Genomic DNA, 57,671 nt, shown 5'->3' on the forward strand with positions numbered 1-57,671 from the left:
GCCTTCCTGGTGCTGGATGCGGACTATCCTTCGGCCCGGTTGCGCTACATGCTCGATAACGGCCGCAGCGGTTGTCTGCTGCGGCAGGGGGCGGTGCCGGCGCTGGAAGCGGCGCAGGTACTGGACCTGGACGCGCCGGACACCGACCGCCTGGGCGAGGTGGGTCCGGTGGTCGACGGGGCGGTGTCCTCGATACTGCACACCTCCGGTTCCACCGGCGAGCCCAAGGCGGTATCGCTGCCGGTCAGCGGGCTGCTCCAGCACGCGCTGCGCATGCAGCAGCTGTGGGGGCTGGGCCCGGATGACCGCGTGCTGCAGTTCAATGCACCGGCGTTCGATGCGTTCCTGGAAGAGGTGTTCAGTGCGCTGGTCAGCGGTGCGCGCCTGCTGCTGCCGGCGCAACGCCTGCTCGACCCCCGGCAGTTCTGCGCGTACGTGCAGGCGCACGCGGCGACCATCCTCGACCTGCCCACTGCGTACTGGCACGCGCTGACGTTCCAGCTGGACGAGGCTGGCGCCGAATCACTGCGCAGTGTGCGTTCGGTGGTGGTCGGCGGCGAAGCGGCCTCCGCTGATGCGGTACGGACGTGGCTGCGGCTGTGCCCGCAGGCGGCCTGGACCAATACCTATGGCCCGACCGAGGCCAGCATCTGCGTGCTGGCCGATACCCAGCGTACGGCGCCGGACGAGGCTGCGATGCCCTTCGGCCCACCGCTCGGCGCTGCCCTGGCCGGCAACCGGGTGCATCTGCTCGACGAGGCATTGCGTCCGGTACCGGACGGGGCGCCGGGTCAGCTGTACATCGAGGGCAGCGGTCTCGCCTACGGGTATGTCGGTCGCTCGGCCGCTACCGCCGAGCGCTTCCTGCCCAATCCCTTTGGCGCAAACGGCAGCCGGCTGTACGCCACGGGCGATCTGTGCCGGCGCGATCTCGGCGGCCAGCTGCTGTTCCTGGGCCGCAGCGACCGGCAGGTCAAGCTCAACGGCCACCGCATCGAACTGGGGGAGATCGAGAAGGCCCTGCTGGGTCTGGAGGGTGTGACCAACGCGGTGGCCGGCGTGCAGCGCCAGCCGGGTGCCGGTGATATGGCCTATGCCTGTGTCTCTGTCGACGCCGACACCGACGTTGATGCGGCCGCATTGCTGGCTGCTCTGCGTCAGCGCCTGCCCACCTACATGGTGCCCAGCCGTCTACTGGTCGCGAGTACTGTGCCTTTGACGGTGTCGGGCAAGGTCGATCACGCGGCCATCCTGGCTGCGCTGTCCGGGCAGGGACCTACGCACGCCCACCGCACGCCGCACACCGCGTTGCAGCAGGCGGTCGCCGCCCTATGGGAGGAACAGTTCCAGCGAACTCAGATCGGCCTGGACGACGACTTCTTCTCGGTCGGCGGTCATTCGATCGCGGCGATCCGCTTCATCGCCCGATTCAACGCCTTGTTCGCTGCCGATGTCGCCCTGCTCGGGCTGCTGGATCATCCGCAGCTGGAGGCGTTCTGCCGCCACGTTGATCCACACGGTGTGCTTGAGGAGCGTGCGCACGCACAGCCGCTATCGACGGGTATTCCACTGCCGGCGACGGCATCGATGCCCGTGCACCACGGTGATGAGGGCCCGCTGTCGTTCGCGCAGTCGCGGCTGGTATTCCTGCAGCTGCTGGATCCTGCCTCCAGCCAGTACAACATGCCGTACGCGTACCGCGTCGACGCCGCGCTGGACGTGCCGGCGCTGCGCCAGGCGCTGGAGTGGCTGGTGGAGCGCCACGCCATCCTGCGCACCGGCATCCACCTGGTGGACGGCGAACCGGTGCAACGGATTCATCCGGCCGGCGATGTGGAGCTCGGTGAACACGATCTGCGTCATCTTGCCGCCGCGGACGCCGAAGACGTTCTGGCGGCAACGTTGGAGCAGCGCATCCGCGTCCCGTTCGGGCTTGCACAGGGATGCATGCTGCGCAGCGACGTGGTGCTGATGCCCGGCCGGCAGACGGTGCTCCTGCTCAACCAGCATCACATCGCCAGCGATGGCTGGTCGATGGGCATCGTGATCGGCGAACTCTCCACGGCCTATGCTGCCTTTGCCCGCCACGGTCGTGCACCGGCATTGCCACGCCTGCCATTGCGCTATCTCGATGTCGCGGTGTGGGAGCGCAGCCAGGTGCGCGATACCGATGATGCGCATGCGGCCTACTGGTACCAGCAGTTGGCCGACGGGCAGGACATTGCGACGTTGCCGCTGGATCGTCCGGCCACCGATGCCCCGACCGGTGAAGGCAGCACAGTGATGCTGGCGTTGCCCGATGCGCTTGCCGAGGCCCTGCGTGGTCTGTCGCGGGAGGAGGGGGCCAGCCGCTACGCCGTCGCCTTGGCCGGCTTCGCTGCCTGCCTGGCACGCTGGACCGGGTCGCGGCAGGTCAGCGTGGGAACGCCCAGCGCAAACCGTGAGGATGTGGCGACCCATCCACTGGTGGGCTTCTTCGTCAACATGCTGGTGATGCGGCTGGACGTGAACGAGGCCGGCAGCTTCCGCCAGCTGATCCGGGCGGCCAAGCGCGTTTCACGGGAAGCCCAGGCACACCAGAGCGTGCCGTATGAACACCTGGTGGAGCGTCTGCCGCCTGAGCGGCGCATGCAGCGGTCGGCGTTGTTCCAGGTTGTGTTCTCCTACGAGACGGCGGACGAGGTCAGCCAGCCGATCCAGTTCGGAACGCATACTGCAATGATGGAGGCGCTGCCGCATCAGAGCGCCAAGTTCGACCTCACCGTCAATCTGGCCGACACCGGCAGCGCCCTGTTGCTGGTGGTCGAGTACGCCTCTGACGTCTTCGCGCATGCACGCGTTGAAGCGCTCTGCGCGCAGTACCGCGACACGCTCGGTGAGCTGCTGGCCGCACCGGATGCACCACTCGCTGCGCTGTCCGCGCCGGTGCCATTGCAGGAGGCGCTGCCGGAGGCACGGCACAGCACGGCGAAGCTGTTTGCGCGGCTGCAGTCGCATCCGCCGCAGGCGATCGCCTTGCAGGGCGAGACCGTGGTGGACTACGCCACGCTGCTGGCCCGGGTGGAGCGGCTGGCGCTACGCCTGCAGCAGCGCGGGCAGGGGCCGGGCGCTGCGGTGGGACTGTTGATCGAAGACCGCGCCACGCTGATCGTGGCGATGCTGGCCTGCCTGCGCGCCGGCGCAGCCTTCCTGGTGCTGGATGCGGACTATCCTTCGGCCCGGTTGCGCTACATGCTCGATAACGGCCGCAGCGGTTGTCTGCTGCGGCAGGGGGCGGTGCCGGCGCTGGAAGCGGCGCAGGTACTGGACCTGGACGCGCCGGACACCGACCGCCTGGGCGAGGTGGGTCCGGTGGTCGACGGGGCGGTGTCCTCGATACTGCACACCTCCGGTTCCACCGGCGAGCCCAAGGCGGTATCGCTGCCGGTCAGCGGGCTGCTCCAGCACGCGCTGCGCATGCAGCAGCTGTGGGGGCTGGGCCCGGATGACCGCGTGCTGCAGTTCAATGCACCGGCGTTCGATGCGTTCCTGGAAGAGGTGTTCAGTGCGCTGGTCAGCGGTGCGCGCCTGCTGCTGCCGGCGCAACGCCTGCTCGACCCCCGGCAGTTCTGCGCGTACGTGCAGGCGCACGCGGCGACCATCCTCGACCTGCCCACTGCGTACTGGCACGCGCTGACGTTCCAGCTGGACGAGGCTGGCGCCGAATCACTGCGCAGTGTGCGTTCGGTGGTGGTCGGCGGCGAAGCGGCCTCCGCTGATGCGGTACGGACGTGGCTGCGGCTGTGCCCGCAGGCGGCCTGGACCAATACCTATGGCCCGACCGAGGCCAGCATCTGCGTGCTGGCCGATACCCAGCGTACGGCGCCGGACGAGGCTGCGATGCCCTTCGGCCCACCGCTCGGCGCTGCCCTGGCCGGCAACCGGGTGCATCTGCTCGACGAGGCATTGCGTCCGGTACCGGACGGGGCGCCGGGTCAGCTGTACATCGAGGGCAGCGGTCTCGCCTACGGGTATGTCGGTCGCTCGGCCGCTACCGCCGAGCGCTTCCTGCCCAATCCCTTTGGCGCAAACGGCAGCAGGCTGTACGCCACGGGCGATCTGTGCCGGCGCGATCTCGGCGGCCAGCTGCTGTTCCTGGGCCGCAGCGACCGGCAGGTCAAGCTCAACGGCCACCGCATCGAGCTGGGGGAGATCGAGAAGGCCCTGCTCGGCATTGACGGAGTGACCAATGCGGTTGCGGGCGTGCAGCGCCAGCCGGGTGCAGGCGATATCGCCTACGCCTGCGCCGCCGTCTCCGGTACGGCCGATGCGTCCACACTGCTGGCCGTGCTGCGTCAACACCTGCCGGCCTACATGGTGCCCAGCCGCCTGCTGGTGACCACGGCGGTACCGCTGACGGTATCGGGCAAGGTCGATCATGCGGTGATCCTGGCGACCCTGGCCGATCAGGCACCCGACCAGACACACCGCGCACCGGAGACCGCGCTGCAGCAGGCGGTCGCCGCCCTCTGGGAGGAGCAGTTCCAGCGGTCGCAGATCGGCCTGGACGACGACTTCTTCTCGATCGGTGGTCATTCGATCGCGGCAATCCGCTTCATCGCCCGGTTCAACGCGCTGCTCAACAGCGATGTCGCCCTGTTGGCGCTGCTTGATCGTCCGCAGCTGGAAGCCTTCTGCCGCGAGGTGGATCCCGAGGGCGTGCTGGAGCACCGCGCACAGGCGCAGTCGCTGTCCGCCGGCCTGCTGCTGCCGGCAGTGGCAGCGGCGCCGGCATTGCCAGTGCACCCCGATGATGAAGGTCCGCTGTCGTTCGCGCAGTCGCGGCTGGTATTCCTGCAGCTGCTGGACCCCACCTCCACCCAGTACAACATGCCGTACGCGTACCGCATCGATGCCGCGCTGGACGTGCCGGCCCTGCGCCAGGCGCTGGAGTGGCTGGTGGAGCGCCACGCCATCCTGCGTACCGGTATCCACCTGGTGGACGGCGAACCGGTGCAACGGATACATCCGGCCGGCGATGTGGAGCTCGGTGAACACGATCTGCGTCATCTTGCTGCTACGGACGCCGAAACCGCCTTGGCGGCCACGTTGGAACAGCGTAGCCGCGTGCCGTTCGGGCTCTCACACGGGCGCATGCTGCGCAGTGACGTGGTCCAGATGCCGGACCGGCAGACGGTGCTCCTGCTCAACCTGCACCACATCGCCAGCGATGGCTGGTCAATGGGCATCGTGCTCGGTGAACTCTCCACGGCATACGCCGCCTTTGCCGAGCAGGGGCGCGCACCGGCGTTGCCACCCCTGGCGCTGCGCTACCTTGATGTGGCGGCGTGGGAGCGCAGCCGTGTACGCGTGGTCGATGACGCGCACGCGGCCTACTGGCATCAACAATTGGCGGACGCGCAGGAGGTGGCCATGCTGCCGCTGGACAGTCCGGCCACCGATGCGCCGACCGGCGAAGGCGGTACGGTGATGCTGGCGTTGCCCGATGCGCTTGCCGAGGCCCTGCGTGGCCTGTCGCGGGAGGAGGGGGCCAGCCGCTATGCAGTTGCCCTGGCCGGCTTCGCCGCATGCCTGGCCCGTTTGAGCGGGTGCCCGCAGATCAGCGTGGGCACGCCTACCGCAAACCGCGAGGATGCAGCCACCCATTCGCTGGTGGGTTTCTTCGTCAATATGCTGGTGATGCGGCTGGACGTGAACGAGGCAGCCAGCTTCCGGGACCTGGTGCGGATGGCCAAGCGTGTTACGCGGGAGGCCCAGGCGCACCAGGGCGTGCCGTACGAGCAGCTGGTGGAGCGGCTGACGCCCAGCCAGCGGATGCAGCGCTCGGCCTTGTTCCAGATCGTGTTCTCCTACGAGACGGCCGACGAGGTCAGCCTGCCGATGCCCTTCGGCGCGCATGCCGCCATCGTGGAGCCGCTGCCGCACCAGACCGCCAAGTTCGACCTCACCGTCAATCTGGTCGACACCGGCAGCGGCCTGTTGCTGGTGGCGGAGTACGCCTCGGACGTGTTCGAGCAGGGGCGCATCGAAGCGATCTGCGCGCACTACCGTGACACCTTGGACGCGTTGCTGGCCGCACCGGATGTTCCACTGGCGTCACTGTCCCCGCCGCAGCGGCTTCCGCAGGCGCTACCGGCGATGCACCATCGCACCGCCGATCTGTTTGCGTGGCTGCAGGCGCACCCGCCGCAGGCGATCGCCCTGCAGGGCGAGACCGTGGTGGACTACGCCACGCTGCTGGCCAGGGTGGAGCGACTGGCCGTTCGCCTCCGGCTGCGCGGGTTGGGGCCGGGCGATGTAGTCGGGCTGCTGATCGAGGACCGCGCCAGACTGATCGTGGCGATGCTGGCCTGCCTGCGCGCCGGTGCGGCTTATCTGGTGCTGGATGCGGGCTACCCGGCGGCGCGGCTGCGCTACCTGCTCGACAGCGTCCGTAGCCCCGTGCTGCTGCGCCAAGGGGCGGTGCCGCCGCTGACCGCGTCGCGGGTACTGGATCTGGACGCCGCGGATACCGACGGCCTCGGTGAACCCGGTCCGGTGGTCGACGGGGCGGTGTCCTCAGTGCTGCACACCTCCGGTTCCACCGGCAAGCCCAAGGCGGTCGCGCTGCCGGTCAGCGGGCTGCTCCAGCACGCGCTGCGCATGCAGCAGTTGTGGGGGCTGGGCCCGGATGACCGTGTGCTTCAGTTCAATGCACCGGCGTTCGATGCGTTCCAGGAAGAGGTGTTCGGCGCGCTGGTCAGCGGTGCACGCCTGCTGCTGCCGGCGGAACGGCTGCTCGACCCGCGGCAGTTCTGCCACTACGTGCATTTGCATGGGGCGACCATCCTCGATCTGCCCACGGCCTACTGGCACGCGCTGACGTTCCAGCTGGACGAGGCCGGCGCCGAATCACTGCGCAGTGTGCGTTCGGTCGTGGTCGGCGGCGAAGCGGCCTCCGCTGATGCGGTACGGGCGTGGCTGCGGCTGTGCCCACAGGCGGCCTGGACCAATACCTATGGCCCGACCGAGGCCAGCATCTGCGTGCTGGCCGATACCTGGCACACCGTGCCGGCCGACGATGCGCTGCCCTTCGGGCCGCCGCTCGGCACCGCACTTACGGGCAACCGGGTGCATCTGCTGGATGACACGTTGCGCCCGGTGCCGGACGGCGCGCCGGGCCAGCTGTACATCGAGGGCAGCGGCCTGGCCTACGGCTACGTCGGTCGTGCCGGCGCCACCGCCGAGCGCTTCCTGCCCAATCCCTTTGGCGCAAGCGGCAGCCGCCTGTACGCCACCGGTGATCTGTGCCGGCGCGACAGCCGCGGCCATCTGCTGTTCCTCGGCCGCAGCGACCGGCAGGTCAAGCTCAACGGCCACCGGATCGAGCCGGGGGAGATCGAGAAGGCCCTGTTGGGTCTGGAGGGCGTGACCAACGCGGTTGTGGGCGTGCAACGCCGGGAGGATGGCGACAACGTGCTCTATGCCTGCGTCGTGGCAGAAGGCACGGCCACGGTCACGTCGGTGCAGAGCGCACTGCGCAGCCGGCTGCCGGACCATCTGGTGCCGCCCGACATCTGGATCACCGGCGACGTACCGCTGACCGTCTCCGGCAAGGTGGACCACGCGGCGATTCTGGCCGGGTTGTCCGACCAGGCGCACACGGCTGCCCATCGCCCCCCCCGGACGGGGCTCGAACAGGTGGTTGCAGCGCTGTGGGAGGAACAGTTTGGACACGCGCAGGTGGGGCTGGACGACGCGTTCTTCGCGATCGGTGGACATTCCATCGCAGCGATCCGCTTCATCGCCCGCTTCAACGCGATCTTCCGCACGGAGCTGGGCCTTGTCGTGGTGCTGGACGCCCCGCGGCTGCAGGACTTCTGCGCGGCTGCCCAGGCCCAGGTACCCGATCCGGAGGCGTTGGAGCGGGACGCGCAGTTGCTGGTGAAACTCAATACGGAGTAGCGCCGCACTCCGATGCCGGTCATCGAAGCGGATGCAGCAGGTAAAACACTGTCAACCATCGAAGTCAACGAGGCAATCGCAATGGAACGAACGCTTTATCTGAAGGACAACGTGATGATGGAACCGCTGTTCAACGGCTGGTACGTGTGGCCGCTGTTGATCCAGCCGATCACCGCCTCGATGATCGTCACCAACCTGCATATGCGCATCATGGACTCCTACCTGAAGGCGCCGGAGCTGCACGCGGCGGCGGCAAAGAACCCGGCCATGCGCGGCGGGCCTTTCATGGACTACGAGGGGCCGCTGCAGGTCGTGCACGACCTGATTGCCGACACCCGCCGCCGCATGTCCTTCGCCGGCGAGATCGCCGACGCTGTCAAGGCGCTGGACGAGATGCTGCAGTCCGAGGCGCAGGGCTCGTCGCTGGAAGAGCTGTACCCGCGCGTACCCGAAGCGCTCAAGGGCTACGTGGAGCTGGGCTACGACCTGCACCACAACCCGTCCTTCCGCATGCTCGAAGGGGTGGCGTACCGCAGCAAGTACTACCGCGAGGATCTGCAGGGCCTGTCGCTGTCGCTGCTGGAAGGTGACCACCGGCCGTTCGTACTCAGCACGCCGCGGTTGAGCACGGACGACAACATCATGGTCGACCTGCCGTACCGCTCCAAAGACATCGACCGTCTGTTCGCGATGCGCGACCACGGGGACAGCGAGGCGTTCGTACGCCAGTTCGCCGAGTCCTACATCGCCGATCCGGCCAAGCGCGAGATGTTCTACGGCTACTTCACCGATGCCGCGCCGGCGCGCAACGCTGACCGCAACTTCAACGGGCCCGGCGTGCGCATCCGCTACTTCGGGCACGCCACGGTACTGGTGGAAAGCGCCGATGTGACCATCATGACCGACCCGGTCATCAGCTATGCACTCGACGGCGGCGTGCAGCGCTTCTCCTATGCGGACCTGCCGGATCGCATCGATTACGTGCTGCTGACGCATGCGCACCAGGACCATGTGATGTTCGAGACGCTGCTGCAGATCCGCCACCGCATCGGCACCATCGTGGTGCCGAAGAACGGCGGCGGTACGCTGCAGGATCCGTCCCTGAAGCTGATGCTCAAGACGGTGGGGTTCGAGAACGTGCTCGAGATCGACGAACTCGAATCGGTGCCGGTCACGGGCGGCGAGATCATGGGACTGCCGTTCTTCGGTGAGCATGGCGACCTGCATATCCGCAGCAAGCAGGCGTTCTACGTCAACCTGGAGGGCAGCAGCATGCTGTTCGCCGCCGACTCCAACAACCTGGAGCCGCGGCTGTACGAACATCTGCGCGACATCGTGGGCAACATCCAGCACATCTTCATCGGCATGGAGTGCGAAGGCGCACCGATGTCGTGGTTGTACGGGCCGCTGTTCACCCGCAAGGTCGACCGCAAGCTGGATCAGGCGCGGCGCCTGAATGGCTCCAACTACGAACGGGCACTGGATCTCGTGCAGAGCTTCTCGCCGGAGTCGGTCTACATCTACGCGATGGGCAAGGAGCCCTGGCTGACCTATATCTCCAGCATCAGCTACACCGAAGACTCGCTGCCCATCGTGGAGTCCAACAAGCTGCTTGCCGCCTGCGCAGAACGTGCCATCCAGCACGAGCGCCTGTTCGGCGAAAAGACCATCCAGCTCGCCTGATACCCGCCTTACTCCGGGAGATATGCCTTGAAGGCTCTTGTCGTGGACAACCTTAGAAAATCCTATTCCAGCGAGGCGGGGACCAAGCACGCGCTGGACGACTTCTCGTTTCACATCGACCGGGGCGAGGTGCTGGCATTGCTGGGCCGCAACGGTGCGGGCAAGACCACCGCGATCAAGGTGGTTGCCGGGCTGATCGTCCCCGACAGCGGGACGGTCCGCTTCGGCGAGGACGACAGCGCACGACGTGGCACCCGGCTGGGGGCCGTGCTGGAAGGCGGCAAGAACCTCTACCAGCGCCTCAATGCCCTGGACAACCTGGAGTACTTCGGGGCGCTGCGCGGGCTCGGCCTGCGTGAAGCGCGGCGCAAGGGCGCGGCGCTGGTAGAGCGGTTCGGACTGGGCGATGTGGCTCGCACCCCGGTCCGCATGCTGTCGCGCGGCATGCAGCAGAAGATCGCCATCGCGGTAGCGCTCGTACACGGTCCGAGCCTGCTGATCCTGGACGAACCCACCTTGGGTGTGGACTACGAAGGCACTCAGATCCTGTTGCAGCTGATCCGCGATCTGCGTGCCGACGGCGTAGCCGTCCTGCTGACCACCCATCAACTGGAGGTGGCCGAGCAGATTTCAGACCGCATCGCGATCATCCACGACGGCCGCAAGGTGGCCGACGCGCTTACCGACGCGATCAAGGCCGAGTTCGCTGGCGAAACCTACCGGATCGAGTTCCAGGGTCCGTTGGGCGCCGACACGCTCGCCGCACTGGAGGCGCTGAACGTGGAGGTCCTGGACCAGTCAGTGTCCTTTGCCGGCGAGCCTGCCCACGTGTATGACGTACTGGCGGCGCTGAGTCCGACGCCCATTCTGCGCGTGGTTCGTGGCGATTTCGGCCTGGATGCGGCCTACCGGATGTACACCCAGCAACTACCTTCCGCCCAGCCTGTCCGGGAGACCGTGCAATGATGACGCTGCTGATGGCCGAAACGCGCCGATCCTGGAAGCTGTTCCTGCGCTACCCCGCCGAGGCGATCGCGGTGTTCGCGATCCTCGCCCTGATGTTCGCCGGTCTGTACCTGGGGGCACGCTTCCTGGCCGGTGGTCAGGACTTCGGCACCCGCGTTGATTCGATCGTGGCCGGCTACATTGCCTGGATGCTGGTGCTGGGCATCTTCAGCGGCGTCGCCGGTGAGATCGAGCAGGAAGCCAAAATCGGTACGCTGGAGCAGGTGGTGCTCTCCGATCGCTCCTTCCTCGCGGTGACAATGGCGCGCGTGCTGGCCAATCTGTCGATCAACGTACTGATCACCCTGAGCGTGCTTGTCTGCATCCTGCTGCTGACCCGCTCCAGCTTCCATATCACCCCCGCGGTACTACCGTCGGTCGGACTGCTCGTCCTCGGCACGACCGGGCTTGGCTTGATGATGGGCGCGCTGGCCCTGCTGATGAAGAAGGCCACCGCGCTGATCGGGCTGAGCCAGTTCATGCTGCTGTTCCTGGTCTTCTTCCAGAAACGCGACGGCAGCGAGCAGACCCTGCAGTGGCTTGACTTCGCACCGCTGTCCTCGGCCGCGTCGCTGATGCGCCACATCCTGGCCACCGGCTACATGCCCACGACAGCCGACCATCTGATTCCCGCAGTGAACGCGGTGGTGTATCTGGCGATCGGCTGCGTGCTGTTCCAGATGGCCCTCCGCAAGGCCAAACGCAACGGAACCCTCGGACACTACTGATGATCATGGACGCCAAGGCATACCCAGGGAATGGCGCCTTCCAGTCAGAGGCCAGCCCGTTGCAGGGCGCGGCCGTCCCGCTGACGGCATGGTCGCCGCAGGAACGTAAACTGATCGCGGCCCATCGGGTCGGGCAACAAGCCGTCGTGCCGGCAGCCCTGGTGGTGACCCGCGTGCTCGACGTAGTTGCCCCGGCGGGCGCGGCCTGCCAGCTCGGTGGACTGGTGTTCCACGTCGGGATCGCCGAGGACGACGCACTGCAGGTGTCCTTCACAGGACGCACAGATGATGCGGCCACCAGCGTCCGCCTGTCACGTCTGCACGACGATGGCGACGCCACGCCCGCCGTGGAACTGGAGGCACTGCTGCTTGCCGGCGGCCGTGCGCCAGACCCGGCCGCCGCGGCACGGCGTGGGCCTGGCGACCCGATGGATGTCGGTGGCTTCTATCAGGACCTGGCGGACGCAGGAAACACGTTCCTGCCTGCGCTGCGACTGGTGACGGGCCTGTACCGGCAGGAGCAGCGGATCGAGGTCGACATCATGGGTCGGGATGCACCCGATGCCGCCTGCTGGGATGCATGCCTGCATGCGCTGCTTGCCTTGCCGGAGGATGCGCCGTCGTTGGCGCATGTGATCCAGTCGATCGACCGGATCGACGTCTGGGGACCGGTGCGCGGGACGTTGTCCGCCACCGGTTGGCTGCGGACCGCACACGCGCGTGGCTTCGTTGCCGATCTGCAGGTCCGCGACGTCGATGGCCAGGTGGTTGCCGAGGCCGTCGGTGTCACCTACGCGCGTCTGGCGCAGCGCCGTCCGACGCTGTCGGTGGCCGGCAACATCAGCCTGGAACCGTTCCAGGAAGCGTTCGATCACCTCGCGCAGGGGGCCGGGCTGTGCGTTCGTACGGCCGGGTTCGACCAGGTGCACCAGACCCTGCTCGATCCGGCCGGTGTGGCGGACGCGCCGGAATGCAGTGAACTGCTGCTGTTGGTTGACCTGTCGCAATGGGATACGCCCGCACTTGCCGTGCAGGGCGATGCGTGGCGGGAAGCGCGTTCGGCCGGTGCCGAGCCGGCGCTGCTGCCCAACCATCTGCAGGTTCTCGGGTTGAACCGCTACGAGACCGATTACCTCTACGAGGAGATCTTCGACGACCGCAGCTACCTGCGTGACAACATCGTGCTCGAGGACGACGATGTGGTGCTGGACATCGGTGCGAACATCGGCCTGTTCTCGCTGCACATGCTGGACCTCAACCCCAGCGTGCGGGTACTGGCCTTCGAACCATCGCCGGTGACGGCGGCAGTGGCGCGCGCCAACCTGGAGGGACGCGGCCGGGCCACTGTCTTCCAGCAGGGCGTGGCGGAGGCGCAAGGGAGTGCGGTGTTCACCCACTATGCGACGTCCACCGTGTTCTCCGGCTTCCATGTGGACGCCCAGGAAGACCGGCGCGCCATTGAGCAGGTGATCGAGAACCAGCTCAGTGACGCGCATGTGGACGGCCAGCACGACAGCTATGTTGAAGACCTGGTGGCCCATCGTCTGGAAGGGCACCAGGTGGAGGTCGCGCTGACGTCGGTGTCCGACGTGATCGATCAGCACGGTCTTGCATCGATCGGCCTGCTGAAGGTCGACGCGGAGAAGAGCGAGGATGCGATCCTGCGGGGGATTCGGGCCGAGCACTGGTCGCGTATCCGCCAACTGATGCTGGAAGTGCACGATCAGGAGGGCACACGTACCGCGGAGATCATCGGCTTCCTGGAGTCGATGGGCTATACCGTGGTGCTGCGCGAGGAGGAAAAGCTCCGCCAGTCCGGGCTGGTCGCATTGAGCGCCACGCGTACCGCGCGTCGCGCCATGCCTTCGATCGGCCGCAACGCGCGCGCACTGCAGGCGCGTTGTGGCGAGCTGCTGACGTCGCTGCAGGCGTTCCGCGCGCGCAGCGCCACCCCCGTGACGCTGATTCTCGCTGCCAGTCATCCGGCCAGCGCCACCTCGGCGCACATGCGCCGCCAGTACCGCCACGTGGTGGCCGGCTTCCGGCGCGCGGTGGAAGCGCTCCCGGGCGTTGCAGTGGTGGCGCAGCGCGAGGTGCTGCACCGCTATGCCATGTCGCCCTCGGGAGCAGCATCTGCGCAGGTTGAGGATGCCGGGGTGCCGTTCCCGATGGAGTGGTATGCCGCCACCGCGATGTGGGCGCTGCGCGGCCACGCACAGCGTCAGCATGCGCTGAAGAAGGTGCTGGTGGTCGACTGCGACAACACCCTCTGGCAGGGACTGTGCGCCGAAGACGGGCCTCGAGGCGTCACCATTACGCCCGCATTGCGGCGCTGGCAGGCGTTCCTGGTGGCGCAGCGCCGCGCCGGCGTGATCCTGTGCCTGTGCAGTCGCAACGTGCCGGAGGATGTCTGGGCGGTGTTCGCGCAGCATCCGGACATGCTGCTTCGGGCCGAGGACATCGCACTGGCCCGGATCGGCTGGGCGCCCAAGTCCACGTTGATCGCCGAGATTGCTGCCGAGCTCGATCTGTCCATCGACAGCCTGGTGTTCGTGGACGACAACCCGGCCGAATGCCTGCAGGTGGGCAGCGCGCACCCGGGGGTGTCGTGCCTGGTCTTTCCGCAGCAGGCCGCACAGATCGACGCATTCTGGAGGCACACCTGGGGATTGGATCTGCTGCGGCGCTCTCCCGGCGGCACCGATCGTGTCGAGCTGTATCGGCAGGAGGGGGAACGCAAGGCGTTCCGGCGTGCCCACGGCGGTCTCGAAGCCTTTGTCGAGGGGCTCCAGCTGGTGGTCGAACTGGAGCGCATCGGCGCCGGGCATGGGGCGCGCGTGGCGGAGCTCGCGCAACGGACCAACCAGTTCAATCTGCATGCGCGCCTGCGCAGCAAGGAGGCGGTGACGGCATACCTGCAGCAGCCGCAGGTGCATGGCTGGATCGTCCGCGCGCGGGACCGCTTCGGCGACTACGGCGTGGTCGGTGCCTGCTACGGCGAGCTTGCCGGCGACGTGTTCGTGGTCGAGAACATACTGTTGAGTTGCCGGGTACTCGGCCGTGGCGTCGAGCAGCGCCTGGGGCAACTGCTGGCGGCGGCGTTGGAGGGGATGGGCGTCCGGCAGGGCCAGCTCCAGGCACAGCGCACCGTACGCAATGTGCCGGCCGCCAGCTTCTTCCTGGCCGTAACCGGCCAGGACGCCGGCGTGGGAACGGCAGGGTTCACCACGGCGACGTTGCGGCAGATCCCGCTGCTGGTGATCGCTGCGGATGCCGGCGCCGCTGGCAATGATGTCCCGGTGCCTACCGACAGCCCGGTGGCCGAATCCACCGCGCACTGGGATGCACGCTGGGAGCAATGGATCTTCGGCGTGTCGCACAGCGCAGCGGGCATTGCCGAGGCCATCTGGGGCGCGCGCGGCGACGCGGCGCAGGACGACACCGCCAGCCACACCGACACCGAGCGCGTGGTCTATGGCTTCTGGCGCGATGTGCTGGGGGCCGGGCCGGCGCGCCGCGAGGACGACTTCTTCGCGACAGGCGGAACTTCGCTGCGGCTGGTTCGCCTGGTCAGCGCGGTGAACCGCCATTTCGGCATCGCGCTTCGCCTGTCGGATCTATACGGCAATGCCAGCCTTGCGGCGCTGGGCGCGCTGATTGATGCACGGCTCAGTCGCCCGTCGCAACCCGTGGTTGCCATCGGCGACCGCGCAGCCGCCTTGGCCCCCACCCAGGAAGGCCTGTGGTTCATCCACACGCTGAATCCGGCGTCGCCGGCCTACCTTGCAGCGGTGGCGGTGTGCGTATCCGCCCCTGTCCACGCGGGTACGCTGCAGCCGCGGTTGCGGCGCCTGCTGCAGACCGATCCGGTGCTTGCCAGCCGCTACCGGCTGGACGGAGCGCGAACGGTGGTCGACGTCGACCCGGAGGCGACAGTGGACGTGGTGGAGGTCGATGCCACGGACTGGACGCTGGACCAGGTCGTCGCGCATGCCGGCACTGCATCGCGCCAGCCGATCGACCTGCAGCACGGGCCGTTGCTGCGTGCGCACCTCTATCGCTGGACCGCGTCGCGAACCGTGGTGTTGCTGGTGTCGCACCATCTTGTCGTAGACCTCCGATCACTGGAACTGATGCTCGGCCGGGTGCTGGACGAGGGCCGGGAGCCGCGCGAGGGGGCCGACCGTGGCGACTTCATGGACTTCGCCGCGGGCCACCGGGCTGCGCTGGAGGGCGACGCGGGGGAGGCGCTGCGCCGTGGCTGGGCACAGCGCCTTGCCGATCCGCCGCCACCGTTGCTGGAGCGCACGGCCGGCGGCGGGACATCGGGTCCGGCCGCATTCTCGGTCGCCACCGGCACGGTCGGTTCGGCCACGCTGCAGCGCCTGGTCGAGCGCTCGGCGACGTTGCAGACCAGTACGTTCCTGTTGCTGTTCAGCGCCTTCGCCCGGCACTGCGCCACGGCGTTCGGCCGGGAGGAGTTCATTCTCGGTACGCCGGTATCGCTGCGCGATGACGACCGCCACGCAGAGGCGATCGGCAACTTCGTCACCACGCTGCCCGTCCGGGTGCGGATACCGGACGGGAGCCTCGTAGCGTTGCACGACGGGGTGCGCGCCGCGTTCATCGACGCACTGCGCGGCAAAGCGCTTCCGCTCCATCACATCAGTCAGGGGATGGGCGGCGGACGCAGGCGGGTACCGCTGGTGCAGGTGCTGTTCTCCTACCACGCCGACGAGGCCGGCCTGCCGATCCAGCAGTTCTGTGACCACGGCCAGTTGTCCGCGCCGTTCCGGCTGGGCGAAGTGCCCTGCCAGATGCTGGGCCTGCACCAGCAGGTCGAGCAGGTGGAGCTGGCGTTGGAGACCTTCGCCTGCGACCGGGGGCTGGGCCTCAACCTCAAACACAGCCAGGCGCACCTGGACAGTGCCCGCGCGCAGCAGTTCCTGCAGACGTTCATCGGTGTGCTGGAGGCGATGGCGGCCGAGCCCGAACCGCGTTGAAGGAACAGGTGATGCGGTATGCTCAGGCAGGCCGGTGGCACGGGTGGCGTGTCACCGGCCGACAGCTCAGCAGCCCGGCCCCCGCGCGGCGGCCGCGTCGCGATGCCGCTCGCGATAGGTCGTGGGGCTGAGCTCGGTCTGCCCACGGAAATGGCGGCGGAACGATTCCTGCGAACCGAACCCGGCCTGCTCGGCGACCCAGTGCAGCGGGCGGTCGGTGGTTTCCAGCAGTTCGCGCGCGAAGGCCACGCGCTCGCGGATCAGCCAGTCGATCGGTGACAGACCGGTCGCGTCGAGGAACTGCCGCTGCAGCGTGCGCTGGCTGAGGGCCGCCTGCTCGGACAGGCTCTTCAGCGAGTGCTCCTCGCGCAGGTTGCGGCGCATCCATTCCATCAACCGCGCCAGCCGCGTCGGCTCGCCTTTGGGGATGGAGCGCACCACGCGCTGGCTGCGTTCGGCATCGCGCCACGGGGCCAGCACCAGCCGCTCGGCAACCAGGTTGGCCACGTGTGCGCCGTAATCCTTGCGCACCAGGTGCAGCATCATGTCCATGCCGGTGGCCGAGCCGGCGGAGGTGACGATGCTGCCGGTATCGACGTAGAGCACGTCCTCGCGCACGGTGATGGCCGGGAAGTCGCGGGCGAGGGTGTCGGTGAGGCGCCAATGGGTGGTGGCGCTGCGGCCATCGAGCAGCCCGGCCCACGCGAGTACGAACGCGCCTGAGCAGATCGAGGCGATACGGGCGCCACGGCCGTGCGCGCGGACCAGGGCGTCGAGCAGCGGCTGCGGTGGGCGCTCGGCGGGGGTGCGCCAGCCCGGGACGATGATGGTGTCGGCGCGATCCAGTGCATCCAGTCCGTGCGGCAACTGCACGTCGGCGCTGCCCAGCATGCGCAGTGCACCGGGTTCGGCGGCGCACAGCAGGGTGGTGTACCAGGCCACCTCCAGCTCGGGACGGACCGGCGCGAACAGGCCCACGGCACAGCCGAATTCGAACAGGCCCTGGCCGTGGCAGGCCACGATGGCGACGGTGGGCGGTGCGTGCGGGTCGTGGGGAGAGAGCATCCGATGATGCTAGCGGGGTGTCGGCAGCGGGGCAGCGCCCGGCGCGAATGACGTCATTACCGGCGGTCATGTGCGTGGCGCGATGTTGCGGCTGCGTGACGCGTGGCCGGCTGTTGCGAGGGGCGAACAGGCCCTTGAATGGAGGCCTGTTCATAACGGACTACCCGATATGCCGCTGTCGTCCCTGTCGCGATGTTGCCGGCGCGTGGCGCCTACGCCGAATTCGAGCTGAAGCCCTGCGACATGCCTGTCGTGGACGTGACTGTCCTTCTTCCTCCAAGAGCCCCCATGCCTTCTGCCCTCCGCTCCCTGCCCACGGCACGCGTGCCGACGCTGTCCTCCCTTTCCCTTCTGATCGCGCTGAGTCTGGCCGCCGGCGGCGCGCAGGCCGACAGCCCCGGGGCGCCGCCAGACGCGGTCGCCAGTTCCGCCAGTACGGCGGCCTCGACACTGGATGCCGTGGTGGTCACCGGCTCGCGTACCAGCAACCGCACGGTCAAGAACAGCTCCACGCCGATCGATGTGGTGTCGGCGGAGGACCTGGTCGCCACCGGACAGGCCAACCTGCTGGAGGCGCTGCAGCGCGCCCTGCCGTCGCTGAGCCAGATCGGCGGCTACCAGAGTGACCAGGAGAGCCTGATCCGCGGCTACCAGCTGCGCAACCTGTCGCCGGGCTACACGCTGGTGCTGGTCAACGGCAAACGCCGCAATGCCAGTGCATACGTGAGCGGCGCCAATGGCGGCGGCTATCCGGGCCATGCGTGGACCGACCTGGCGTTGATTCCGGTGGCGGCCATCGACCATATCGAGGTGCTGCGCGACGGCGCGTCAGCCCTGTATGGCTCGGATGCGATCACCGGCGTGATCAACGTGATCCTGAAGTCGAACGCGCACGGCGGCGATGTGTCGGTGGAAAGCGGGCAGAGCATCGACGGCGATGGCAGCCGCACCAGCGTGCGTGCCAACGTCGGCCTGCCGTGGGGCCAGGACGGCTTCGTGAACCTGTCCGGCGAGAGCACGCGGCAGCATCACGCGATCCGGACGCGTCGCTACATCGATGGCTACCTCAGCTACCCGGCAATCGACGCCAACGGCAACCTCGTCGCACTGCGGCCCAACAACCGGCTGCCGCCCAACACCACGCCCAACCCGGCCGAAGCCACCCGCAACAACGAAGCCAACACCATCCTGAGCTCACCGTCGTATGCGCTGCGCGCCTTCGCGCTCAACGCGGGCCACGGCCTGGGCGAGAACGCGCAGTTCTACGCCACGGCCACGGCCAGCGACCGCACCGCGCAGGCGATCCAGAACTTCCGCCTGCCGGCGACGATCTTCGGCACCTACAAGGCGCCGAGCGTGCTCAACGTATGGCCGGACGGCTTCCTGCCGGTGCTGGAAACCAAGGAGAAGCAGTACACCGGCACCGCCGGGGTGAAGGGGCAGTGGGCCGGCTGGGAGGTGGACGCCAGCCTGACCGGCAACCGCAACACGGTGCGCACCTACACGCGCAACTCGGCCAACTTCTCGTTGACGTACCCGGGTGCGCCAACCGACTTCTACGACGGCAAGCTGGACTACCAGCAGGGCATCGCCAATCTCGATCTGCGCCGGAGCATCGAGGTGGGCGCCTTCGCCTCGCCGCTGGAGGTGAGCGCCGGGGCCGAGTACCAGCACGAGCGCTATGAGCGCGGGGCAGGGCAGTGGGAGTCGTACACCGGCTTCGGTGCGGCGGCCTTCGTGGGCTACTCCACCGCGGACGCGGTGGAGGCCACGCGCAACAGCAAGGCGGTGTACGTGGGCGCGGCGACCAATGTCACCTCTCGCTGGTACCTGGATGCAGCGGCGCGCTGGGAGGATCACTCCGACTTCGGCAGCGTCTCGACCGGGCGGTTGACGACGCGCTTCGATGTCACCGACGCCTTCGGCGTGCGTGCCACGGTCAGCAACGGCTTCCACGCCCCCAGCCTCGGCGCGCAGTTCTACCAGGCCACCGGCAGCTGCCCCTGCGGCACCACGCTGGTGGCACAGGTGTCCTCGCCGGCGGCGGTGGCGCTGGGGGCCACCCCGCTGCAGCCGGAGAAGGCCAACAACTACAGCCTGGGCGTCACCTGGGACCCGAGCGCGGCGTTCCATCTGGCGCTGGATGCGTACCAGATCGACATCCGCGGCCAGCTCGGCCAGTCCAGCCAGATCGGGTACAACGCGCAGGATCCGAGCCGCATCACCGACAACAGCGGCACAGTGCTCAGCGCCGCGCAGAAGACCACCATCGACACGCTGCTCGGCACGGCGGGTATCAGCATCCTGCCCGGCGATGCGTTCTACGCCAGCTACTTCACCAATGTGGGCAACACCCGCACGCGCGGCGTGGAACTGACCCTGGAGGCCAACCAGCAGACCGCGTGGGGCGCGCTGCGCTGGAGCTACGCCGCCAACGTGGGCCGCACCACCATCCAGCAGGTACGCGACATTCCCGCCGTGCTGCAGGGCCTGCCGAACATCAACCTGCTGACCCGATCGAGCGAGTACGCACTGCGCTTCCGCACGCCCGCCTACACGCAGGTGGCGGGGCTGGGCTGGCAGAACGGCCGGTGGCGGTCGAACCTGGACGTCACCTATTACGGCCCGATCAAACGGCTCAACAACGGCGTGGCGTACAAGCAGCCGCCGGTGCTGGTCACCAACCTGTCCGGCAGCGCCGACCTGGGCGGCGGCTGGAGCGCGGCGCTGGGCATCAACAACGTGTTCGACAAGCGCACCCGCAAGGTGCCCGAGTACGCGCGCAGCGCCACCGATGTGGCCAGCATCGAGACCACCTGGGATACCGGCGACGTGCTCAGCACCATCGGGGCGTTCTGGTACGGGCGCATCCACTACCGGTTCTGAGGTTCAGGCCACACGCCGCCGGGCATGGCCCGGCGCTACATGGGAGCATTGCGATGTCATCTGCATTGAACGTGGTCGCGCTGATCGGCTCGCCGACCAGCTCGGCCAACTCGCGCACGCTGCTGCTGGTGCGCCATCTGCTGGAGGCGCTGAAGCAGCGGCTGCACATCGACGTGCATCTGGTGGAGCTTGCGCCCATCGCGCGCTCGTTGGGCCAGGCACTGGCGCGCGATGAAGTGGAACCGCGCATCGAACAGGCACTGCTGCGGATCGAAGCGGCCGACCTGCTGATCGCCGCCGCGCCGGTGTACCGGGGCTCGTATCCCGGTCTGTTCAAGCACCTGATCGACTTCATCGGACTGGAGGCGCTGGTGGATACGCCGGTGCTGCTGGCGGCCACCGGTGGCAGCGAGCGGCACGCGCTGGTGATCGACCACCAGCTGCGCCCGTTGTTCAGCTTCCTGCAGGCGCATACGCTGCCGATCGGGGTGTATGCCACGCCCGCCGATTTCGAGGGCGACCGGGTCGACAACGCGGCCCTGCTGGCGCGGATCGACCTGGCGGCGGCGCGGGCGGCGGGCCACCTGTTGCCGGCGGCCGTTCCGGCGCCGCTGCGTCGCATCGCCTAGGCGCGCGGCATGCAGCTGCGTCACCTTGCCTTCCTTACGCCCGGCAGCTATCGGCCGGAAGACCCGCGTACCGGTCTGGACGATGCGCTGGACCTGATCGCCTTCGCGGAGGCGCTGGGTTATGACGGCGCCTGGGTACGGCACCGGCACCTGGAGCCGGGCATCAGTTCGGCGGCGGTGTTCCTCGCCGCGGCCAGCCAGCGGACACGGCACATCGAACTGGGCAGCGCGGTGATCCAGATGGGCTACGAGTCGCCCTTCCGCCTGGCCGAGGATCTGTCCTTGCTCGATGCGCTGGCCGGTGGCCGTGTGCAGGTGGGCGTCAGTGCCGGGCCACCGCCGTTCGGCACGCTGCTGGGGCCGTTGCTGTTCGACGGCGACCCTGCGCAGTTCGACTTCTCGCATGCGCGCGTACAGCGCCTGATCGAGGCATTGAACGGCGCGCCGCTGGGCTCGGAGGAGACGCGCGTGGGTAACGCGGCGTCGCAGTACCGTCCCCGCCTCCAGCCGCATGCACCCGGGCTGGCGCAGCGGGTCTGGTATGGCGCCGGCTCGCTGGCGTCGGCCCGCTGGGCGGGCACGCAGGGCCTGCCGCTTCTGCTGGGCAATGTCAGCCGTGCAGAAACCCACGACGATTTCGTGTCGACCCAGCTGCAGCACCTTGCGGTGTATCGCCAGGCGCGCGCCGATGGAGCACCTTCGCGCGTGGCGGCAGGGCGCGTGCTGGTGCCCACCGATGGCGCCGACGCCGCAACCCGGCAGCGCCTGCTGGATTTCGCCGCGCAGCGGCAGGCGCGCACGCGCACGCCGCAGGGACCGCGGCGGACCCTGTTCGCCGCCGATGTGGTGGGCAGTTCGGCGCAGATCATCGCCGCGTTGCATGCCGACCCGGTCCTGCAGCAGGTGGATGAGCTGCGGGTGGAGCTGCCGTACGAACTGCCTGCCAGCGACTACCGCCGCATCCTGCGCAGCGTTGCCGATGAGATCGCACCGGCGCTGGGGTGGCGGCCGCGCGCGGTGGCGGCGTGACGCCTCCCATAACGGCAGGCCGTGTGCATATGCCCAACGCGCATTTGTGTGGCGGGATCCGACCGCCGATTGTCGATTTGCGCCGCAGGCGGCGCGCGCGGCTTCTCTAGCATCAAGGTTCCAACGGCGCACTGCTGCCGACCAAGACGAGGACAACTGCCGTGTCTGCACACCCCACCCACAAGCCGATCCTGTTCCTGCTGGATCGCGAATTCGAGGACGGCCAGCTGCCGGGCCAGCGCTTCTTCTGCCGGCACAGCCTGCTGCTGGAAGGTGCGTTGTCGAGCATCGATGGCCTGGACGCACAACTGGATGTCCGCCGGATCGGCTTTGCCCGGCCGCGACAGGAGGTCATCGCCGAGATCGGCGGGCACGACCAGTCGTTGCCCAAGCTGGTGCTGCCGCAGGGCGTGCACTCGGCACAGGCCAGTGGCGCGCATGCAGACCGCGAGGTGATCTCCGGCGCCGAACCCATCCTGGCGGCGTTGAACGGCCTGCTCGGCATTCCCGTGGCCCATCCCTGAGCGAGGCGATCCGCATGAGCTACCTGACCAGCGTGTTGGACAAAAGCCCGATCAGCGACGGCAGCACGCCCGAACAGGCGCTGCGCGACAGCCTGCGCCTGGCCCAGCACGCCGAGCATCTTGGGTATCACCGCTACTGGTTCGCCGAGCACCACGCCACGCCGCAGCTGGCCAGTCCCGCGCCGGAAGTGCTGGCTGCCTGGGTGCTGGCGCAGACGCGCCGCATCCGGGTGGGCAGCGGCGGGGTGATGCTGCGCCACTATGCGCCCTACAAGGTGGCCGAAGCCTTCAACCTGCTGGCCAGCCTGGCGCCGGGGCGGGTGGATCTGGGCGTGGGCAAGGCACCCGGCGGGTTGCCGGCCTCGACCGCGGCACTGGCGGCCGGGCGCGCGCCGGTGGGCACGTTCGAGCAGCAACTGCAGGACCTCGACGGCTTCCTGTCCGGCACCCTGCCTGCCGATCATCCACACGCATCGGCGCAGGCGCGCCCGCTCCCGCAGCACGCGCCCGAGCGCTTCCTGCTGGGGGCCAGCCCGCAGAGCGCGCGCCTGGCCGCCGAGCTGGGCTGGCGCTTCGTGTACGCGGCGCACTTCGATGGTGATCCGCGCAGCATCGAGGCGGCGTTCTCGGCCTATCGCGAGGTGTCCTCACTCGCACCACTGTTGGCGACCGTGGCGTTTGCCGCGCCCACCGCCGAGGCCGCCGCGCGGCAGCTCGGTGCACTGCGCATCTACAAGCTGCATCTGGCGCCGGGCCAGACCGTCAATCTGCCCAGCCCGGAGGCGGCTGCCGAGTACGCGCGGCAGGTCGGCGTAACCAGCTACCGCATCGAAGAAACCCATCCCAGCGTGCTGTCCGGCGACGCCACGCAGGTGCGGCGTGCGCTGGACGATCTGCACCGGCGCTTCGGCGTGGGCGAATTCATTCTCGATGCGCCGGTGGCCGATCTCGACGCGCGCCTGACCTCACTTGAACTGCTGTCGCCCGCGCCACGCGCGGCGGTGGCCTGACTCCCTGGAGACCGCCATGAGCAAGACCCCGCGTCCCATTCCGTTCGGCATCATGCTGCAGGGCCCCGGCAGCCACATGCATGCCTGGAAGCATCCCTCCAACGTGCCCGATGCCAGCGTCAACCTGCAGTACTACATCGATGTGGCGCGCACCGCCGAAGACCACGGCATCGCCTTCGGTTTCGTGGCCGATGGCCTGTACATCAACGAGAAGTCGATCCCGCACTTCCTCAACCGCTTCGAGCCGATCACGCTGCTGTCGGCGCTGGCGACGGCCACCACCAGGATCGGTCTGGCCGGCACTCTGTCCACCTCCTACAGCGATCCGTACACCGTGGCGCGCCAGTTCGCCTCGCTCGATCTGATCAGCGGCGGCCGCGCCGGCTGGAACGTGGTGACCTCGCCGCTGGAAGGCTCCGGCCGCAATTACGGGCGGCCGCATCCCGAGCATGCGCTGCGCTACCAGATCGCCGACGAGTACCTGCAGGTGGTCCAGGGGCTGTGGGATTCGTGGGACGACGATGCGTTCGTGCGCGACCGCGACAGCGGCACCTTCTTCGCGCCGGAGGCATTCCGGCGGCTGGACCACAAAGGACGCTTCTTCCAGGTGGAAGGACCACTCAACATCCAGCGCTCGCCCCAGGGGCAGCCGGTGATCTTCCAGGCCGGTGCATCCGATGACGGCATCGCGCTGGCCGGCAAGTACGCCGATGCGGTGTTCACCCATGCGCCGTCGCTGGAGGAAACCCGTGCATTCACCCAGAAGGTGAAGAACGCGGCCATCGCGCACGGGCGCAGTGCGGCCGACGTCAAGATCTTCCCCGGTATCGGCCCGATCGTCGGGCGTACCGCCGAGGAGGCCGAAGCCAAGTACCAGGCCATTGCCGCGCTGGCCACGCTGGACGACGCGCTGGCCTACCTCGGCCGCTTCTTCGACCATCACGATTTCAGCCAGTACGACCCGGATGCGGCGTTTCCGGACCTGGGCGACATCGGCGCCAATGCGTTCCGCTCGACCACCGACAAGATCAAACAGGATGCGCGCGAGCACGGCTTGAGCCTGCGCCAGGTGGCCCTGCAGGCGGTGAGCCCGCGGCCGACCTTCATCGGCACGGCCGAGCATGTGGCCGACGAGCTGATCCGCTGGTTCGAGGCGGGCGCCAGCGATGGCTTCATTCTTGGCTTCTCCGTGCAGCGCGAGGGCCTGGATGATTTCGTGACCCAGGTGTTGCCGATCCTGCAGGCACGCGGCTACCACCGCGGCACGCTGGAGGGCGGCACGCTGCGCGACCACCTCGGCCTGCCGTACAAGGCCAGCCGCCATGCCGATGCCGCGCCCCCCGCGCGCAAGGCCGGCTGAAGGACGCTGCCATGACCCTCCTTGACCGTCCTCCACTGGACACCACGGTGCCACGCGGCGTGCTGCCGGCGATTGCCGCGCGCATCGACGCGGCGATCGCGATCCGCCATGACCTGCACCGGCACCCCGAGCTGGCCTTCGAAGAGCACCGCACCAGCGCCCGCATCGCCGAGCTGCTGCAGCAGTGGGGCTACACCGTCACCACCGGCGTCGGTGGCACCGGCGTGGTCGGCACGCTGCAGCGCGGGCAGGGCACGCGCCGGCTGGGCCTGCGTGCCGACATCGATGCGCTGCCGATCCACGAAGACGCCGGGCTGGCCTATGCCAGCCAGCGCGAGGGACTGATGCATGCCTGCGGCCACGACGGGCACACCGCCATCCTGCTCGCGGCGGCGCATTACCTGGCCCATCACGGACGCTTTGATGGCACCTTGCACCTGGTGTTCCAGCCGGCCGAGGAAACCGGATCGGGCGCATCGAAGATGATCGACGACGGGCTGTTCGAGCGTTTCCCGGTCGATGTGATCTACGGCCTGCACAACTGGCCGGGCGTGCCGACCGGTCACTTCGGGTTCGTCGATGGACCGGCAATGGCCTCGGTGGACTGGGCGCGGCTGCGCGTGGTCGGCAAGGGCGGACACGGCGCCGAGCCACAGGGCAGCGTTGATCCGATCCTGGCGGCCGCGCATGTGGTGACCGCGCTGCAGAGCGTGGTGTCGCGCAATGTCGATCCGCGCCAGATGGGCGTGGTGACGGTAGGGTCCATCCACGGCGGCAAGGCCGCCAATGTGATTCCCGACGTGGTGGAGCTGACCCTGACCGTCCGCGCCTACCTGCCGGAGGTGCGCGACACGCTGCGCAGACGCGTGGCCGAGGTCGCACAGCACACGGCGGCCGCGTTCGGGGCACGCGCCGAGATCGAGTTCCCGCGCGGGTTCCCGAGTGTGATCAACCATCCCGAACAGACCGCGCTGGTGCGTGCAGTGGCCCGTGCCGGCTTTGGCGATGCGCAGGTGCTGGACGACTTCGCGCCCCGTACCGCCAGCGAGGACTTCGCGTTCCTGCTGCAGGCGCGCCCGGGCAGTTTCGTGTTCGTCGGCAATGGCGACAGCGCGCCGCTGCACAGCCCGCGGTATGTCTTCAACGACGCAGCGATCGCGCCCGCCGCCAGCCTGTGGGCGCGGCTGGCCGAGCACTACCTGGTGGAGGAACCGGCATGAGCGAGCAGTTCATCTACACCTCCGTGCACGACCCCCTGGCCAGGCCGCTCTTCGATGGGCTGGAGCAGGAGTACGACAGCCGCTATGCGGATGTACGGCGTCGTATCGGCGGCAGCGCCCGCGAGGAGCTGGAGCGCTATCCGGCCGAGGCGTTTGCCGCACCGGTCGGGGCGTTCGTGCTGCTGCTGCGCGATGGCGAGGCGGTTTCCGGTGGCGCGTTCATGCCACATCGCGATCCGGATACGGCCGAATTCAAGCGCATCTGGACGCTGCCGGGTCTGCGCCGCCAGGGCATCGCCCGGCGCGTCCTGCAGGAGCTGGAAGACCAGGCGGTGCGGCAGGGCTACCGGCGGGTGTTTCTGACCACCGGCTTCCGCCAGCCCGAAGCGGTGGGGCTGTACCTCAGCCACGGCTACCGTGCGCTGTTCGATCTGCAGGCCGATCCCGAAACCGTGGCCCACCTGCCGTTCGAGAAGCATCTGCCGTCTTTGCGGCCCGTGACGGCGGCAGCGACCACCGTCGCCCTGCACGGCGCATCGGCATGAGCACGCCGTCCACTGCCTTGCCCGGCGTTGCGGCCGCGCAACCGACGCCCGCGCTGCGCATCGTTCCGGCACGCCATCCTCTGCAGGCGATCGGCACCGTGCTCGCACTGGCCTTGATCCTGCTTGCGCTGCAGTCCGTGCTGGGCAACCCGCGCTGGGGCTGGGGCACCTTCGCCGAGTGGTTCTTCGCGCGGCCGGTGCTGGAAGGGCTCGCCCGTACCCTGTGGCTGACCGCGCTGGGCACCGGCCTGGGCTTCGCCCTGGGCACGGTGCTGGCGCTGGCGCGGGTGTCCGGCTCGCCGCTGCTGTCGGCGGTGTCGTGGGGCTATGTATGGCTGTTCCGCTCGATTCCGCTGCTGGTGCTGTTGCTGCTGCTCAACAACCTGGGCTACCTGTACAGCACCGTCGCGCTGGGCGTGCCGTTCACCGACATCACGCTGTTCTCGTACCCGACCACGCAGCTGATCGGCGTGTTCACCGCCGCCGTGCTGGGCCTGACCCTCAACCAGGCGGCGTTCTCGGCGGAAGTCATCCGAGGCGGCATTCTGTCGGTGGACCACGGCCAGTCCGAGGCGGCCGCCGCGCTCGGGCTGCCGCGTGGCCGGCAGATCCGCCGCATCATCCTGCCGCAGGCCATGCGTTCGATCCTGCCGGCGGCGTTCAATGATGTGATCGGCCTGGCCAAGAGCACCTCGGTGGTCTATGTGCTGGCGCTGCCGGAGCTGTTCTACACGGTGCAGGTAATTTACCGGCGCAACCTGGAGGTGGTGCCGCTGCTGATGGTCGCCACGGTCTGGTACCTGGTGATCCTGACTGTGCTGTCGCTGGCGCAGCGGCGCATCGAACGACGCTTCGCGCGTGGCCAGGTGCAGGGCGAGCGCAGTGTGTCGCGGTCGCCATCGCGCTCCACCCGGCGGTCGGGGCCGGCCCGTGCCTCGGCGCGCCCCTCGCTTGCCGCACCCGGGGCAGCCGGTGCCGGCGCCACGGTGGTGCTGCAGGGCGTGAGCAAGGCCTTTGGCGAGCAGACGGTGCTGGACGATGTGCATCTGGATCTGCGCGGCGGCAGCGTCACGGCGTTGATCGGACCGTCCGGTGCGGGCAAGTCCACGCTGCTGCGGCTGATCAACCACCTGGAGCGTGCCGATGCGGGCTTCGTCACCGTGGGCGGCCAACTGGTCGGGTACCGGCGCGAGGGTGACACGCTGTACGAGCTGCCCGAAAGCGAGATCCGCCGTCGGCGCGCGGATGTCGGCATGGTGTTCCAGAGCTTCAATCTGTTTCCGCACCTGACCGCGCTGGAGAACATCATCGAAGCGCCGATCGCCGTGCGCGGCGTACCGCGTGCGCAGGCCGAGCAGCAGGCGCTGGATCTGCTCGAGCGCGTGGGGCTGTCCGACAAGGCCGATGCCTACCCGCGGCAGCTGTCCGGTGGGCAGCAGCAGCGCGTGGCCATCGCCCGCGCGCTGGCGCTGCAGCCGAAGGTGCTGCTGTTCGACGAACCGACCTCGGCGCTGGACCCGGAACTGGTGGCCGAGGTGCTGGGTGTCATCGAGGAACTCGCGCGCTCGGGGACCACGCTGGTCATCGTGACCCATGAACTTGGCTTCGCCCGTCACGTCGCCGACCACGTGGTGATGATGGACCAGGGACGCGTGATCGAGCAGGGGACGCCCGGGCAGGTGTTCGACCATCCCCGCCAGCAGCGTACCGCCGACTTCCTGGCCAGGACGCTGTAGTTCTCCGCCGCCCACTCTCCGCAGGAAATGCCATGACCGCTTCACGCAGACGCCGCCTGTCCACCAGCACCGTCCTGATCGCCGCCGTGTTCGCCCTGGGTGTCGGCGGCATCGTCTACTCGCGGGTGGCCCAGCGCCCCGAGGCCGCCGCGCCGCGCAGCACACCGTTGGCCGGTGCCGATGCGCCGGCACTGGCGGGCACGCCGGACCCGCAGGCGCAGGCGCTGCTGCCGCCCGGTTTCCGCTTCGTCACGCCCGGCACGCTGACCGTGGCTACGCATCCGGCGCAGCTGCCGCTGGCCGACTACGGCGCCGACAGCCGCCAGATCGTCGGGGTCGAGCCGGACATCGCCCGGCTCATCGCCGATGGGCTGGGTCTGAAGCTGGTGCTGGTGCCGGTGGCGTGGCCGGATTGGCCGCTGGGGCTGCAGTCGGGGAAATACGATGCGGTGATCTCCAACATCACGGTGACCGAAGCGCGCAAGCAGAAGTTCGACTTCTCCAGCTACCGCTTCGATCTGCTCGGCATCTACACCCGCACCGACGGGCCGATCCAGACGATCACCTCGCCGGCCGATGTGGCCGGGTTGAAGGTGGTGGTGGGCGCCAGCACCAACCAGGACCAGATCCTGCGCGAATGGGACCGGCAGAACATCGCCGCCGGGTTGAAGCCGGTGGAATACCAGTACTTCGACGATGCGGTGGTGGGCCGCCTGGCGGTGATCACCGGGCGGGCCGACGTCTCCTTCGAACCCAACGCCACCGGCGCCTACTCCGCGCGCGACGGCAAGGTGCGTCGGGTCGGGCTGTTCCCCGGCGGCTGGCCGGATGCGGCCGCGATTTCGGTGACCACGCGCAAGGGCAGCGGGCTGGCCGACGCGGTCACCCACGCGCTCAACACGCAGATCGCCTCGGGTACCTATGCGCAGGCGCTGCAGCGCTGGAACGTCAGCGAGGAGGCGGTGGCACGCTCGGAAACCAATCCGCCGGGACTGCCGAACCTGTAAGCAGCCGGGCGTGGTGCGAGGCCCCTTCTACCAGCGCGCCTCAAGCGTGCGGAACGGCTGCTGCAGGCGCACGCCGTTGGCGTCGTAATCGCGCACCGCACGCCCATCCACACGCACGCTGGTCGGCCGCGTGCGTGTCGGCCACCACACGCGCACGGCGGCATCGCTGCGCAGGCCGGGGCCAAGGGTGAGGTGCAAGGCACCGTCGCGCTGCTGCGCCTGCAGCTGCAGGGTGCCGTAGGCGGTGGGCAGGCGGTCGATGGCGAGCCCGTCGCCAGCCACCCAGGCAGGTGGCGTGCCAGGCAGCAGCGACAGCGCATCGTCATCCTCGCGCATCAGCATGCCGAACAGCGTGCGGCCGTACTCCGCGCCGATCCAGGTATGCGGCATGTCGCCCAGATAGCGCGGGAAGCGCAGCCGCGAGTGCACCACTTCGGCCAGCACCTGCCATTCCAGCGGGCGCCGGTCGTGCAGCAGGCCCTGCAGCAGTTCCTCGGCGGCGGCGGGCTGGTCGAGATGGACGTAGCTGAGCACGTTGCGGATTTCGTAGGGCGTGTAGGCATACAGCGCGCCCGGCTGCGTGCGTTTGCGCACGTCATCCAGGTAGCGCGCGAAGGTGGTGCGCAGCGCCTCGGCCGGCAGCACGTCCTGCGCGCCGGTCGGGTCCAGGGCGATCGACACGCCGGTGGGATCGCCATCGCCGAGGTCGGCCGAGGACGGGATGAAGTCGATGCCCTTCCACGCGATCGTGGCGCGGATCGAGGCGGCCAGCGCATCGTGCAGGGCGGTGTACTGGGCGCGCGCCCACGCGGCGGTGTCGTGATCGCCGAGCGACTCGGCCAGCCACGCGCCGTCGTGCCAGCCTTTCAGGCCCCAGTAGTCGTCCCAGTAGCTGTGGGTAGGCGAGGGGTAGCCCTCATGGCTGATCGACGGCGCCAGGATGCCGGCGAAGCGCTCCGGCGCCGGCTGGCTCGCCATGTAGCCCGGCACCAACGTGCGCTCGCGCAGTTCCTGCAGGAAGCGGAGCGCGGCCTTCACCTTGGGCAGATAGGCGCGTACCGATTCGGGACCGCCATCGAGACGGGCCACGTCGGCCACCAGCGCGATGTACTGGCCCTGGCTGTCGTACTCGATGTCCGAGCCGAAACCGGTGTTGACGCTGCCATCGTCGTTGAGGATCGGCGAGACCAGGCCGTTGGGGTGAACGCCGTGTTCGCTGTACCAGGCCAGGTAGTCGCGCGCGACCGTTGCTTCACCCATGCGCAGCAGCACGGCCGAGGTCGCCATGCCGTCGCGGATGAAGGAGCGGTTGTAGTTGCGCGGGCCGGGCTGCATGGCCGGGCCGGTCTGGTTGATCAGCATGTAGGCGGCCTGCGCGCGCAGCATGTCCACCAGCGACGGATCGGGCAGGCGCAGACCGACCTGGCCGAGGCGCGCCTGCCAGTCGGCGGCGGTGCGGTTGGCGAACGTGTCGTAGGTGGCGTCCGGGTCGCGTGATGCATCGCCCAGATCCAGTGCCGGCGCGGCCGGCAGCGTGCCGTCGGCGGCCGCTGCTGCGGTTCCGAGTGGGAAGGCGACCACGACCGAGCGGCTGGCGCCCGGCGCGAGCTGGATGCGGTAGGCCAGCGCGGCGGCGGCCAGCCCATCGGCATCCTGCGCCTGCTGCTGGGCGGGCAGCACGCCACGGGCGATGGCCGTGGTGATCTCGCTGCGGCCATCGACGCCGAACGCGGCGGCACCGGCCGCATCGATGGGCGTCAGCGAGTTCAGCAGCGGGCGGCCGTTGACGCGCACCGCGCGCCCCTCCACCGCGATGGCGCGGATCGGCGACAGGCCGCCGTTCTGCCACGGCGGGTTCATCTGCATCGGTCGCACCGCCAGCGTCAGCGTACCGTCCACCGGCGCGGTGCCGGTGTTGCGCAGGCGATGGCGCACGAACGTCATCGGCTGGCCGCCGAGCGCGATCGCGAAGGCCTCGCTCTGCAGTTCCAGACCCGGCTGCGGCACCCAGCGGGCCGACGGCATCGGCTTCCAGCCGTCGCGCAGCGCATGTGCCACCGGCTTGTCCGCCGCACCGGCGGCATGGCCGTCAGCGTTGCGCCAGATCGGCTGCACCAGCGGCGCGCCCTTGTAGGCTTCGATGTTGCCGTACTCGTCGAAGATCGACTTCTGCCGCCCGGCATGCACGCCCACGGCGGTCCAGTAGGTCTGCTGCATGTGCAGCGAGGCGGGGAACAGGGCGCGCTGCGCACCGCTGGCGGCCGTCTGATACCGCTTCATCGGCGTCATCACCGCGGCGGGGCCGAGCAGGCGGAGACGATCCACGCCGGGTGCGTCGCCCTCGACCGTCAGCCGCAGCGCCGTGGCCATCACCGGCGTGGCGGCGGCCAGCCAGCTCTGTGCACGGCTGCCGGCCTGGGGATCGCGCGCCATCTCGCGCCAGTGGCCCTGCGCATCCTTCGCCTCCAGGCGTGCCGCGCCGTGCGCGCCGGCCCAGTCCACGGCCAGGCCGGTGGTCGACTGGGCGCGCGGCAGGGCAATTTCCAGCGTGTGCGTACCGCCATTGCCTGCAGGCACGGCGACCGCATCACCGCCCTGCCACAGCGCTGCGGCCTGGGCGGGGGAGAGGCCGGCCACGCGCGCCGTGGCGCGCGCATCGAGCGGCTCCAGTTCGAAGATCGACACGCCCCAGTCGGCGGTGCGCTCGGGGCTGGCCAGGCGCAGGTAACGTGCCGGGCGGGGCGCGAAGTACAGCGTTTCGATGCCGCCGAGCGAATCGCGCATGGTGTAGGCCGGCCGCCACTGCGTGCCGTCCAGCGAGGTCTGCAGGGTGTAGCCCTCGGGGTTGGAGACATCCCAGGTCAGTTGCGCGCCGCTGAGCGTGCTGGTCGCACCCAGGTCCACCTGGAACCAGTGGCCTGGGCTGAAGGCGCCGCCGGTGACGGTCTTCGGGTCGCCATCGATGAGATGGGCGACCGCCATTGCCGGCACCTGCTGCGAGGAGCTGCTGGCCTGCCACTGGCTGCGCGGTGGCAGTTCCTGGCCGATGGCGGTCGCGGCGAAGGCCAGGGCGGGAACCAGCAGGGCGCGCGCGATGCCGGCGGCGGGGCGGTGCATGTCGGTCCGGCGGTTGGTGGGCAGCCCCATCGATGCGCTCCTGGTTCCGCTACGCCCCGGCACTGGGGCAGGGCCACGCTAGCAGGGGCTGTAACCGTTTACATGACGCGTCGCAATATGCGCTGGCGGGGCGGTCAGGGGTCGGCCTGTGTGGCGACCGCTACGCCACCGCCGCCGCGATCTGCTCGCGCAGCCACCGATGTGCCGGATCGCGATGCACCCGCTCGTGCCACAGCATCACCATCTGGTACCCGGGAACCTCGACGGGCGCCTCGACCACGCGCAGCGCAGGATCGTTGAGGACCAGGCGTTCGGGCACCATCGCGACCATGTCGGTGCGCGCGAGGGTGCTGCGCAGGAACAGGAAGTGCGGCACCGACAGCGCGACCGTGCGCTGGGCACCGGCTTCCGCAAGCGCGTCGTCGGTGCTGCCGTGGAACCCGCCGCCCTGCGGCGAGACGATCACATGCTCCAGCGCGCAGAACTGCTTGAGCGTCGGGCGTCGCTTGAGGCGTGGGTGATCGCGGCGGCCGGCCAGCACGTAGCGCTCGGTGAACAGCGGCCGATGGTGCAGGACCGGCGGTGCGTCTGCGGCGATATGGAAGGCCAGGTCGATCTCGCCGCGCTCGGCGCGTTCGACCATGCGCTGCGGCGCCAGCTCGACCACGGCCAGCCGTGTGCCCGGCGCCGCCTGCCGCAGGCCGGGCAGGGCCGGCAGCAGCACGGTCGATTCGCCGTAGTCGGACGCCATCACCCGCCAGGTGTTGCGCGCCTGGCCCGGGTCGAAGGGACGCGTGGGCGCAACCGCACGCGCCAGGGCCTGCAGGGCGTCGGCCAGCGGCGCACGCAGTGCCTCGGCACGTGTGGTGGTGCGCATGCCGCGCCCGGCGGGCAGCAGCAGCGGATCGTCGAACACCGCGCGCAGCCGCGCCAACTGCACACTCACGGTCGGCTGCGCGAGGTGCAGCCGCGCCGCGGCGCGGGTGACGTTCTGTTCTTCCAGCAGCGCCTGCAGGGTAATCAGCAGGTTGAGGTCGATGCGACGCAGGGTATTGTCCATAGCAATGGCCCGAATTGCGGAAATTCATTTTCACTATAAGCGCGCCGCGCCTACCGTGGGGGCATTCCCTCCACGGAGTTCCCATGAACGTCCTGCTTGTCCATGCCCATCCAGAACCCACCTCGCTCAACGGCGCGCTCAGGGACTTCAGCGTTGCCCGCCTGCAGCAGGCCGGGCACACCGTGCAGGTGTCGGATCTGTACGCGATGCGCTGGAAGGCGCCGCTCGATGCCGACGACCATGTCGGGCGCGACCCGGCGGCGCCTTTCCATGCGTCGCTGGATTCGCGCCAGGCGTACGCCAACGGGCGGCAGAGCGCCGACATCGCCGCCGAACAGGACAAGCTGCGCTGGGCCGATGCGGTGATCCTGCAGTTTCCGCTGTGGTGGTTCTCGATGCCCGCGATTCTGAAAGGCTGGGTGGACCGGGTGTACGCCTATGGGTTCGCCTACGGCGTGGGCGAGCACTCCGACCGGCACTGGGGCGATCGCTATGGTGAAGGTGCCATGAGCGGCAAGCGCGCGATGCTGGTGGTGACCACCGGCGGTTGGGCTTCCCACTATGGGCCGCGCGGCATCAACGGTCCGATCGACGACCTGCTGTTCCCGATCCAGCACGGGATTCTGTTCTATCCCGGTTTCGATGTGCTGCCGCCGCATGTCATCTACCGCACCAGCCGCGTCGATGCCTCGACGTACCCGGCCGTGCTGGATGCGCTGGGCCGCCGGCTGGATGGGTTGGCCACCGACGCTGTCCTTCCTTACCGCCGTCAGAACGGCGGCGACTATGCGATTCCGGCGCTGGAACTGCGCGCCGGGTTGGCCGACGGCGAGACCGGCATGGGCGTCCACCTCGCGCCGTGATCGTGGGTGGGGCGCGCCGCACTTGACGCATCGTCAAGCGTGGCGCGTCGCGTCTTGACGGGCTGGCGGTTCAAGCGCGCAGCCGCACCGCGCAGACTTTCTCCCCGACACCGGTGCATGTCGCAGCCGGTGCGTCCGCGCCATCGCGCGCCATTCCTGGGGAGCGTCATGATCAGCATTCCTGTTTCCGATACCGCCCACGCCCGCCTGGTGCGTGCATCACGCTGGCTGTGCGCCGCAGCGTACGTGGTGCTCGTGGCCGTGTTCGCGTCTTCCGCCTTGAGCGGCCACTTTCAGGCCCAGGCCATCCTCAAGGATGCGGTGACCGTGCAGGCGCCAGTCACGCTGGACACTATCGACGAGAAGCGGCACAAGGGGCGGGTCTCGCATACCTACCGCTTCCGTTACGCCTTCGACGTCGATGGCGTGCCGTACATCGGTCATTTCGACACCAGCGAAGACAACGCCGCGCCTTACCTGGGCGACGCACCGCAGGTGACCGTGGCCTACGCCCGCAGCGCGCCGGCGCGTTTTGAACGCCTGGAACGCCTGCAGGCGCAGCAGGGCCTCGGCGCGGTGCTGGGGCGGCTGGTGGGCGCGCTGCTGATGTTGGCCTGCCTCGCGTTTCTGGTGCACCTGCTGGTGACCCGCCGCCTGTTCGTACGCCATGCAACGCCGGTTGCGGCAGGCTGAGCCGCGGCCATGACTGCACAGGTTGACAGCCGAACCGGGCCGGGTAAGTTGGCCGACTCCTTCCTGCTCTGGTCGCCCGCCATGCCCGCTCCGGAATTCGCGGACCTGTTGTCCCGCCACATGCGCCGGATCCGGGCCAGTGCCGGCGGCGTGGCCAGCGAGATCGGCATCAGCCGCGAGGCGGTGAACAACTGGCGCTCGGGCGCGTCGCTGCCCAGCCGCCGTCACCGCGACCGCGTGCTGGCCTGCGCCAACTACCTGCGGCTGACCGAAGCGGAGAGCAACGGCCTGCTCCAGGCGGCGGGCTTCGAGCCGGAATTTCCGGCCGAGGCGGCCGTCGCGGACGCGGCGGCCAGTGCACTGCCGGCGGTGCAGATTCCCGAGACCGTGGTGGGCCTGTTCGACCGCCTGCAGCAACTGCGGCCATATCCGGTGGCCCTGCTGCTGACCCAGGCGCACTGGGGCCAGCCGCCCGAGCGCGCGGCGATGCTGGCCGAAGCTGCGGCACGGTACGGCAGCGGGCGGGTGCTGCACCTGCAGCCGCCGTTCCGCGCCGGCGAGGGAGACCAGGACTATTTCGCCTCGCTGGCCGCGCAGTGCGGGCTGGAGGGGGTAACCACCGATGCCGGCTTTGAAGCGGCGCTGGCGCAGCGCCTCCAGCAGCCCGGTGCGCTGTTCTGCCTGGTCAGCCGCTTCGAGCAGGGCGCCCCCGGCCCGCGCGATGTGCTGGCGGGCATCCTGCGCAGCCTGAGCGAAATGTACAGCGGCAAGCTGCACCTGCTGATCTGCGGCGGCGCGGCGCTGGCCGATCTCAAGTACCAGGGCGGCGACCTCTCGTTGCTCAACATCGCAGCCAGCGAAACCTGGCCGGAATTGAGCGTGGCCGACCTGCGCCGCGCCGGTACTGCGTTGCCGGACACCGTGCTCGCCCGCGCGCTGCAGGTCTCCGGTGGCCATCCGCTGCTGGCGCAGGCGGCACTGGTGCTGCTGGCCGATCCCGCTGCGCCGCCCAGTGATGCGCAGCTTGAGGAACAGTTGTCTGGCCACCCACGGCTGTGGGACGCGCTGCTGCCGCTGCTGCGCGATGGCGCCGCACGCGCAGCGATCGGCGGCTGGCTACAGCGCGACCAGATTGCGCCCGCGCGCCCATACCTGGTGGATCCCCTGCTGCGTCAGCTGTACTGGCACAACCTGCTGGCGCCGCGGGTGCAGGCGCAGGGGCACGGGCAGGGCAGCTGGCTTGAGTGGCGCTGCGGTGCGATCCGTCGTGCCGTGCGGCAGGTGATCGATTCGCTGGAGGATGTGCCGGCATGAGCCTGCCCCGATGGCGGTTGTGGCGCCTGCTGCTGATCGCGGCGGGCACCTGGTTTGTGGTCAGCCTGCTGTTCGCGCCGTGGCTCAATCCCTGGGCGGGATGGCGGATGCAGCGTGACCGCGACGCGCTCATGCTCATCCAGCAGGCGAACATCGACATGATGTTCCTGCGCGAGGAAGCGCTGACCTACTGGCTGATGCACGAGCAGTGGCCCGCGCAGGTGAGCGTGCCGGGTGTCCACGATCCTGCCGAGGCGACCGTACGCGCGGAGCTGCCGGCGCCGTGGGTGCTGCGTTTCCGTTACACCGACCGTTTCCCGGCGCGTTCCGGGCTGCCCGGCACGGTGATCGAACAGCGGCTGGACCCGAAGACGCAGCACTGGAGCTGCCAGCCGGGTGACCCGTCGCCCCCGTCGCGGTGGCTGCCGCCGAACTGCCAGGCCAGCGCGCCGTGGACGATCGTGCAGTGGTTGACGTTGCTGCTTGGCCTGGCATTGACGGCGTTGCTGGCCGCCGCGCTGATGTGGTGGCGGTTGCGGCCTGCCGTGGCCACGATCGTGCGCGAACCGCGGGCACTGCTGGCCCAGCCGCTGCAGCAGCTGCCCCGGCTGGACCGGCAGCTGGGCTGGCTGCGTCTGCGTGGGCGGGTGCTCGGCGATGCCGGTGTGGCCAGCGTGCGGTGGCGTGAGGCACTGCGCCATGTCGATGCGGCGCCGGTCCAGCGTGCCGCACAACTGGCGGCGCGGATCGGCGCCGTTGACGCACCGGCGCCGGGCTGGACGCTGCCCGGCGAGGTCCGCGAGTGGACGCTGCCGCCCGCCCTGCCGCTGGCGCTGGAGCGCCTGTGGCTGTACCTGCCGGACCCGGCGTTGTCGGGCGACGCGCTGGTACGGCAGTTGCGTGGGATGCCCAATGGACAGGACGTGGTGCTGGTGGTGAGCCCGTCGCTGGCGGTGGAGCCGGCCGTGATGGCCTACGCCGACGATCCGGTGAACCTGTGCGTGTGCCTGGACCAGGCGGCGCAGACACGCTGGCTGCTGCAGCCCGCCGCGTTGGACGGGCTGGTGGCCCTGCTGGCCCGGCAACTGCAGGCAACGCGCATTTCGCCCTACCAGACCCACGGCGGCATCACCCGGCCGGCGGCCTTCTTCGGGCGCGAAACCCTGCTGGCACGCGTGCTCAACCGCGAGCCGGGCAACTACCTGCTGGTCGGCGGTCGCCAACTGGGCAAGACCAGTCTGATGAAGGCGATTGAGCGTCGCTTCGTCGACCATCCGCGCGTTTACTGCTGCTATCTGTCGCTGCGCGATCACCGCTTGACCGTGCGCCTGGCACTGGAGCTCGGCGTGCCCGAGGCCACCGGTATCGATGCGCTGGTGGCGGCGCTGGCCGCGCGCGCCGGTGGCCGGCGGGTGCTGCTGCTGATCGACGAGACCGACCTGTTCCTGCGCCATGAGGCGCAGGCGGGTTACCCGCAGCTGGCGGCGCTGCGCGCGCTGAGCGAGGAGGGGCGCTGCCATTTCATGCTGGCCGGTTTCTGGGATCTGTACGAGGCGGTCACGCTGGACTTCGCCTCGCCGCTGCGCAATTTCGGCGAGGTGATCCATGTGGGCGGCCTGGAAGACGCCGCGTGCCAGGCACTGGCGACCACGCCGATGGCACGCCTGGGCGTCCACTTCGCCGAGCCGGACCTGCCGCGGCAGCTGGTGGCTGCCTGCGGCCGGCGCGCCAACCTGGTGGCCATCGTCTGCCAGCAGCTGCTGGCCCAACTGCAGCGCGGCCAGCGGTTGATCGACAGCGCCCAGCTGCATGCCGCGCTGGCAGCCGAGCCGGTGTTCGATGCGTTGGCCGGGTGGGCGCGGCTGAGCCCGGACCCGCTGGCGTGCCGGATCGACCGCATCGTGGTCTATCACCTGGCCAGTGCGCGTCTGGCCACGGCAGGCGTGCGCGCTACATCGTTGACCGCGCTGCTGTCGGTGTTCGATGCAGCCGGCGTGCAGGTGGACCCGGAGCAGCTGCGGCGCGCGCTGGCACGGCTGCAGCTGGCGTATGTGATCCGGCGCGAGGACGACGGCGTGCAGTTCGTGTTCGCGGTGCCGCTGTTCGTCACCCAGTTCCAGCATGAGGAAGTGGTAGCGCTGCTGCAGCGGGAACTGCAGACGATGGCGGGCTCCCCCGCGCTGGGATGACGCGCCACTTCGTGACCGGCGCCGCTGTGTGCGACCTGCCGATTCTGCGATAGTTGAGACTGATCGATCGCCGGAGGATGGATGCTGCATCCGCAGGAAGTGTCTCCAACACAGATCGGCGAGGTGCTGGCGCAGGCCTACGGCGTGCAGGTCGAATCGGTCGTGCAGCGTCCGGCCGGCGCCGATGCCGGCGCCACGGTCTATCAGCTGGCGACGCCGGGCGGCGGCCAGTGGTGGCTGAAGTGTCGCCGGCACGCGGTGGACGATGGCGTCTGGAAGGTGCTGCAGCATCTGCGCTACACCGCGGGCATCACCGAGATCGTCGCCCCGCAACCCACCCGCACCGGTCGCCCGGCACTGGACGTGTGCGGCCTGCAATGGACGCTGTTTCCCTATGTGGATGCCCCGTCCGGGTTCGAGGTCGCGCTGTCGCAGCGGCAATGGCAACGGCTGGGGCAGGTGCTGCGCCGCCTGCACGACACGCGCCTGCCGTGCGCGCTGGCGGCGACGCTGGCACAGGCGAGCTTCGATGACGACACGGCGGTGGAGCGGGTGGGGGCGTGGCTGCACCGGGCCGGTGATCCCGGCCTGGTACCCGATGCGTTGGGCAGCGAGTACCTCGCGCTGTGGCGGCAGTACCGCCTGCGGCTGCTGGAGGTCTGGCAGCACTGCGTGACCCTGCGCGGCCGGCTCATCGGTCGCCCGGCGCGGGTGCTGTGCCACGCCGATCTGCATGCGGGCAACGTACTGGTCTGCGCGGACGAACGGCTGTGCCTGATCGACTGGGACGGCATGCTGATGGCGCCGCGCGAGCGCGACCTGATGTTCATGGGCGCGGCGGTCGGCGGACGCTGGGGCCGCGAGGACCCGCCGGGTTTCGCCTCGGGGTATGGCGAGACCGTCATCGACCGGCGCTGGCTGGCCTATTACCGGCACTGGCGGATCCTGCACGATGTGCAGGAATTCCACGACCTGCTGCTCGAACCGGGCGCCACCGCGCGGCCGCCGGCGCAGCGGCGGCAGGCGCTGCGCTATATGGCCGAGCAGTTCGCGGCCGGCAACGTGGTGGATGCGGCCGCGCGCAGCTGGCAGGCGGCCGTGGGCTGAAGCGCGCTTACTCGCCCGGCGTTGCTGCCGAGGTGGCCGCCTGGCTGGCGGCGCGGCGCGCCAGCACCGCTTCACGGTGCGCGATATAGGCATTGGCGGCGAGGATGATGCCGGCGCCGATCACCGTGTAGCGGTCCAGCGTTTCGTTGAACAGCAGCCAGCCGAACAGGCTCACCAGCGGCAGCTGCATGAAACTGATCGGGGTCAGTGCGGACACTTCGCCCAGGCGCAGCGCACGCGTCCACAGCAGCTGCCCGATGGTGCCCATCACGCCGGTGGCGGCCAGCCACACCCATGCCATCCCGGTCGGCCAGGTCCACACGAACAGGGCCGGCACCAGCGACAACGGCACCCAGAACACATACGTGTAGAACACCACGGTATCGGCGCTGTCCACGCGGGTGAGCTGCTTGATCTGGATCGCCACCAGCGAACTGAGCACGGCCGCCGCCACCGCGACCAGCGTGCCGGGCGTGAAGCCTGCCGAGCCGGGGCGGACGATGATCAACACCCCGATGAAGCCGCAGATCACCGCGGCCCAGCGCCGTATCCGCACCGTCTCGCCCAGCCACAGCACGGCAGCGATGGTGACGAACAACGGGGTGGAGTAGGACAGCGAGATCGCCTGCGACATCGGCAGGTGGCCGATCGCCCAGAACGCGCACAGCATCGAGGCCAGCCCGATCGCACTGCGCAGGAAGTAGCGCGGCAACTGCCGGGTCTGCAACGGCGACCGGCCCGGGCGGATCAGCATCGGCAACAGCGCCAGCAGGCCGAAGGCGTTGCGGAAGAACGCCACCTCCTGGGTGGGCACGTAGCGGGTGGCATAGCGGATCGCCACGGCCATCAGCCCGAAGGCCAGGGTGCTGCCGAGCATCAGCAGCGCCGCACGCGCGGGCGTGGGCGCGTGCAGCGCAACCGGCGGGCTCACCACTGGGCGCCGATCAGCCGGGGTTCCGGTTCGATGGGCACGCCGAAGGTCTCCAGCACCGAGGCGGAGATGCGCCGGGCCAGCGCCAGCAGCTGCTCGCCGCTGGCGGCGCCGTAGTTGACCAGCACCAGCGCATGGCTGGGTGCCACGCCGGAGTCGCCGTCGCGGTAGCCCTTCCAGCCGCAGGTCTCGATCATCCAGGCGGCCGACACTTTGCGGCGGTCGTCCTGGTCGGCCGGGAACACCGGCAGTTCGGGGTAGTGCTGCAACAGCACCTCCACCTGCTCCAGTGGCAGCACCGGGTTCTTGAAGAAGCTGCCGGCATTGCCGAGCACGTCCGGGTCGGGCAGCTTGCGGCGGCGGATGTTGATCACCGCATTGGCCACATCGGCCGCCACCGGCAGCTCCACGCCCATCGCCTGCATCTCCTCGCCGATGCCGGCGTAGCCGAGCCGCAGTTCGTGCAGCAGCGGCAGGCGCAGCTCGATCGAGGTGATCAGGTAACGGTCCGGTTCGTGCTTGAACACGCTGTCGCGATAGCCGAAGCGGCAGGCCTCGGTATCCAGCCGCACCCAGGTCTGTTCGACCCGGTCCCATGCGTCCACCGCCTGGATGAACTCGCCCACCTGCGCACCGTAGGCGCCGATGTTCTGGATCGGGCTGGCGCCGGCGGTGCCGGGGATCAGCGCGAGGTTCTCCAGCCCGGACAGGCCCTGCTGCAGCGACCACATCACCAGCCCGTGCCAGTTCACGCCGGCGCCGGCACGGACCACGGTGTGGTCGGCGCGGTGTTCGAGGATCTCGATGTTGCGGTTGCCGAACACCAGCACGGTGCCGGCCACATCGCCGGCAATCAGCACGTTGCTGCCGCTGCCAAGGACCAGCAGCGGTTGCCCGGCCACCTGCGGCAGGGCCAGCACCTCCGGCAGCACCGAGGGTTCAAAGACCTCCAGCAGCTGCGCGGCGACGGCGTCGACGTGGAAAGTGTTCAGGGCCTTCAGCGAGGCGTTTTCAGTCAGGGTCCAGGCCGGCATCGATGCACTCATCACAGGGGGGCCACCGCGCCGCGGCTGGGGGCTTCGCGGCGGCGACGGATCGCCTCCACGCAGTCATGCACCAGTTCCGGTCCACGGAAAATGAGGCCGCTATAGCACTGCACCAGCGCCGCGCCGGCCGCCATCTTGGCCACCGCATCGGCACCGGACTGGATGCCGCCAACGCCGATCAGCGGCATCGACTCGGGCAGGCGCGCGCGCAGGCGACGCAGCACCAGGGTGGACTGCCCCAGCAGCGGGGCACCGGACAGGCCACCGGCTTCGGACGCACGCGGGTCGCCGGCCACCGCACTGCGGTCGATGGTGGTGTTGGTGGCGATCACGCCGTCCACCTTGAGTTCGCCCAGCACACGCGCGGCGGCGTCGATGTCGCGGTCGCTCAGGTCCGGGGCGACCTTGACCAGCATCGGCACCCGCCTGCCATGCCTTGCGGCCAGGCTTTCCTGGCTTTCGCGCAGCTGCGAAATCAGCTGCCGCAGCGCGGTTTCCTCCTGCAGCTCGCGCAGGCCGGCGGTGTTGGGCGAGGAGATGTTGACGGTGATGTAGTCGGCCAGCGGGTACACCTTCTGCAGGCAGTGCTGGTAGTCGTCGAACGCCTGCTCGTTGGGGGTGTCCTTGTTCTTGCCGATGTTGATGCCGAGCAGCCCGTGGCGGCGCTGCGCGCGTTCGACGTTGCGCACCAGCGCATCCACGCCGAGGTTGTTGAAGCCCATGCGGTTGATGATGGCCTGGTGCTTGGGCAGCCGGAACAGGCGCGGTTTCGGATTGCCTTCCTGCGGACGCGGGGTGATGGTGCCGATCTCGACGAAGCCGAAACCCAGCGCCAGCAGCGCGTCGATGTGCTCGCCGTTCTTGTCCAGGCCGGCCGCGAGGCCGACCGGGTTGGGGAACGTGAGGCCGAACGCGGGGGTCGGCATGGGCGCGGCGCGGCGGGCCAGCAGCGGGCTGGTGCCGGTGCGGTAGGCCAGTTCCAGCGCGCTCAGGCCAAGGCCGTGGGCGCGTTCGGCGTCCAGGGAGAACAGGAAGGGGCGGGCAAGGGAGTACATGGGATCGTGTCAGTCCAGCGTGCCGATGAAGGCACGGGTTTGGTATTCAAAGGCTACCCGTCCGTCCACCGCATGGGCGTCGAACAGGCGTTGCAGGGCATCGAGCATCGGCGCGTGGCGCGGGTGACCGGCGGGCGGTGCATAGGAGGAGGACAGCAGGCGGCCGCGCAGGCCGTCCAGGTCCAGCCATTGGACGTTGGGCAGCCGCGCGATGCCGCGCAGGCCCTCGCCGAACCAGGCACGCATGGTGTCGTCGTCCTGGTAGCGCTCGGCCACGGCGGTGTAGTCGGTGCCGAACTCGAGCAGCAGCTGCTCGTAGCCGATCAGGAACGGCGAGCTGTCGAGCAGGCGTGAATTCCAGAACACCAGCGCCAGGCCGCCCGGGTGCAGGATGCGCGCCCATTCCTGGCGTACCGCGTCGGTATCGAACCAGTGGAAGGCCTGCGCGGCAGCGACCAGACCGACGCTGTCGCGGGCCAGGGTGGTGGCCTCGGCGGTGCCGTCGACCACTTTCAGGCGCAGGTAGTCCGGGCTCAGCCACTGCTCGGCGGCGGCGCGCATGGCGGCGTTGGGTTCCACCGCGATCACCGGATGGCCGGCGGCCAGGAACAGGCGGGTGGAGATGCCGGTGCCGGCGCCGATGTCGGCCACCAGCGTATCGGGCGACACGCCGATGTCCTGGTGCAGCCAGTCGAGCAGGGCCGGCGGGTAATCGGGGCGATAGCGGACGTAGTCGGCGACGCGGTTGCTGAAGCGTTCGGTGGAATCGGAATGGCTCATGGGCACCTCGTCATGGGAGAGCGACCGGCGGCGCCAGGCCGCCGAAGACCCGGGGCGCTGCCAGGGACGATGATAGGCGTTGCGCTGCCATCATCCCATCAGGACCTGGCCGCCATCGACATTGAGCGTGTGGCCGGTGATCCAGCCCGCCAGCGGCGAGCACAGGAACAGCGCGGCCTGGGCGATCTCCTCCGGCAGGCCGAAGCGGCCAAACGGGATGCGCGCCAGGGTCTGGTCGTACAGGGCCCGGTCCTGCTCGCGCCGCCGTGCCCACAGGCCGTCGGCGAACTCGATCGACCCCGGAGCGATGGCATTGACGCGGATCCGGCGCGGCGCCAGCCCCAGCGCCTGCGAGGTGGTGTAGTGCATCAGCGCGGCCTTGGCCGCCGCGTACGGCGCGCCGCCGGGGCGTGGCTGCTGCGCGGCGATCGAGGCCAGATTGAGAATGCAGGCGTGCTCGGCGCGTTCCAGCCAGGGCAGCGCCAGCCGCGAGGTGCGCACGGCCGCCATCAGGTCGATGGTGAGGCTGGCCTCCCAGCCGGCCTCATCGTCGCTCATGCCGTAACCGGTTGCGTTGTTGACCAGCACATCGATGCCGCCCAGCGCGTGGGCGGCGTCCTCCAGCCAGCGGCCGATGTCCTCCAGCCGCGACAGGTCGGCCACGCAGGCATGCAGGTCCAGGCCGAGCGCCACGGCGTCGGCCTGCAACGCGGCGAGCCCAGGCTCGCCACGCGCGCAGACCGAGACGTGGGCGCCCGCCGACGCGAACGCCAGCGCCATCGCCCGCCCGATGCCCTTGCTGCCCCCGGCGACCAGAACCCGGCGCCCGCTGTAATCCAGGCGCGGACCCTTCGGTCCACCGGCCGGTTCGCGGCTGGCGGCGGAATCGATCACAGGTCGAACTTGATGCCCTGGGCCAGCGGCAGCGAATCGGAGTAGTTGATGGTGTTGGTCTGGCGACGCATGTAGACCTTCCATGCATCCGAACCGGATTCGCGACCACCGCCGGTGTCCTTCTCGCCGCCGAACGCACCGCCGATCTCCGCACCGGACGTGCCGATGTTGACGTTGGCGATGCCGCAGTCCGACCCGGCCGCCGACAGGAAGCGCTCGGCGGTCTTGAGGTTGGTGGTGAAGATCGACGAGGACAGGCCCTGCGGCACGCCGTTCTGCATGTCGATGGCCTCGTCCAGCGTGCTGTACTTCATCACGTACAGGATCGGCGCGAAGGTCTCGTGCTGCACGACCTCATCGCTGTTCTTCAGCCCGGTGACGATCGCCGGCAGCACGAAGTTGCCGGCGCGGTCGATACGGGTGCCGCCGGTTTCGACGGTGCCGCCGCTGGCCTTGGCCTTCTCGATGGACGCCAGGAACTGCTGCACGGCGCCGTCGCTGTTGAGCGGGCCCATCAGGTTGGCCGGGTCGGTCGGATCGCCGATCTTGCCTTCCACCTGCTTGTACGCCTTGATCAGCGTTGCCAGCACGTCGTCATGGATGGATTCGTGCACGATCAGGCGGCGCGTGGTGGTGCAGCGCTGGCCGGCGGTACCGACCGCACCGAACACGATGCCCGGGATGGCCAGCTTCAGGTCGGCGGTTTCATCGAGGATGATCGCGTTGTTGCCGCCCAGCTCCAGGAGGCAGCGGCCCAGACGATGGGCAACCTTCTCGGCGACCTTGCGGCCGACCTGGGTCGAACCGGTGAAGCTGATCAGCGGCACGCGCTTGTCGGCCACCATCTTCTCCGACAGTTCGGTGCCGGCATCGTTGATCAGGAAGAACAGGTCCGGGAAGCCGGCGTCGCGCAGCGCGTCGTTGCAGATGCGCATGGAGGCGATGGCGGTCAGCGGCGTCTTGTTGGACGGCTTCCACAGGCAGATGTCGCCGCAGATGGTGGCCAGGAACGAGTTCCATGCCCACACCGCGACCGGGAAGTTGAACGCGCTGATGATGCCGACCAGGCCGAGCGGCTGGTACTGCTCGTACATGCGGTGGCCCGGGCGCTCGGAATGCATGGTGTAGCCGTACAGCATGCGGCTCTGGCCCACGGCGAAGTCGGCGATGTCGATCATCTCCTGCACTTCACCGTCGCCTTCGGGCTTGCTCTTGCCCATTTCCAGGGCGACCAGCGAGCCCAGCGCATCCTTGTGGGCGCGCAGCGCTTCACCGCACAGGCGCACGGCTTCGCCACGGCGCGGGGCCGGGGTGGTGCGCCAGATCTTGAAGGCTTCCTGGGCGCGCGCGACGATGGTCTCGTAGTCGGCGTCGGTGGTGGCGTACACCTGGGCGATCGCCTCGCCGGTGGTCGGGTTGACCGGGGTGATCACGCCGGCGTCGGTGGCGGTGGACCACTCGCCGTTGCCGAGGTAGGTGCCAGCGTTGGTCGCGTCGAGGCCGAGGGCCTTGAGCAGGTCAGAGGACATGCAAACTCCTGTTGCGAATCAAAAAGGGCGCAGCCGCTGGCAGGGTGGGGTGCGGCATGCAGAACCGCCATTCTAACGTAGTGCCGCCCGCTGGCCGGCACCCCGGTGGGAGCCGGTAGAATGGGCGCTCAGCTCGCAAGCCCCCAGGAATCTGAATGAACGTTACCGTTGCGGAAGGTGTTGTCGTCGGGAACCGTCTCCCGTTCGTGCTGTTTGGCGGCCTGAACGTGCTCGAAGACCTCGACTCGACCCTGCACGCGGCCGAGCACTTCACCACGGTGACGTCCAAGCTCGGCATCCCGTACGTGTTCAAGGCGTCGTTCGACAAGGCCAACCGCTCCTCGATCAAGTCCTTCCGTGGCGTCGGCCTGGACGAAGGCCTGCGCATCTTCGAGGAGGTCAAGCGCCGCTTCGGCGTGCCGGTGATCACCGACGTCCATGAAGTGGCCCAGGCCGCCCCGGTGGCCGAGGTGGTGGACGTGCTGCAGATCCCCGCGTTCCTGGCGCGCCAGACCGACCTGGTGGTGGCCATCGCGCAGACCGGCCGTGCGGTCAACATCAAGAAGCCGCAGTTCCTCAGCCCCACCCAGATCACCCACATCGTGTCCAAGATCCGCGAGGCGGGCAACGAGAAGATCATCCTGTGCGAGCGCGGTGCGCAGTTCGGCTACGACAACCTCGTCGTGGACATGCTGGGCTTCCGCGAAATGATCGAATCCACCGGCGGCCTGCCGGCGATCTTCGACGTCACCCACAGCCTGCAGCGCCGCGACGCCGGCAGCGAGGCGTCCGGCGGCCGCCGCCGCCAGGTGGCCGAACTGGCTCGTTCGGGCATGGCGCTGGGCCTGGCCGGCCTGTTCCTGGAAGCCCACCGCGACCCGGACCACGCCCGCTGCGACGGCCCCAGTGCGCTGCCGCTGGCCGCGCTGGAGCCGTTCCTGACCCAGATCAAGGCGCTGGACGAGCTGGTCAAGGGCTTCCCGGAACTGGACATCCGCTGATCCCGCGCACGCCCGCCGCGCGGCGACGGCCTTGGTCCTGTCGCTGAATGTGGGTATCCTTTACGGCTGCACGCGCACCATGCCGCGTGCAGCCTGCGGCGTTGCGGTACCTTCCGCGCCGTACATGGCCCCGTAGCTCAGCTGGATAGAGCGTCCCCCTCCTAAGGGGAAGGTCGCCCGTTCGAATCGGGCCGGGGTCACCATCTACGGCGCGCTGGTGCTCGCCAGACGCAGCATCACCCCTGTCGCACCACATCCGGCAGCGTATAGCGCCCGTTCTGGATCGCGTCATTCGGCACGTACGCACGCACGATCAGCGCGAACACATCGCGCGGCGCGGGCAGCCAGTTGGCTTTTTCGTCCGCATTCCCGGGTTCATCGCTGGACAGGACCAGCGTCAGCGAGCCGTCGTCGCCGAACTGCAGTTCGTTGGCGTCCAGATTGACCGTGCCGATATTGTGCCGGCCGTTCGGGCTGTCCGGCAGCATGTAGTAGTCCTTGTCATACATGGTCAGCGACCAGAAGCCGCCGCGCGTGCGGTCTACCGGCGGCAGCTGGTCCTTGTCGAAACGCATGGTGTAGCGGTAGCGCCCGTTGAGGAGTGCGCCCTCCGCATCGGTGCCGCGGATGAAATAGGCCGACTCCGTGAAATCGTTGACGTAGATGTAGATCACCGCCGCCTGCGCACGGCTCAGCCAGTCACTGCCCCAGCGGCCACTGTTGGTCTGGCGTTGCCAGCCATTGCCGGCGGGCGTGCCGACCTGCTCGTAGCGCGCGCCCGCGAACAGCTCGGCGTCGGCCACCAGCACGATGCGGTCCAGCAGGGCGCGCCAGGCCGGATCGCGCTCGCGCAGCGCGAGCAGCACACGCGCCTGTTCGGCCATCGGGGCGTCGTAGGGGCCAACCTGCCGGTTGGCGTCCAGCGCCCGGCCCAGGTCGTCCCAGAAGGTTTCACCGTGGACCGGACGCTCGCGCAGCAGGTCCGGGTCGGCGGCGAGGATCTCGGCGTTGAGATGGGGCGGATACACCTTGTTGCGCGCGCTTGCCTCGCAGTCGAACTGGCGCCGCTGGCCCTGATCCTCGCTCAGCGGGGTAGCGCCCATCTGGTTGAGCACGGCCCGCGCCTGCGCCTTGCCCTCGGCCGTATGCGCGGCGAAGCTGCGCGCCATCACCACCGCGACATCGGTCGGTGAGCGCAGGATCGCGCTGACGTCCTTCGGGGCGTCTCCCTGCCAGTCTGGACCTACCAGCAGGTATTTACCCGCGGGAGTGCCCGACGCAGAACCGAGCTGGTGGATGACGGTGGTGAAGGCGTCGACGATCTGGATGGTCCAGTAGTGGCCGCCCGGCACGTCCTGCGGCGTCTGGACCACGATCGGTTCCTCGCCGAGGTCGGCGAAACAGGCGCCGTAGATGGTGTCGTTGTTGGGGGTCACGACCTTGCGCTGGGCGGCGGGCAGGTAGTCGTCCACGTAGCCCATGTGGTTCTTGGGCGAGCCCGGAAACAGGCCCATTGCCATGCCCGGGCCGTGGCCCTTCATCAGCGCCCAGGTGCTGGTGCGGCGGAACGTGTTCACCAGCGGGTGGCCCCAGATGTAGACCACCCGTGCCAGTGCGTCGGCGTAGTGCTCGCTGGCGATGCGTGCCGGCACGCCGGCGCCGTTCTTCAGGGTCGGGTGCGCAGGCGAGAACGCGCCCACCTGGGCGTCGTGTGCTGCGGGCGGGGTGCTGGATGTCGGGTTGCTGGCCATGCCGGTGCTCCGCGGTTGTCATTGACGAAGGATGACGCTCACTGCCGACGTCGCCACGTAGGCCATCTTGGTCCACAGCGTGGAAGACGGCTCGGCACATTGCTACCGCACTCCTTCGTGGCAAGGGCCCAGTAGTTCTACTTAACGCCCGGCGTCGGGCGGTGCCGGGCAGTACGTTTACTGGCCGTGCCTCGGTAGTCTCCTGGTGGCGCACGCCGGCCACGCCCCTGCCTAATGACGTCATGCCCGACCTGGCCCCCGTCGTGGTGCCGCAAAGGACCGTCTCCATGAAGCGCATTGTCTGGATCTGCCTGGCCGTCGCCGCATCGCTTGCGCTGTCCGGTTGCGACCGCCGCAGCCCCGTGTCCACCCCTGCCACCGATGCCGCGCCACCTGCCGGAGCGCCACCTGCCACCGTGCCGACCTACACCGACCAGGACATCAGCGATGCCTGGATCTACGTGCTGGGGCGGCTGCTGGTACTTCGCCAGCAGAAGCTCGACCTGGCCGAGGGAATGAAATGGAACGCGATCGTCCATCGCAAGCCCGGCGCCGTGGAGTGGCCCAACCCCAATCTGGATGTGGCCTATTCCGAAGCGTGGGTCGCGCTCGACGACACCAGCTGCACGGTAGTCACCGTGCCGAAGATCACCGGCCGCTACTACACCGTGCAGTTTCTCAATGGCTGGGGCGAAACGCTGGCGAACATCAACGCGCGCACGCAGCCCGCGCGCGATTGGGGCGAGTTTGCGGTCTGTCTGGACGGCGCGGCGGTGAACCTGCCGGCGGACGTGGTACGTGTGGATGTCCCGGCGCGCTATCTGCGCATGCTCGCCCGCGTGGAGCTGGGCGACGACTGGGCGCAGGCCGTCGCACTGCAGGAGAGGTTCGCCCTGCGCCCGACCGGCACACCGCCACCGCCGGTGTTGCCGACCATTGCCGATTTCGACCCGCAGCACCTGCCCGGGGTGGAGGCTTTCGACAACGCGGTCGCGGTACTGGACAGCGAGCGTGATCTCAGCCCTGGCATGGACGCGGTGGCGGCCAACGTGCGCGCCATTGCCCAGGCCATCGGTGATCCGGCAGAGCGCGCCCGCGTGGACCAGGTCGTCCGCGGGAAGGCGCATGCCGACCTGGCCAAGGCATCGGCCACGATCGGGCACGGCACGTTGAAGAATGGCTGGGTGCGCCCGTCCGTGGCCGGGTCCTATGGCAACGACTGGCTCGGGCGGACGTTGATCAACCTGGGCGGCATCTGGGCCAACCAGTTCGACGAGGTGGTGTACTTCAAGGGGAACCTCGATGGCACCAACACCCAGCTCAATGGTGACCACGTCTACACGATGACCTTCCCGAAGGACGCATTGCCGTCCCGCTTCGCCGACTACTTCTGGTCGGTGATTGCCGTGGACCCGCGCTTCGCCCGCGTGCTGCCCAACCCGCAGAACCGCTTCCTGCTCAACCGCGAGTCCGGTCTGAAATTCAGCCCGGATGGCTCACTGACCTTGTACTTTGCGGCGGACAGGCCGAAGGACGCGCCCGATCCCAACTGGCTGCCCACCCCGAAGGGGCAGGACTACCGGCTGACCTTCCGGTTCTACGGCCCGAAAGGGGGCGTCAAGGACGGGAGCTACTACCCGCCTCCGGTGGTCAGGCAGGCACCGTAGCGCGGCTCACGGCTTGCAGAGCACCGACCAGATCCGTTCGTTCACGCTGTCCGGAATGACGGGCGAGGGCGGTGACGGAGAGTGGGTATCGGCCAGATGCTTCCCGTCTGGCGAATAGACCACCATCGACAGGATCGCCACGGTCCTGGCCTCGCACTGGAACCGCAGCTGCGTGTTCATGTAGCCGGCATCGGCCGGGACACCGGCAGGCGGTGGGCCGGCGTAGGTGAACTTCACCCACGCGGTGACCGCGTCGCCGCGGGCCTGCAGGGTCTGCCGGTCGACCGCGAAGGTCGTGCCGCCGGATGCCTCGCCGATCGTCAGCCAGCGCTCGCCGTCGTCTGCTGCGGTCACCGATGCGCTCAGCATCAGGCTCGCGATCATTGCGTACTTCTTCATGTTGCCCCCTGTATCGCCGCCGCGCTCCCTGGCCACCTGGCCTGTGCATTGCGGGCGACGGAATCGGCGGGAATGATAGCGCGGTTGCATTCCAGGCCGCGCGTGGCACTCTTCCCCGATCCGGTCAGGGAGTGGCTCATGATCCGATTCAAGGGCGGTGTGCTGGGCGCGGCCTGCCTGCTGCTGGCGGCGTGCGCGACCGGTCCGAGGGCGTCGGACAACGCGGTGTGCACGCAGATCGATGCGTGGGGAGAGGGGCTGTCGCCCGGACAATCCAGCTCGGTGGAGCTGGTCCGCGGTGGGGTCTGGATGGTCAACCATTACAAGCGTTGCACGCATGCCGAGGGCGACCTCGCGGCCACGCGGTTCTGCGCCTGGCTGATGGACAACACGTCCACCGAGTTCATGGAGTACAACGTCAACCGCACGCTCAGCTGCCTGCAGGGGCAGCGCATCGTGGGGTATCTGGGCAACACCGGTGTGGATGCCTGGTCGGGCACCGCACGGTTCACCCGGCTGACCGCGTCGGAGGATATGTTCCGGGTCGAGCTGCGCTATGCGCTCGACTACAGCGCGCCTTCGGAAGAGACCATGATGCAGCTGACGCTGACCGGCATGGAGTGACTCTCCGCCGCGACGTCAGCGCGGCAGCGGCGCGGTGTCGCAGGCGACGCGGGTCATGGGAAAATCCACGGCCTTGCCGGCATCGCCGATGGCGCCTTCGATGCGCGCCAGCAGGCGTGTGTCGCCGTCGCGGCGGTAGATCACGCGCTGCGGGAAATCGTTGTCGAGGTTCTCGAAGCGGGCTTCGTCGCCGCTGATCCGGATCGACGCAAACTCGGTGCGGTCCTGTCCGCCCGGCCAGGCGACGAAGGTCAGCACGCCGTCGTCCCGCCGACGCAGCTGCATGAACTCGAAGCCCGCCGTCCTGCCGTTCTTCACCGTGCGACCGATGCCGAACATGGTCCCCCCGGCCAGCACGCTCCACTGTTCGCCATTGCCGGTCTCGGCGCCATCCCGTGTCCAGCAGCCGGCAAGCCAGGCGAGACGGTCGAGGTCCGGTGTTTCCGGCGCGGCCGTCGCGGCGCCGGTGGATGCGAGCAATCCAAGGGTGAGCAGCATCCTGCGCATGGTCGGTGTTCCTGCGGGCCGTTCGCAGGAGTGTACTGCCGTGGCGGTGTCCTCGCCCTTCGTTGACATGGCCAGGGCCATGCTCGGTGGCTCCCTCTGCAGGAGTCCCGCGCATGCGTACCCTCGATGTTGTTGCGCAGGTCCCGTCGCCGGGCCAGGCGCCGACCGCGCCCCCGGCGCCGGTTGAAGAACCGATACGCCAGGATCCGCCACCGGCGGAACCGCCTACCGAGGTGCCGCCAGAGCGCGATCCGCCGCCCACTCAGCCCCCGCGCGAGGAGCCGCCCGGCGAGCCGCCGCCGGCGCCGCACGCGCTACGGTCGCGCGCCGCTTAATCGCGACGGGCGTGCGCGTCGGCGCGCATGCGCTCGTTGCCACGTAGTTCCGCTGTCACGTCGTGGATGAGCCGGGTGACCTCGTTGGCCAGACGGCGGCTGTCGGCGACCGAGCCGTAGAAGCGGAGGGTCCGCCCCGACACGAGCACGCCGGCCAGGCCGAGTTCGCCCTTGAGCGCTTCCACCTGGCGGTCGAAGACCCGCAGCCAGGGCTCCGAGGGCTCGATGTCCAGCATCGCGGTGATGGCCTCGTCTTCGGCAGGATCGACATCGGCCTGAAGATCAGGCACGTCGAAGCCCAGCAGGCGCGGGGCGCTGCGGTCTGGATCGGGTGTGGTCATGCCAGCATGGTACGCGCTGTTGGGCCGGGATGCCCGAGTAGCGTGAATGGCCCGTTCTGCAATTGATGCCCCATTTCACATCTGGAGCGAGTGATAGGTTCTCTCTGCTGCACATGAAGGTGCAGTTTCACGAGGCCTGCGGCGCCGCCGTGGGCCTCATGACAACATCATGAGAGGACTTCAGATGAAACGGATGGCATTGCTGTTGATGGTGGCGGGTGTGGCAGGGTCGGGAGCGGCCGCTGCGCAGGACGCCGACAAGGACGAGGAACTGGCGGTGGCGGTGAAGGCCTACATGGCCAGCCACGACCGCGTGACGATGGACGAGGCCGTGCGCCGGCTGCAGGTACAGGCCGAGCTGGCCCCGTTCAGCGAGAATCTCCAGGGCGAGTTCGCCGAGCGCTTCACCGCGATCCGGCTGATGGATTCGCCCGATCAGTACATCCGCGTGGATCTCACGGGTGATCGTCCGGTGCCGCCGCGGGTGATCCAGACCGCCAGCGGTCAGACGCGGGTCGAGTTCCGTGTCGGACGCGTGTTTACCCAGGAGGAGTTCCGCACACGGCTCAAGGACAGCGCCCCGTTGATCCGCAGCCTGATCCCGGGCGTCTCGGGCATCACCGGCTTCGCGGGCGACAACCGCGTGGTGGTGAGCATCGAAGGCAATGCCGACGAGGCAGCCCGTTATGCGCGCGTGCTGCCGAAGATCGAGCGCGCGTCCGGGTTGAAGGTGGAGCTGGAGCACTCGCAGGGCAGGGAGCGCAACGCCTCCGACGCCAGCGGCGGTGCGGTACTGCAGAACAACAACGACTACTGCACCACCGGCTTTGCCGTGTTGCACAAGGCCACCAATACGCGGGGCATCATCACCGCCGCGCACTGCCCGGACGCGCTGATCTACGGCAACTACGGCAGTACGCAGAACAACACCAAAGTCAGTTTCCCGCTGACGTTCCAGAACGCCATCTTCGATGGGAGTCACGACGTGCAGTGGCACAGCATTCCCGCACCACACGGCGTGACACAGGAAGTGTTCGGCAGCTCGAACAGCGAGTACGGCAAGCGTTCGATCATGTTCCTGTACGCGGCACCGATGGAGAACACCAATCTGTGTTTCCGTGGTGCGGTGTCCGGCTACAGCTGCGGCCAGGTGGTGTCGGTGACGCACGTGCCGGAAGGAACCTGCGGCGCCACCATCGTCTGCAACCCGGACTGGGTGCGGGTGGAGGGCACTTCCCTGTCCTGCACCGGCGGCGACAGCGGTGCAGCGGTGTTCTGGCAGAACTCCGGCTACGGCATCGTCAAGTCCGCCAAGTGGACCGGCGTCGGTGCGGGCAACTGCGACAGGCTGACGGTGATGCCGTTTGGCCGGGTGTCCGCACTGGGCCTTCGCGGCTTGTAGTCCGCGCTGGACACCGACGTGTTCGCCGCCGCGTGGAGGCGGCGAACACACGTCCAGCACGCTGCGTGAACATCCTCCAGACGATGCGACGACGTGGCTGAATCGCAGAATTTTCGTGTCACGCGGGCATCATCCGCAATGCGGAAAAGTCATTCCACCCGAGCAACACCACGGGCTTCCCGGAACAGACTGGAGTACACCGCAGTGACTACTGAATCGAAGACCACGCACAGCTTGAACGACCTCATCGAGATTGCCCGCGATGGCAAGACGTTCTACACCGAAGCGGCGTCGAAGGTCGAAGACGCCGAGCTGGCGGCGCTCTTCACCCGCATTGCCGGCGTCAAGGACGAGATCGTGCGCGCCCTCAGCACCACGGTGCTGGCCGCCGGTGGCACGCCTGCCGATCACGGTACGTTCGTCGGCAGCATGCAGCAGTTCTACGGCAAGGTGCGCGCCACGCTGGGTGACAAGCAGTACGGCTATGTCGCCGAGCTGGAGGAATCCGAGGACCGCCTGCTGAAGGCCTTCAAGGATGCCCTGACCGACGCGGACACCCCGCCGGCCGCGCGCGACCAGGTGCAGCGCCTGCTGCCGCAGGTGCAGGAATGCCACGCCGTGATGCGCGACCGCAAGCATGCGATGAAGCGCTGACCACACGGGCGGCCGCCGTCCCGCATGGCGGCCTGTCCAACGAGAACGCCCCGGCTTGCCGGGGCGTTTTCATTTGGCGCAGTTCGGGTCGGCACGAACGGTGGCGGTCGCATCGGCCGCCGGTTCCGGGTGGCGCAGCGCACAGACCCAGTCGAGCATCATGCAGTCGATCCGGGTGGCATCTGCAGGCCATTGCCGCACCAGGTGTTCACGAATCAGATCGTAGCGCGCCCAGCGTTCGGCCAGGCGCGCATCGCTGCGCCAGAGCCGGGCAAGCGACTCGCGCGCGAACTGGAATTCCGCTTGCTGGTGGGCAGTGGCGGGCATGGCGGCACATCGTATCCAGGGGCAGCCGCGGGGGCGGCGTGGCGCACTGTGCGTCGCTGGCGGACGCGTTGCAACTACCGCCCGTCCGAATCCTGTGCCTGCCCCGTGTTCATGAACAACGACTGTCGGAAAGCGGATAGCGGGGCGTCACCGACGGTGGCGTACGGGGGTGGGGGAATTGGTGCATACTCAAAACCAGAGACCGTTTTGGATCCCCTATGGAACACATGCGTTGGCTGACGCTTCGTCTTGGCAACAATCAATCCATCGGACCCAAGGCGCTGATGGACCTGTGGTCCAACGCGTGCGAGACGAACCAGTCCTCGGTGTCGCGTGAGTCGCTGCCGGGCAAATCCACGTCCTATGCCCTGCATGCGCCGACCTCGTTGGCTTACCCCAAGCGGGCCGAACTGCGCATGCGCAAACTGCTCGAAGAAGCCGGTTACACCTTCACCCTGGGCTCGCTGGCCGATCGCCCGGCACCGCAGCCGGTGCGCTTCCGCTGACCCGGCCTCAGCCGGCGTCCGTGACGAGGGGGCGCCACATGATCCGCACCGGCACGCCGCTGGCATGGCGGGTTGATTCCAGCGGTTGCCATCCGAGCCGGGCATACAGCCCGCCATCGTCGACCTCGGTCTGCAGGTAGAGATCGCGCACGCCCAGCGGCGTACCGCGAACCACCAGCGCGTCGATCAGCGTTGCCGCCAGACCGGTGCCACGGTGTGACGGTGCCACGTACACGCCGCCCAGCCAATGCAGGCGTTCCGGACGCTCGGTGCGTTCGTGGAATTTCAGTTGCGCGGCGCCCACGGGGACGTCGTTGTCCACCGCGACCAGCAGCAGCGGCAGTTCGTCTGCCTGCAGGAAAACCTCAAGACGTTGCTGCTCATCGGCCAGCGTGTGCCCCGGCACATGGCACCCCCACGTGTCGAAGTACCACTGGGCGAGGAGGGGCATCCATTCGGGATGCTCACTGAGGGCATGGAACTGCATCGTGGCACCTGCATGAATGGCCGCCCGACTATAGCACCGGGCCCCACGCGCACCGCCGCCGTTTGCGCCCTGCCGCCGCCGCGCCCACACTGGGGCGTGCCGCCCTTCGATGTTCCCCATGTCCGCCTCGCCCGCCTTCCATCTCCGCAGCTACGGCGCCACCTCGAGCGTGGACCGGCACGACTTCCTGCAATGGGTGCTGCCGGTGCGCGGCGATCTGGCGTTCGAGCTGGAAGGCAAGGGCGTCATGCTGGACCGGGTGCTGGGCGCCTGCGTGGTGCCTGATGCGGGACATGCGCAATGCGCGCGGGGTGACAACCGCTTCCTGATCGTGGACTGCCCGAAGGCGCTGCTGGACGACGACGACCTGCAACGCTGGCGGAGTCAGCCGTTGGTGGTGCTGTCGCGGCCGGTGCGCGCGCTGGTGGACGAGGCCGTTGCGCTGGCCGATGCGCAGGGGCGGGTGGATGACGCGGTGGCGCACCGCGGCCTGCCGCTGCTGCTGCAGTCGTTCGGGCGGGCCGGCGGGCGCGCACGCCTGCATGCCTTGTGCGCCGGCATCGATGCCGAGCCGGGGCAGGCATGGCCGGTCGCACGCATGGCGGCGCAGGCCGGGGTCAGCGGCAGCCGGCTGCATGCGCTGTTCCGTGAGGCGTTCGATCTGACGCCGCAGGCCTGGGTGGCGGCCAGCCGGCTGCGCTGGGCGCGTGCGCAGCTGGCCGGAAGCGACCTCCCCATTGCCCAGATCGCGGTGCAGGCGGGGTACTCCGAACAGAGTGCGCTGACCCGTGCGTTGCGCCGCGAGTGTGGTGTCACGCCAACCGACGTGCGGCGCAACGCGCGGCAGTAGTTCCGGTCAAGACGGGCAGGGGCGGCTTCCCTACACTGCCGCGTCCAGAACCTGCAGGGCCGTCACAGGCGCATGAATCGATCGATCGGATGGGGTATCGCCAATGGCATCGCGGCCGGTGCGCTGTGGGGCGTGGTGTTTCTGGCGCCGGCGATGCTGGCCAGCTTCCGGGCCGACCAGCTGTCGGCAGGCCGCTACCTGGTATACGGGCTGATTGCGGTGGTGCTGCTGGCGCCACGCTGGCGGCAGCTGCGCGGGCGGCTGGGCATGGCCGAATGGCGCGGCCTGCTGTGGCTGAGCCTGGCCGGCAACCTGGTGTATTTCCTGCTGCTGGCCACGGCGGTGCAGTGGGCCGGTGGCGCGGCGGCGTCGCTGATTGTCGGCCTGATTCCGGTGGTGGTCACCCTGGCCGGCGTACGCGAAGAGGGTGCGGTGCCGCTGCGCAGGCTGGCGCCGGCGCTGCTGCTGTGCCTGTGCGGGGTGGCGCTGGTCGGCTATGAAGCGCTGCTGGCCGAGCACGCGGAGGGATCGGCCGCGCAGCGTCTGCTGGGGCTGCTGTGTGCGGTCGGGGCGCTGTTCTCGTGGGCGGTGTACTCCATTGGCAACAGCCGCTGGCTGGCGCGTCGTCCCGACCTGAGTGGCCACGACTGGTCGCTGCTGACCGGTGTTGCCACTGGCGCGCTGGCGCTGCTGCTGGTGCCCACCGCCTTCTTCGCCGGCACGCCGGCGCATCCGCCGGCACAGTGGGGCCTGTTCTGGCTGATCAGCGCAGGTGTGGCGGTGGTGGCCTCGGTGCTGGGCAATGCGTGCTGGAACCGGGCCAGCCGGCATCTGCCGCTGACGCTGACCGGGCAGATGATCGTGTTCG

43 protein-coding genes and 1 tRNA gene (1 of these 44 running past the window's edge) are annotated in these 57,671 nt (G+C 68.9%); 29 read left to right on the forward strand and 15 right to left on the reverse strand.

The window, feature by feature from the left end; translation table 11 throughout:
• Nucleotides 1-9 precede the first annotated feature (9 nt).
• The 5 genes from ACO6VK_RS08580 to ACO6VK_RS08600 all read left to right on the forward strand — a co-directional run bounded on the left by ACO6VK_RS08580 (nucleotide 10) and on the right by ACO6VK_RS08600 (nucleotide 16,363).
• On the forward strand, nucleotides 10-7,944 hold the full coding sequence (locus ACO6VK_RS08580) for an amino acid adenylation domain-containing protein (RefSeq protein ID WP_422506577.1): 7,935 nt from the start codon (nucleotides 10-12) through the stop codon (nucleotides 7,942-7,944).
• 81 nt (nucleotides 7,945-8,025) lie between these two features.
• Entirely contained in the window at nucleotides 8,026-9,627 is a 1,602-nt protein-coding gene (locus ACO6VK_RS08585; RefSeq protein WP_422506464.1) for an MBL fold metallo-hydrolase, read from the forward strand.
• 27 nt (nucleotides 9,628-9,654) lie between these two features.
• Nucleotides 9,655-10,593 (forward strand): ABC transporter ATP-binding protein, encoded by a 939-nt coding sequence (locus tag ACO6VK_RS08590; RefSeq protein ID WP_422506465.1) that lies wholly within the window; start codon nucleotides 9,655-9,657, stop codon nucleotides 10,591-10,593.
• On the forward strand, nucleotides 10,590-11,360 hold the full coding sequence (locus ACO6VK_RS08595) for an ABC transporter permease (protein ID WP_422506466.1): 771 nt from the start codon (nucleotides 10,590-10,592) through the stop codon (nucleotides 11,358-11,360). The genes ACO6VK_RS08590 and ACO6VK_RS08595 overlap by 4 nt, the downstream gene beginning before the upstream one ends.
• Nucleotides 11,361-11,506: 146 nt before the next feature.
• Nucleotides 11,507-16,363: an FkbM family methyltransferase gene (locus tag ACO6VK_RS08600; protein ID WP_422506467.1), complete on the forward strand. Its 4,857-nt coding sequence runs from the start codon at nucleotides 11,507-11,509 to the stop codon at nucleotides 16,361-16,363.
• Between the two features lie 66 nt (nucleotides 16,364-16,429).
• Here ACO6VK_RS08600 and ACO6VK_RS08605 read toward each other — a convergent pair whose 3' ends face one another.
• Nucleotides 16,430-17,428 carry a helix-turn-helix domain-containing protein gene (locus tag ACO6VK_RS08605; protein ID WP_422506468.1) on the reverse strand — a complete coding sequence of 333 codons (999 nt, stop codon included), beginning with the start codon at nucleotides 17,426-17,428 and terminating at the stop codon, nucleotides 16,430-16,432.
• Nucleotides 17,429-17,737: 309 nt separating this feature from the next.
• Between ACO6VK_RS08605 and ACO6VK_RS08610 the strand changes: the two genes are divergently transcribed.
• The 10 genes from ACO6VK_RS08610 to ACO6VK_RS08655 all read left to right on the forward strand — a co-directional run bounded on the left by ACO6VK_RS08610 (nucleotide 17,738) and on the right by ACO6VK_RS08655 (nucleotide 29,374).
• A complete protein-coding gene (locus ACO6VK_RS08610) occupies nucleotides 17,738-20,314 on the forward strand; it encodes a TonB-dependent receptor plug domain-containing protein (RefSeq protein WP_422506578.1) in 2,577 nt (858 codons plus the stop codon).
• Between the two features lie 53 nt (nucleotides 20,315-20,367).
• Nucleotides 20,368-20,943 (forward strand): FMN reductase, encoded by a 576-nt coding sequence (gene msuE / locus ACO6VK_RS08615; protein WP_422506469.1) that lies wholly within the window; start codon nucleotides 20,368-20,370, stop codon nucleotides 20,941-20,943.
• Between the two features lie 9 nt (nucleotides 20,944-20,952).
• Nucleotides 20,953-21,972 carry an LLM class flavin-dependent oxidoreductase gene (locus tag ACO6VK_RS08620; protein WP_422506470.1) on the forward strand — a complete coding sequence of 340 codons (1,020 nt, stop codon included), beginning with the start codon at nucleotides 20,953-20,955 and terminating at the stop codon, nucleotides 21,970-21,972.
• A 161-nt stretch (nucleotides 21,973-22,133) separates the two neighbouring features.
• Nucleotides 22,134-22,496: a DUF3088 family protein gene (locus tag ACO6VK_RS08625; protein ID WP_422506471.1), complete on the forward strand. Its 363-nt coding sequence runs from the start codon at nucleotides 22,134-22,136 to the stop codon at nucleotides 22,494-22,496.
• A 14-nt stretch (nucleotides 22,497-22,510) separates the two neighbouring features.
• Nucleotides 22,511-23,506 (forward strand): MsnO8 family LLM class oxidoreductase, encoded by a 996-nt coding sequence (locus tag ACO6VK_RS08630; RefSeq protein WP_422506472.1) that lies wholly within the window; start codon nucleotides 22,511-22,513, stop codon nucleotides 23,504-23,506.
• Nucleotides 23,507-23,522: 16 nt separating this feature from the next.
• On the forward strand, nucleotides 23,523-24,866 hold the full coding sequence (locus tag ACO6VK_RS08635; protein WP_422506473.1) for an LLM class flavin-dependent oxidoreductase: 1,344 nt from the start codon (nucleotides 23,523-23,525) through the stop codon (nucleotides 24,864-24,866).
• Nucleotides 24,867-24,877: 11 nt separating this feature from the next.
• Nucleotides 24,878-26,086, forward strand: coding sequence for a M20 aminoacylase family protein (locus ACO6VK_RS08640; RefSeq protein WP_422506474.1), 1,209 nt, complete (start codon nucleotides 24,878-24,880; stop codon nucleotides 26,084-26,086).
• Complete coding sequence (locus ACO6VK_RS08645) at nucleotides 26,083-26,631, forward strand: GNAT family N-acetyltransferase (protein WP_422506475.1); 549 nt, start codon at nucleotides 26,083-26,085, stop codon at nucleotides 26,629-26,631. Before ACO6VK_RS08640 ends, ACO6VK_RS08645 begins: the two co-directional genes overlap by 4 nt.
• Nucleotides 26,628-28,367 (forward strand): amino acid ABC transporter permease/ATP-binding protein, encoded by a 1,740-nt coding sequence (locus ACO6VK_RS08650; RefSeq protein WP_422506476.1) that lies wholly within the window; start codon nucleotides 26,628-26,630, stop codon nucleotides 28,365-28,367. Before ACO6VK_RS08645 ends, ACO6VK_RS08650 begins: the two co-directional genes overlap by 4 nt.
• Before the next feature lie 32 nt (nucleotides 28,368-28,399).
• Nucleotides 28,400-29,374, forward strand: a complete 975-nt coding sequence (locus ACO6VK_RS08655; RefSeq protein ID WP_422506477.1) for an ABC transporter substrate-binding protein — start codon at nucleotides 28,400-28,402, stop codon at nucleotides 29,372-29,374.
• 27 nt (nucleotides 29,375-29,401) lie between these two features.
• On the opposite strand, the gene ACO6VK_RS08660 is transcribed toward ACO6VK_RS08655, so the two are convergent.
• Nucleotides 29,402-32,521 carry a discoidin domain-containing protein gene (locus ACO6VK_RS08660; protein WP_422506478.1) on the reverse strand — a complete coding sequence of 1,040 codons (3,120 nt, stop codon included), beginning with the start codon at nucleotides 32,519-32,521 and terminating at the stop codon, nucleotides 29,402-29,404.
• Between the two features lie 130 nt (nucleotides 32,522-32,651).
• Entirely contained in the window at nucleotides 32,652-33,551 is a 900-nt protein-coding gene (locus ACO6VK_RS08665) for a LysR substrate-binding domain-containing protein (RefSeq protein WP_422506479.1), read from the reverse strand.
• An 83-nt stretch (nucleotides 33,552-33,634) separates the two neighbouring features.
• Here ACO6VK_RS08665 and ACO6VK_RS08670 point away from each other — a divergent pair, with 83 nt between their 5' ends.
• The 5 genes from ACO6VK_RS08670 (at nucleotide 33,635) to ACO6VK_RS08690 (ending at nucleotide 39,717) form a co-directional block, all read left to right on the forward strand.
• Entirely contained in the window at nucleotides 33,635-34,414 is a 780-nt protein-coding gene (locus ACO6VK_RS08670) for an NAD(P)H-dependent oxidoreductase (protein ID WP_422506480.1), read from the forward strand.
• A gap of 168 nt (nucleotides 34,415-34,582) precedes the next feature.
• Nucleotides 34,583-35,107, forward strand: coding sequence for a hypothetical protein (locus ACO6VK_RS08675; protein ID WP_422506481.1), 525 nt, complete (start codon nucleotides 34,583-34,585; stop codon nucleotides 35,105-35,107).
• Between the two features lie 9 nt (nucleotides 35,108-35,116).
• Nucleotides 35,117-36,421, forward strand: a complete 1,305-nt coding sequence (locus tag ACO6VK_RS08680) for a hypothetical protein (RefSeq protein WP_422506482.1) — start codon at nucleotides 35,117-35,119, stop codon at nucleotides 36,419-36,421.
• On the forward strand, nucleotides 36,418-38,610 hold the full coding sequence (locus ACO6VK_RS08685) for an AAA family ATPase (RefSeq protein WP_422506483.1): 2,193 nt from the start codon (nucleotides 36,418-36,420) through the stop codon (nucleotides 38,608-38,610). Before ACO6VK_RS08680 ends, ACO6VK_RS08685 begins: the two co-directional genes overlap by 4 nt.
• 81 nt (nucleotides 38,611-38,691) lie before the next feature.
• Nucleotides 38,692-39,717 (forward strand): phosphotransferase enzyme family protein, encoded by a 1,026-nt coding sequence (locus ACO6VK_RS08690; protein ID WP_422506484.1) that lies wholly within the window; start codon nucleotides 38,692-38,694, stop codon nucleotides 39,715-39,717.
• Nucleotides 39,718-39,724: 7 nt separating this feature from the next.
• On the opposite strand, the gene ACO6VK_RS08695 is transcribed toward ACO6VK_RS08690, so the two are convergent.
• The 6 genes from ACO6VK_RS08695 to ACO6VK_RS08720 form a co-directional block, all read right to left on the reverse strand.
• Nucleotides 39,725-40,594, reverse strand: a complete 870-nt coding sequence (locus ACO6VK_RS08695) for a DMT family transporter (RefSeq protein WP_422506579.1) — start codon at nucleotides 40,592-40,594, stop codon at nucleotides 39,725-39,727.
• Nucleotides 40,595-40,644: 50 nt separating this feature from the next.
• Entirely contained in the window at nucleotides 40,645-41,697 is a 1,053-nt protein-coding gene (gene murB / locus ACO6VK_RS08700) for a UDP-N-acetylmuramate dehydrogenase (RefSeq protein ID WP_422506485.1), read from the reverse strand.
• Nucleotides 41,694-42,749: a quinone-dependent dihydroorotate dehydrogenase gene (locus tag ACO6VK_RS08705; protein WP_422506486.1), complete on the reverse strand. Its 1,056-nt coding sequence runs from the start codon at nucleotides 42,747-42,749 to the stop codon at nucleotides 41,694-41,696. The genes murB and ACO6VK_RS08705 overlap by 4 nt, the downstream gene beginning before the upstream one ends.
• 9 nt (nucleotides 42,750-42,758) lie before the next feature.
• Nucleotides 42,759-43,529 carry a class I SAM-dependent methyltransferase gene (locus tag ACO6VK_RS08710; RefSeq protein WP_422506487.1) on the reverse strand — a complete coding sequence of 257 codons (771 nt, stop codon included), beginning with the start codon at nucleotides 43,527-43,529 and terminating at the stop codon, nucleotides 42,759-42,761.
• Between the two features lie 90 nt (nucleotides 43,530-43,619).
• Nucleotides 43,620-44,420: an SDR family NAD(P)-dependent oxidoreductase gene (locus ACO6VK_RS08715; RefSeq protein ID WP_422506580.1), complete on the reverse strand. Its 801-nt coding sequence runs from the start codon at nucleotides 44,418-44,420 to the stop codon at nucleotides 43,620-43,622.
• Complete coding sequence (locus ACO6VK_RS08720; RefSeq protein WP_422506488.1) at nucleotides 44,420-45,952, reverse strand: aldehyde dehydrogenase family protein; 1,533 nt, start codon at nucleotides 45,950-45,952, stop codon at nucleotides 44,420-44,422. Before ACO6VK_RS08720 ends, ACO6VK_RS08715 begins: the two co-directional genes overlap by 1 nt.
• Before the next feature lie 155 nt (nucleotides 45,953-46,107).
• Between ACO6VK_RS08720 and kdsA the strand changes: the two genes are divergently transcribed.
• On the forward strand, nucleotides 46,108-46,953 hold the full coding sequence (gene kdsA, locus ACO6VK_RS08725) for a 3-deoxy-8-phosphooctulonate synthase (protein WP_422506489.1): 846 nt from the start codon (nucleotides 46,108-46,110) through the stop codon (nucleotides 46,951-46,953).
• Nucleotides 46,954-47,079: 126 nt separating this feature from the next.
• Nucleotides 47,080-47,156, forward strand: a tRNA-Arg gene (locus tag ACO6VK_RS08730).
• 33 nt (nucleotides 47,157-47,189) lie between these two features.
• Here ACO6VK_RS08730 and ACO6VK_RS08735 read toward each other — a convergent pair.
• Complete coding sequence (locus ACO6VK_RS08735) at nucleotides 47,190-48,704, reverse strand: DUF1254 domain-containing protein (protein ID WP_422506490.1); 1,515 nt, start codon at nucleotides 48,702-48,704, stop codon at nucleotides 47,190-47,192.
• A gap of 287 nt (nucleotides 48,705-48,991) precedes the next feature.
• Here ACO6VK_RS08735 and ACO6VK_RS08740 point away from each other — a divergent pair, with 287 nt between their 5' ends.
• Nucleotides 48,992-50,371 carry a DUF1214 domain-containing protein gene (locus ACO6VK_RS08740; protein ID WP_422506491.1) on the forward strand — a complete coding sequence of 460 codons (1,380 nt, stop codon included), beginning with the start codon at nucleotides 48,992-48,994 and terminating at the stop codon, nucleotides 50,369-50,371.
• Nucleotides 50,372-50,377: 6 nt separating this feature from the next.
• On the opposite strand, the gene ACO6VK_RS08745 is transcribed toward ACO6VK_RS08740, so the two are convergent.
• Nucleotides 50,378-50,770 carry a surface-adhesin E family protein gene (locus ACO6VK_RS08745; protein WP_422506492.1) on the reverse strand — a complete coding sequence of 131 codons (393 nt, stop codon included), beginning with the start codon at nucleotides 50,768-50,770 and terminating at the stop codon, nucleotides 50,378-50,380.
• 138 nt (nucleotides 50,771-50,908) lie between these two features.
• On the opposite strand from ACO6VK_RS08745, the gene ACO6VK_RS08750 reads away from it, so the two are divergent.
• Nucleotides 50,909-51,394: a hypothetical protein gene (locus tag ACO6VK_RS08750; protein WP_422506493.1), complete on the forward strand. Its 486-nt coding sequence runs from the start codon at nucleotides 50,909-50,911 to the stop codon at nucleotides 51,392-51,394.
• 15 nt (nucleotides 51,395-51,409) lie between these two features.
• Here ACO6VK_RS08750 and ACO6VK_RS08755 read toward each other — a convergent pair whose 3' ends face one another.
• Both ACO6VK_RS08755 and ACO6VK_RS08760 read right to left on the reverse strand, forming a co-directional pair.
• The gene (locus tag ACO6VK_RS08755) at nucleotides 51,410-51,982 is read right to left on the reverse strand and encodes a DUF6265 family protein (RefSeq protein WP_422506494.1); all 573 of its coding nucleotides are present in this window, start codon (nucleotides 51,980-51,982) and stop codon (nucleotides 51,410-51,412) included.
• A gap of 250 nt (nucleotides 51,983-52,232) precedes the next feature.
• Nucleotides 52,233-52,577 carry a hypothetical protein gene (locus ACO6VK_RS08760; RefSeq protein ID WP_422506495.1) on the reverse strand — a complete coding sequence of 115 codons (345 nt, stop codon included), beginning with the start codon at nucleotides 52,575-52,577 and terminating at the stop codon, nucleotides 52,233-52,235.
• Between the two features lie 184 nt (nucleotides 52,578-52,761).
• Here ACO6VK_RS08760 and ACO6VK_RS08765 point away from each other — a divergent pair, with 184 nt between their 5' ends.
• Both ACO6VK_RS08765 and ACO6VK_RS08770 read left to right on the forward strand, forming a co-directional pair.
• Nucleotides 52,762-53,979, forward strand: a complete 1,218-nt coding sequence (locus ACO6VK_RS08765) for a hypothetical protein (RefSeq protein ID WP_422506496.1) — start codon at nucleotides 52,762-52,764, stop codon at nucleotides 53,977-53,979.
• 204 nt (nucleotides 53,980-54,183) lie between these two features.
• Complete coding sequence (locus tag ACO6VK_RS08770; protein WP_422506497.1) at nucleotides 54,184-54,633, forward strand: PA2169 family four-helix-bundle protein; 450 nt, start codon at nucleotides 54,184-54,186, stop codon at nucleotides 54,631-54,633.
• A 69-nt stretch (nucleotides 54,634-54,702) separates the two neighbouring features.
• Here ACO6VK_RS08770 and ACO6VK_RS08775 read toward each other — a convergent pair whose 3' ends face one another.
• Nucleotides 54,703-54,960 carry a hypothetical protein gene (locus ACO6VK_RS08775; RefSeq protein WP_422506498.1) on the reverse strand — a complete coding sequence of 86 codons (258 nt, stop codon included), beginning with the start codon at nucleotides 54,958-54,960 and terminating at the stop codon, nucleotides 54,703-54,705.
• 218 nt (nucleotides 54,961-55,178) lie between these two features.
• Here ACO6VK_RS08775 and ACO6VK_RS08780 point away from each other — a divergent pair, with 218 nt between their 5' ends.
• Complete coding sequence (locus tag ACO6VK_RS08780; protein ID WP_017356220.1) at nucleotides 55,179-55,466, forward strand: hypothetical protein; 288 nt, start codon at nucleotides 55,179-55,181, stop codon at nucleotides 55,464-55,466.
• A 7-nt stretch (nucleotides 55,467-55,473) separates the two neighbouring features.
• On the opposite strand, the gene ACO6VK_RS08785 is transcribed toward ACO6VK_RS08780, so the two are convergent.
• On the reverse strand, nucleotides 55,474-55,953 hold the full coding sequence (locus tag ACO6VK_RS08785; RefSeq protein WP_422506499.1) for a GNAT family N-acetyltransferase: 480 nt from the start codon (nucleotides 55,951-55,953) through the stop codon (nucleotides 55,474-55,476).
• 118 nt (nucleotides 55,954-56,071) lie between these two features.
• Between ACO6VK_RS08785 and ACO6VK_RS08790 the strand changes: the two genes are divergently transcribed.
• Entirely contained in the window at nucleotides 56,072-56,803 is a 732-nt protein-coding gene (locus ACO6VK_RS08790) for an AraC family transcriptional regulator (RefSeq protein WP_422506500.1), read from the forward strand.
• 72 nt (nucleotides 56,804-56,875) lie between these two features.
• Nucleotides 56,876-57,671 carry the 5' portion of a DMT family transporter gene (locus ACO6VK_RS08795; protein WP_422506501.1) on the forward strand. Its footprint extends 152 nt past the window's final position, so only the first 796 of its 948 coding nucleotides appear in the window; the start codon lies at nucleotides 56,876-56,878; the stop codon falls past the right edge of the window.

It is taken from the genome of Stenotrophomonas sp. GZD-301 (assembly GCF_049310345.1).
GTDB lineage: Bacteria > Pseudomonadota > Gammaproteobacteria > Xanthomonadales > Xanthomonadaceae > Stenotrophomonas.

Coding starts and splice junctions, on each gene's coding strand:
- ACO6VK_RS08755 (WP_422506494.1), bottom strand. CDS start 51,982: ATGGCCCTGGCCATGTCAACGAAGGGCGAGGACACCGCCACGGCAGTA.
- ACO6VK_RS08790 (WP_422506500.1), top strand. CDS start 56,072: ATGTCCGCCTCGCCCGCCTTCCATCTCCGCAGCTACGGCGCCACCTCG.
- ACO6VK_RS08720 (WP_422506488.1), bottom strand. CDS start 45,952: ATGTCCTCTGACCTGCTCAAGGCCCTCGGCCTCGACGCGACCAACGCT.
- ACO6VK_RS08640 (WP_422506474.1), top strand. CDS start 24,878: ATGACCCTCCTTGACCGTCCTCCACTGGACACCACGGTGCCACGCGGC.
- ACO6VK_RS08645 (WP_422506475.1), top strand. CDS start 26,083: ATGAGCGAGCAGTTCATCTACACCTCCGTGCACGACCCCCTGGCCAGG.
- ACO6VK_RS08620 (WP_422506470.1), top strand. CDS start 20,953: ATGCAGCTGCGTCACCTTGCCTTCCTTACGCCCGGCAGCTATCGGCCG.
- ACO6VK_RS08780 (WP_017356220.1), top strand. CDS start 55,179: ATGGAACACATGCGTTGGCTGACGCTTCGTCTTGGCAACAATCAATCC.
- msuE (WP_422506469.1), top strand. CDS start 20,368: ATGTCATCTGCATTGAACGTGGTCGCGCTGATCGGCTCGCCGACCAGC.
- ACO6VK_RS08665 (WP_422506479.1), bottom strand. CDS start 33,551: ATGGACAATACCCTGCGTCGCATCGACCTCAACCTGCTGATTACCCTG.
- ACO6VK_RS08740 (WP_422506491.1), top strand. CDS start 48,992: ATGAAGCGCATTGTCTGGATCTGCCTGGCCGTCGCCGCATCGCTTGCG.
- ACO6VK_RS08650 (WP_422506476.1), top strand. CDS start 26,628: ATGAGCACGCCGTCCACTGCCTTGCCCGGCGTTGCGGCCGCGCAACCG.
- ACO6VK_RS08670 (WP_422506480.1), top strand. CDS start 33,635: ATGAACGTCCTGCTTGTCCATGCCCATCCAGAACCCACCTCGCTCAAC.
- ACO6VK_RS08630 (WP_422506472.1), top strand. CDS start 22,511: ATGAGCTACCTGACCAGCGTGTTGGACAAAAGCCCGATCAGCGACGGC.
- ACO6VK_RS08765 (WP_422506496.1), top strand. CDS start 52,762: ATGAAACGGATGGCATTGCTGTTGATGGTGGCGGGTGTGGCAGGGTCG.
- ACO6VK_RS08750 (WP_422506493.1), top strand. CDS start 50,909: ATGATCCGATTCAAGGGCGGTGTGCTGGGCGCGGCCTGCCTGCTGCTG.
- ACO6VK_RS08735 (WP_422506490.1), bottom strand. CDS start 48,704: ATGGCCAGCAACCCGACATCCAGCACCCCGCCCGCAGCACACGACGCC.
- ACO6VK_RS08775 (WP_422506498.1), bottom strand. CDS start 54,960: ATGCCCGCCACTGCCCACCAGCAAGCGGAATTCCAGTTCGCGCGCGAG.
- ACO6VK_RS08605 (WP_422506468.1), bottom strand. CDS start 17,428: ATGCTCTCTCCCCACGACCCGCACGCACCGCCCACCGTCGCCATCGTG.
- ACO6VK_RS08705 (WP_422506486.1), bottom strand. CDS start 42,749: ATGTACTCCCTTGCCCGCCCCTTCCTGTTCTCCCTGGACGCCGAACGC.
- ACO6VK_RS08660 (WP_422506478.1), bottom strand. CDS start 32,521: ATGGGGCTGCCCACCAACCGCCGGACCGACATGCACCGCCCCGCCGCC.
- ACO6VK_RS08785 (WP_422506499.1), bottom strand. CDS start 55,953: ATGCAGTTCCATGCCCTCAGTGAGCATCCCGAATGGATGCCCCTCCTC.
- ACO6VK_RS08690 (WP_422506484.1), top strand. CDS start 38,692: ATGCTGCATCCGCAGGAAGTGTCTCCAACACAGATCGGCGAGGTGCTG.
- ACO6VK_RS08655 (WP_422506477.1), top strand. CDS start 28,400: ATGACCGCTTCACGCAGACGCCGCCTGTCCACCAGCACCGTCCTGATC.
- kdsA (WP_422506489.1), top strand. CDS start 46,108: ATGAACGTTACCGTTGCGGAAGGTGTTGTCGTCGGGAACCGTCTCCCG.
- ACO6VK_RS08760 (WP_422506495.1), bottom strand. CDS start 52,577: ATGACCACACCCGATCCAGACCGCAGCGCCCCGCGCCTGCTGGGCTTC.
- ACO6VK_RS08675 (WP_422506481.1), top strand. CDS start 34,583: ATGATCAGCATTCCTGTTTCCGATACCGCCCACGCCCGCCTGGTGCGT.
- ACO6VK_RS08710 (WP_422506487.1), bottom strand. CDS start 43,529: ATGAGCCATTCCGATTCCACCGAACGCTTCAGCAACCGCGTCGCCGAC.
- ACO6VK_RS08585 (WP_422506464.1), top strand. CDS start 8,026: ATGGAACGAACGCTTTATCTGAAGGACAACGTGATGATGGAACCGCTG.
- ACO6VK_RS08595 (WP_422506466.1), top strand. CDS start 10,590: ATGATGACGCTGCTGATGGCCGAAACGCGCCGATCCTGGAAGCTGTTC.
- ACO6VK_RS08745 (WP_422506492.1), bottom strand. CDS start 50,770: ATGAAGAAGTACGCAATGATCGCGAGCCTGATGCTGAGCGCATCGGTG.
- ACO6VK_RS08680 (WP_422506482.1), top strand. CDS start 35,117: ATGACTGCACAGGTTGACAGCCGAACCGGGCCGGGTAAGTTGGCCGAC.
- ACO6VK_RS08695 (WP_422506579.1), bottom strand. CDS start 40,594: ATGCTCGGCAGCACCCTGGCCTTCGGGCTGATGGCCGTGGCGATCCGC.
- ACO6VK_RS08635 (WP_422506473.1), top strand. CDS start 23,523: ATGAGCAAGACCCCGCGTCCCATTCCGTTCGGCATCATGCTGCAGGGC.
- ACO6VK_RS08685 (WP_422506483.1), top strand. CDS start 36,418: ATGAGCCTGCCCCGATGGCGGTTGTGGCGCCTGCTGCTGATCGCGGCG.